Annotated in this window: 60 protein-coding genes, 2 tRNA genes and 1 riboswitch (1 of these 63 running past the window's edge); of the genes, 20 read left to right on the top strand and 42 right to left on the bottom strand. The window is 32.1% G+C overall.

Going from position 1 to position 57671, the window contains the following annotated elements; translation table 11 throughout:
• The 3 genes in view from ABNK64_RS05080 to paeA are tightly spaced (at most 24 nt apart) and all read right to left on the bottom strand, a layout consistent with a single transcriptional unit that may run on beyond the window.
• Positions 1 to 342 carry the start of a PD-(D/E)XK nuclease family protein gene (locus ABNK64_RS05080; protein ID WP_349763698.1) on the bottom strand. 2277 nt of this gene lie to the left of the window's left edge, so the window shows 342 of its 2619 coding nt (coding positions 1–342); the start codon lies at positions 340 to 342; its stop codon lies beyond the left edge, outside the window.
• An 11-nt stretch (positions 343 to 353) separates the two neighbouring features.
• Entirely contained in the window at positions 354 to 1712 is a 1359-nt protein-coding gene (locus tag ABNK64_RS05075; RefSeq protein ID WP_349763697.1) for an MATE family efflux transporter, read from the bottom strand.
• Between the two features lie 24 nt (positions 1713 to 1736).
• On the bottom strand, positions 1737 to 3050 hold the full coding sequence (gene paeA, locus ABNK64_RS05070; protein ID WP_349763696.1) for a polyamine export protein PaeA: 1314 nt from the start codon (positions 3048 to 3050) through the stop codon (positions 1737 to 1739).
• Positions 3051 to 3211: 161 nt separating this feature from the next.
• On the opposite strand from paeA, the gene ABNK64_RS05065 reads away from it, so the two are divergent.
• The 3 genes from ABNK64_RS05065 to ABNK64_RS05055 all read left to right on the top strand — a co-directional run bounded on the left by ABNK64_RS05065 (position 3212) and on the right by ABNK64_RS05055 (position 5247).
• Entirely contained in the window at positions 3212 to 3925 is a 714-nt protein-coding gene (locus ABNK64_RS05065) for a TSUP family transporter (protein ID WP_349763695.1), read from the top strand.
• 15 nt (positions 3926 to 3940) lie between these two features.
• Positions 3941 to 4849, top strand: a complete 909-nt coding sequence (locus ABNK64_RS05060; protein ID WP_300389752.1) for a DMT family transporter — start codon at positions 3941 to 3943, stop codon at positions 4847 to 4849.
• A 62-nt stretch (positions 4850 to 4911) separates the two neighbouring features.
• Positions 4912 to 5247, top strand: coding sequence for a zinc ribbon domain-containing protein YjdM (locus ABNK64_RS05055; RefSeq protein ID WP_291255216.1), 336 nt, complete (start codon positions 4912 to 4914; stop codon positions 5245 to 5247).
• A gap of 59 nt (positions 5248 to 5306) precedes the next feature.
• On the opposite strand, the gene ABNK64_RS05050 is transcribed toward ABNK64_RS05055, so the two are convergent.
• The 5 genes from ABNK64_RS05050 to cls all read right to left on the bottom strand — a co-directional run bounded on the left by ABNK64_RS05050 (position 5307) and on the right by cls (position 9688).
• Positions 5307 to 6650 carry an alanine/glycine:cation symporter family protein gene (locus tag ABNK64_RS05050; protein ID WP_300342172.1) on the bottom strand — a complete coding sequence of 448 codons (1344 nt, stop codon included), beginning with the start codon at positions 6648 to 6650 and terminating at the stop codon, positions 5307 to 5309.
• Positions 6651 to 6760: 110 nt separating this feature from the next.
• Positions 6761 to 6851: riboswitch (glycine riboswitch) on the bottom strand.
• A gap of 177 nt (positions 6852 to 7028) precedes the next feature.
• Positions 7029 to 7322 (bottom strand): hypothetical protein, encoded by a 294-nt coding sequence (locus ABNK64_RS05045; protein ID WP_349763694.1) that lies wholly within the window; start codon positions 7320 to 7322, stop codon positions 7029 to 7031.
• Between the two features lie 21 nt (positions 7323 to 7343).
• A tRNA-Arg gene (locus tag ABNK64_RS05040) sits at positions 7344 to 7420 on the bottom strand.
• A gap of 51 nt (positions 7421 to 7471) precedes the next feature.
• On the bottom strand, positions 7472 to 8224 hold the full coding sequence (locus ABNK64_RS05035) for a PHP domain-containing protein (RefSeq protein WP_291255219.1): 753 nt from the start codon (positions 8222 to 8224) through the stop codon (positions 7472 to 7474).
• Between the two features lie 18 nt (positions 8225 to 8242).
• The gene (gene cls / locus ABNK64_RS05030; protein ID WP_349763692.1) at positions 8243 to 9688 is read right to left on the bottom strand and encodes a cardiolipin synthase; all 1446 of its coding nucleotides are present in this window, start codon (positions 9686 to 9688) and stop codon (positions 8243 to 8245) included.
• Positions 9689 to 9822: 134 nt separating this feature from the next.
• Here cls and ABNK64_RS05025 point away from each other — a divergent pair, with 134 nt between their 5' ends.
• The 3 genes from ABNK64_RS05025 to ABNK64_RS05015 are packed head-to-tail and all read left to right on the top strand — an operon-like array spanning position 9823 to position 12431.
• Positions 9823 to 10629, top strand: a complete 807-nt coding sequence (locus tag ABNK64_RS05025) for an SIR2 family protein (protein ID WP_300342165.1) — start codon at positions 9823 to 9825, stop codon at positions 10627 to 10629.
• On the top strand, positions 10623 to 11627 hold the full coding sequence (locus tag ABNK64_RS05020) for a hypothetical protein (RefSeq protein ID WP_349763689.1): 1005 nt from the start codon (positions 10623 to 10625) through the stop codon (positions 11625 to 11627). Before ABNK64_RS05025 ends, ABNK64_RS05020 begins: the two co-directional genes overlap by 7 nt.
• A 30-nt stretch (positions 11628 to 11657) precedes the next feature.
• Positions 11658 to 12431 carry a RelA/SpoT-related domain-containing protein gene (locus ABNK64_RS05015; RefSeq protein WP_291255225.1) on the top strand — a complete coding sequence of 258 codons (774 nt, stop codon included), beginning with the start codon at positions 11658 to 11660 and terminating at the stop codon, positions 12429 to 12431.
• Positions 12432 to 12475: 44 nt separating this feature from the next.
• Here ABNK64_RS05015 and ABNK64_RS05010 read toward each other — a convergent pair whose 3' ends face one another.
• The 3 genes from ABNK64_RS05010 to ABNK64_RS05000 form a co-directional block, all read right to left on the bottom strand.
• Positions 12476 to 13786 (bottom strand): MATE family efflux transporter, encoded by a 1311-nt coding sequence (locus tag ABNK64_RS05010; protein WP_349763687.1) that lies wholly within the window; start codon positions 13784 to 13786, stop codon positions 12476 to 12478.
• Positions 13787 to 13853: 67 nt separating this feature from the next.
• Positions 13854 to 14282, bottom strand: a complete 429-nt coding sequence (locus ABNK64_RS05005; RefSeq protein ID WP_291255099.1) for an META domain-containing protein — start codon at positions 14280 to 14282, stop codon at positions 13854 to 13856.
• A 68-nt stretch (positions 14283 to 14350) separates the two neighbouring features.
• Positions 14351 to 15157, bottom strand: coding sequence for a histidinol-phosphatase HisJ family protein (locus tag ABNK64_RS05000; RefSeq protein WP_349763686.1), 807 nt, complete (start codon positions 15155 to 15157; stop codon positions 14351 to 14353).
• 212 nt (positions 15158 to 15369) lie between these two features.
• On the opposite strand from ABNK64_RS05000, the gene ABNK64_RS04995 reads away from it, so the two are divergent.
• The gene (locus ABNK64_RS04995; protein WP_349763685.1) at positions 15370 to 16086 is read left to right on the top strand and encodes a glycerophosphodiester phosphodiesterase; all 717 of its coding nucleotides are present in this window, start codon (positions 15370 to 15372) and stop codon (positions 16084 to 16086) included.
• Positions 16087 to 16179: 93 nt separating this feature from the next.
• On the top strand, positions 16180 to 17565 hold the full coding sequence (locus ABNK64_RS04990; protein WP_349763684.1) for an aminopeptidase P family protein: 1386 nt from the start codon (positions 16180 to 16182) through the stop codon (positions 17563 to 17565).
• A gap of 69 nt (positions 17566 to 17634) precedes the next feature.
• On the opposite strand, the gene ABNK64_RS04985 is transcribed toward ABNK64_RS04990, so the two are convergent.
• The 14 genes from ABNK64_RS04985 to ABNK64_RS04920 form a co-directional block, all read right to left on the bottom strand.
• Positions 17635 to 18825, bottom strand: coding sequence for a M20 metallopeptidase family protein (locus ABNK64_RS04985; RefSeq protein ID WP_349763683.1), 1191 nt, complete (start codon positions 18823 to 18825; stop codon positions 17635 to 17637).
• Between the two features lie 87 nt (positions 18826 to 18912).
• On the bottom strand, positions 18913 to 19257 hold the full coding sequence (locus ABNK64_RS04980; RefSeq protein WP_291255103.1) for a DUF5684 domain-containing protein: 345 nt from the start codon (positions 19255 to 19257) through the stop codon (positions 18913 to 18915).
• Between the two features lie 30 nt (positions 19258 to 19287).
• Complete coding sequence (locus ABNK64_RS04975; protein WP_291255104.1) at positions 19288 to 20142, bottom strand: CvfB family protein; 855 nt, start codon at positions 20140 to 20142, stop codon at positions 19288 to 19290.
• 57 nt (positions 20143 to 20199) lie between these two features.
• Positions 20200 to 20877, bottom strand: a complete 678-nt coding sequence (locus ABNK64_RS04970; RefSeq protein ID WP_349763682.1) for an ABC transporter ATP-binding protein — start codon at positions 20875 to 20877, stop codon at positions 20200 to 20202.
• Positions 20868 to 21623, bottom strand: coding sequence for an ABC transporter permease (locus ABNK64_RS04965; RefSeq protein WP_349763681.1), 756 nt, complete (start codon positions 21621 to 21623; stop codon positions 20868 to 20870). The genes ABNK64_RS04970 and ABNK64_RS04965 overlap by 10 nt, the downstream gene beginning before the upstream one ends.
• Positions 21601 to 22542 (bottom strand): ABC transporter substrate-binding protein, encoded by a 942-nt coding sequence (locus ABNK64_RS04960; protein WP_349763680.1) that lies wholly within the window; start codon positions 22540 to 22542, stop codon positions 21601 to 21603. The genes ABNK64_RS04965 and ABNK64_RS04960 overlap by 23 nt, the downstream gene beginning before the upstream one ends.
• A gap of 3 nt (positions 22543 to 22545) precedes the next feature.
• Complete coding sequence (locus ABNK64_RS04955; protein ID WP_291255108.1) at positions 22546 to 23229, bottom strand: metal ABC transporter ATP-binding protein; 684 nt, start codon at positions 23227 to 23229, stop codon at positions 22546 to 22548.
• A 148-nt stretch (positions 23230 to 23377) separates the two neighbouring features.
• Positions 23378 to 23935 (bottom strand): Fe-S-containing hydro-lyase, encoded by a 558-nt coding sequence (locus tag ABNK64_RS04950; RefSeq protein ID WP_291255109.1) that lies wholly within the window; start codon positions 23933 to 23935, stop codon positions 23378 to 23380.
• Positions 23936 to 23960: 25 nt separating this feature from the next.
• Positions 23961 to 24803 (bottom strand): fumarate hydratase, encoded by an 843-nt coding sequence (locus ABNK64_RS04945; RefSeq protein WP_349763679.1) that lies wholly within the window; start codon positions 24801 to 24803, stop codon positions 23961 to 23963.
• Positions 24804 to 24991: 188 nt separating this feature from the next.
• Complete coding sequence (locus tag ABNK64_RS04940; protein WP_291255111.1) at positions 24992 to 25564, bottom strand: TetR-like C-terminal domain-containing protein; 573 nt, start codon at positions 25562 to 25564, stop codon at positions 24992 to 24994.
• A 30-nt stretch (positions 25565 to 25594) separates the two neighbouring features.
• A complete protein-coding gene (locus ABNK64_RS04935) occupies positions 25595 to 26965 on the bottom strand; it encodes an OmpP1/FadL family transporter (protein WP_349763678.1) in 1371 nt (456 codons plus the stop codon).
• A gap of 81 nt (positions 26966 to 27046) precedes the next feature.
• Positions 27047 to 29011, bottom strand: a complete 1965-nt coding sequence (locus tag ABNK64_RS04930; RefSeq protein WP_349763677.1) for a fructose-1,6-bisphosphatase — start codon at positions 29009 to 29011, stop codon at positions 27047 to 27049.
• Between the two features lie 16 nt (positions 29012 to 29027).
• A complete protein-coding gene (gene ppdK, locus ABNK64_RS04925) occupies positions 29028 to 31598 on the bottom strand; it encodes a pyruvate, phosphate dikinase (protein WP_349763675.1) in 2571 nt (856 codons plus the stop codon).
• A gap of 9 nt (positions 31599 to 31607) precedes the next feature.
• Positions 31608 to 32210 carry a helix-turn-helix transcriptional regulator gene (locus tag ABNK64_RS04920; RefSeq protein ID WP_291255115.1) on the bottom strand — a complete coding sequence of 201 codons (603 nt, stop codon included), beginning with the start codon at positions 32208 to 32210 and terminating at the stop codon, positions 31608 to 31610.
• A gap of 193 nt (positions 32211 to 32403) precedes the next feature.
• On the opposite strand from ABNK64_RS04920, the gene ABNK64_RS04915 reads away from it, so the two are divergent.
• Both ABNK64_RS04915 and ABNK64_RS04910 read left to right on the top strand, forming a co-directional pair.
• Positions 32404 to 32964: a thymidine kinase gene (locus ABNK64_RS04915; protein WP_291255116.1), complete on the top strand. Its 561-nt coding sequence runs from the start codon at positions 32404 to 32406 to the stop codon at positions 32962 to 32964.
• Positions 32965 to 32986: 22 nt separating this feature from the next.
• Positions 32987 to 33607, top strand: coding sequence for a flavodoxin family protein (locus ABNK64_RS04910; protein ID WP_349763674.1), 621 nt, complete (start codon positions 32987 to 32989; stop codon positions 33605 to 33607).
• 43 nt (positions 33608 to 33650) lie between these two features.
• On the opposite strand, the gene ABNK64_RS04905 is transcribed toward ABNK64_RS04910, so the two are convergent.
• From ABNK64_RS04905 to ABNK64_RS04890, 4 genes are all read right to left on the bottom strand, one after another.
• Positions 33651 to 34511, bottom strand: coding sequence for a YitT family protein (locus tag ABNK64_RS04905; RefSeq protein ID WP_349763673.1), 861 nt, complete (start codon positions 34509 to 34511; stop codon positions 33651 to 33653).
• A gap of 9 nt (positions 34512 to 34520) precedes the next feature.
• Positions 34521 to 35387, bottom strand: a complete 867-nt coding sequence (locus ABNK64_RS04900; RefSeq protein WP_349763672.1) for a mechanosensitive ion channel family protein — start codon at positions 35385 to 35387, stop codon at positions 34521 to 34523.
• A 9-nt stretch (positions 35388 to 35396) separates the two neighbouring features.
• On the bottom strand, positions 35397 to 36140 hold the full coding sequence (locus ABNK64_RS04895) for a WG repeat-containing protein (RefSeq protein ID WP_300343202.1): 744 nt from the start codon (positions 36138 to 36140) through the stop codon (positions 35397 to 35399).
• A gap of 113 nt (positions 36141 to 36253) precedes the next feature.
• A complete protein-coding gene (locus ABNK64_RS04890; RefSeq protein ID WP_291255121.1) occupies positions 36254 to 38602 on the bottom strand; it encodes an aminotransferase class I/II-fold pyridoxal phosphate-dependent enzyme in 2349 nt (782 codons plus the stop codon).
• A gap of 120 nt (positions 38603 to 38722) precedes the next feature.
• Here ABNK64_RS04890 and ABNK64_RS04885 point away from each other — a divergent pair, with 120 nt between their 5' ends.
• From ABNK64_RS04885 to ABNK64_RS04865, 5 genes are all read left to right on the top strand, one after another.
• The gene (locus ABNK64_RS04885) at positions 38723 to 39310 is read left to right on the top strand and encodes a DJ-1/PfpI family protein (protein ID WP_300343200.1); all 588 of its coding nucleotides are present in this window, start codon (positions 38723 to 38725) and stop codon (positions 39308 to 39310) included.
• 74 nt (positions 39311 to 39384) lie between these two features.
• Positions 39385 to 39879, top strand: a complete 495-nt coding sequence (locus ABNK64_RS04880) for an FKBP-type peptidyl-prolyl cis-trans isomerase (protein ID WP_300343198.1) — start codon at positions 39385 to 39387, stop codon at positions 39877 to 39879.
• A gap of 75 nt (positions 39880 to 39954) precedes the next feature.
• The gene (gene rpiB, locus ABNK64_RS04875; protein WP_291255124.1) at positions 39955 to 40386 is read left to right on the top strand and encodes a ribose 5-phosphate isomerase B; all 432 of its coding nucleotides are present in this window, start codon (positions 39955 to 39957) and stop codon (positions 40384 to 40386) included.
• A 13-nt stretch (positions 40387 to 40399) separates the two neighbouring features.
• A complete protein-coding gene (locus tag ABNK64_RS04870) occupies positions 40400 to 40744 on the top strand; it encodes a histidine triad nucleotide-binding protein (protein ID WP_291255163.1) in 345 nt (114 codons plus the stop codon).
• Positions 40745 to 40845: 101 nt separating this feature from the next.
• Entirely contained in the window at positions 40846 to 41118 is a 273-nt protein-coding gene (locus ABNK64_RS04865; RefSeq protein WP_291255125.1) for a hypothetical protein, read from the top strand.
• A 55-nt stretch (positions 41119 to 41173) separates the two neighbouring features.
• On the opposite strand, the gene ABNK64_RS04860 is transcribed toward ABNK64_RS04865, so the two are convergent.
• The 13 genes from ABNK64_RS04860 to moaA form a co-directional block, all read right to left on the bottom strand.
• A complete protein-coding gene (locus ABNK64_RS04860) occupies positions 41174 to 42424 on the bottom strand; it encodes a pyridoxal phosphate-dependent aminotransferase (RefSeq protein ID WP_349763671.1) in 1251 nt (416 codons plus the stop codon).
• Positions 42425 to 42433: 9 nt separating this feature from the next.
• Positions 42434 to 43597, bottom strand: coding sequence for a hypothetical protein (locus ABNK64_RS04855; protein ID WP_349763669.1), 1164 nt, complete (start codon positions 43595 to 43597; stop codon positions 42434 to 42436).
• 43 nt (positions 43598 to 43640) lie between these two features.
• Entirely contained in the window at positions 43641 to 44414 is a 774-nt protein-coding gene (locus ABNK64_RS04850) for an SDR family NAD(P)-dependent oxidoreductase (RefSeq protein ID WP_349763668.1), read from the bottom strand.
• 129 nt (positions 44415 to 44543) lie between these two features.
• The gene (locus tag ABNK64_RS04845) at positions 44544 to 46247 is read right to left on the bottom strand and encodes a flavocytochrome c (protein ID WP_349763667.1); all 1704 of its coding nucleotides are present in this window, start codon (positions 46245 to 46247) and stop codon (positions 44544 to 44546) included.
• Positions 46248 to 46387: 140 nt separating this feature from the next.
• Complete coding sequence (hcp, locus tag ABNK64_RS04840) at positions 46388 to 48055, bottom strand: hydroxylamine reductase (protein WP_349763666.1); 1668 nt, start codon at positions 48053 to 48055, stop codon at positions 46388 to 46390.
• 93 nt (positions 48056 to 48148) lie between these two features.
• Positions 48149 to 48224, bottom strand: a tRNA-Thr gene (locus tag ABNK64_RS04835).
• 40 nt (positions 48225 to 48264) lie between these two features.
• On the bottom strand, positions 48265 to 48969 hold the full coding sequence (locus tag ABNK64_RS04830) for a radical SAM protein (protein ID WP_291255131.1): 705 nt from the start codon (positions 48967 to 48969) through the stop codon (positions 48265 to 48267).
• Between the two features lie 127 nt (positions 48970 to 49096).
• Positions 49097 to 49912 (bottom strand): peptidylprolyl isomerase, encoded by an 816-nt coding sequence (locus ABNK64_RS04825; protein WP_291255132.1) that lies wholly within the window; start codon positions 49910 to 49912, stop codon positions 49097 to 49099.
• A 65-nt stretch (positions 49913 to 49977) separates the two neighbouring features.
• A complete protein-coding gene (locus ABNK64_RS04820) occupies positions 49978 to 50751 on the bottom strand; it encodes an ABC transporter permease (RefSeq protein ID WP_291255133.1) in 774 nt (257 codons plus the stop codon).
• Positions 50744 to 51526 carry an ABC transporter permease gene (locus ABNK64_RS04815; RefSeq protein WP_502878727.1) on the bottom strand — a complete coding sequence of 261 codons (783 nt, stop codon included), beginning with the start codon at positions 51524 to 51526 and terminating at the stop codon, positions 50744 to 50746. The genes ABNK64_RS04820 and ABNK64_RS04815 overlap by 8 nt, the downstream gene beginning before the upstream one ends.
• Positions 51527 to 51587: 61 nt before the next feature.
• The gene (locus ABNK64_RS04810; RefSeq protein ID WP_291255135.1) at positions 51588 to 52730 is read right to left on the bottom strand and encodes an ABC transporter ATP-binding protein; all 1143 of its coding nucleotides are present in this window, start codon (positions 52728 to 52730) and stop codon (positions 51588 to 51590) included.
• A gap of 129 nt (positions 52731 to 52859) precedes the next feature.
• Positions 52860 to 53291 carry an MOSC domain-containing protein gene (locus ABNK64_RS04805; protein ID WP_291255136.1) on the bottom strand — a complete coding sequence of 144 codons (432 nt, stop codon included), beginning with the start codon at positions 53289 to 53291 and terminating at the stop codon, positions 52860 to 52862.
• Between the two features lie 4 nt (positions 53292 to 53295).
• Positions 53296 to 54270: a GTP 3',8-cyclase MoaA gene (gene moaA, locus ABNK64_RS04800; protein WP_349763663.1), complete on the bottom strand. Its 975-nt coding sequence runs from the start codon at positions 54268 to 54270 to the stop codon at positions 53296 to 53298.
• 126 nt (positions 54271 to 54396) lie between these two features.
• On the opposite strand from moaA, the gene yqeB reads away from it, so the two are divergent.
• From yqeB to ABNK64_RS04775, 5 genes are all read left to right on the top strand, one after another.
• Positions 54397 to 55209, top strand: coding sequence for a selenium-dependent molybdenum cofactor biosynthesis protein YqeB (yqeB, locus tag ABNK64_RS04795; RefSeq protein ID WP_349763662.1), 813 nt, complete (start codon positions 54397 to 54399; stop codon positions 55207 to 55209).
• A gap of 9 nt (positions 55210 to 55218) precedes the next feature.
• Positions 55219 to 56019 (top strand): XdhC family protein, encoded by an 801-nt coding sequence (locus ABNK64_RS04790; RefSeq protein ID WP_349763661.1) that lies wholly within the window; start codon positions 55219 to 55221, stop codon positions 56017 to 56019.
• Positions 56012 to 56389, top strand: a complete 378-nt coding sequence (locus ABNK64_RS04785) for a RidA family protein (RefSeq protein WP_291255140.1) — start codon at positions 56012 to 56014, stop codon at positions 56387 to 56389. The genes ABNK64_RS04790 and ABNK64_RS04785 overlap by 8 nt, the downstream gene beginning before the upstream one ends.
• A 125-nt stretch (positions 56390 to 56514) precedes the next feature.
• Entirely contained in the window at positions 56515 to 57270 is a 756-nt protein-coding gene (locus ABNK64_RS04780; protein WP_291255141.1) for an exodeoxyribonuclease III, read from the top strand.
• Positions 57271 to 57292: 22 nt separating this feature from the next.
• Positions 57293 to 57598 carry a GntR family transcriptional regulator gene (locus ABNK64_RS04775; protein ID WP_349763660.1) on the top strand — a complete coding sequence of 102 codons (306 nt, stop codon included), beginning with the start codon at positions 57293 to 57295 and terminating at the stop codon, positions 57596 to 57598.
• Positions 57599 to 57671: the final 73 nt, after the last annotated feature.

Below are 57671 nucleotides of genomic sequence, written 5' to 3'. Positions count from 1 at the left end.
ATAGTAAGCAAAAAAATTGTTTGCTAAATCTATTATGTCATAATAGTTACCTATTCCCAACTCATCTTTTATACTCTGTGGTATACATTTGAAAAAGGCTAAGATTCTCTTAGCCTCTTTTAAAATAATTCTATCTGTATAAAAAATTCTATCTTTAAACTCTTCCATAGTAAGAAGTGTAGGAGTTGGTTCTAAAAATCTATTAGAAACTCTTTTAAAAAATATCTCCTTCATTCTATTATCTAAAAAAACATAGAGATTTTTTTCAGCTTGAGCCTCTCTATCTGAGTAAAGTCCTGAAAATTTTACTCCATAATCTATATATCTAAAATTTACTCCCATTTCTTCCTCCTCTATACACTTACATAGCTCCATCTTCCTTTTTTAAACACTCTATAACATGCTATACTTCTAAATGCCAAGTCTATTGTCATAACTATCCAAGCCCCTGATAATCCTGTATCCATCTTGTATAGGAAAAAATATGTAAGTGGTATTCTTATTATATACATTCCTATTGCTGTTATCCACAATACAGCCTTTGTATCTCCAGCTCCTCTCAAACACCCACTTAAAACCATTGATACAGCTTGGAATGGTTGACATATAGAAACCAGTCTCAAAGCCACTGTTGCCATCTCTTTTATCTCTGGTTCATCTGTAAACATATGTATTATTGTTCCTGGAATAATGAAGAATGTCAAACCAAAAAGAGACATCATAAAGATAGCTAGAGCTGTTGTTGCCATTGCATCTCTATGGGCATTTTTAGCTGATCCCTTTCCCAACTGTTGTCCCACTAAGGCTGTTCCAGCCACTGAAAATCCAAATCCCATATTAAATGAAAATGATTCAGCTGTAAGTGCTATCTTATGAGAAGTATAGGCCATAGTTCCCAATGAGATTACCATCATCTCAAATATTAACATCCCTATTCTGAATACCCCCTGTTCTACTGCAGCTGGTATTCCAACTTTTAAAATTCTTCCTGACATATTCTTATCAAATAGTTTTAATTTTCTTAATGGTATTGATACCCAGAATCTCTTTGTAAAGAATGTGGTATATATAAATATACAAGTTATCATTCCACGTGATAGGGTAGTAGCTATTCCTGCTCCCATTACTCCCCAACCAAAGACAAATATAAATAGATAGTTAAATAGAATATTTGAGAATATACTCAAGATATTGGCTATCATAGGCATATTTGCTTTTGATATAGATCTATAGGCTGCAAAGAAAACTACGTTAAAACATAGAAACGGCATACCTAAAAGTACAGTTGCATAGTATTCCCCTGTCATCTGTAGGTTCATATCATTAGCTCTTCCCACCAACTGTAAAGTCTTATCCTTAAATATAAATAAAAGCAGAGTTATCCCCAAAGAGATAGGAAGAGAAAGTATTAAACTTTGAGCCATAGCATTCTTTCCCTCTTTTTTATTATTAGAACCATAAGCCCTACTCACTAGAGCTGTTGTTCCAATACTTACAGCAAAGAATATGGGGAGGACAGCATTGATAGGGGCATTTCCTACTCCTACTGAACTTATTGCTTCAGCTCCAAGCTTTCCAACCATAAGCATATCAAAAAATCCTAATAAAGTCTGTGCAAAAAGATCCGTAATAGCTGGTAAAGCTATTGTCATAATCGCTAGAAAAACTTTTTTGTTTCTCCTCCACTCTCTTCTTAAATCCATTTTAATCATCTCTCCATTTTTTAATGTTTTATTTTAATTTTGTTTCTCATTTTTTCTTGTTACTAAAAGCTGGTCAATCTTAAATCTGTCTACATCTACCACTTCAAAGGTATAGTTCTCAAAATCTACAACAGCAGATTTTTTAGGGATACTCTTCAACATATACATCATAAACCCTGCTATTGTTTCATATGTATCCTCCTCTGGAAACTTCTCAATATCTACCAACACTTTTTTTACATCTTCCACAGGTGTCTCCCCATCTATAAGCCAAGAGCCCTCTTCTCTCTCAATTATCTGCTCATCTAATATCTGGTGTACAATATCTCCCATTAGAGTGTTAACTACATCATTTAGAGTTATTAGTCCAACTACCAATCCATATTCATTTAAAATTATTGCAAAATCATCTCTAGCTTCATTAAATCTATCCAAAGCTTCAGAAAGTGTCAAAGTATTTGGAATAACCAACAAAGCCCTATTATATATACCTTTGATATTTTTTAATCCATTGATCTCACCTGTCAACATTCTAGGTAGTATATCCTTAGAACTTACATAACCCAATATTGAATCAATATCATTCTCACAGACTAAAAACTTAGCATGTGGATTGTTTGCAATCTTATTTTTTATACTCTCCTCTGATTCATTCACAGTCAAATATACTATATTATCCCTTGTTGTCATTATAGAGGAAACCCACCTTGACTCTAGCTCAAATATATTTTCTATCAGTGAGTGTTCCTTCTTCTGTACCACTCCAGCCTCTGCTCCTGCATCTACCATAGCAAAAATATCATCATAGGTTATAATCTCCTCTCTCACCAATGGTATTCCAAATATCTTAAAAATTATATTAGCTGTACCATTGAATATGAATATTAGAGGTTTTACTATTTGAATAAGAAATAGCATTGGTCTCACTATCACTGTAGATATCTTTTCTGGAGCTACCATTGCCATTCTTCTAGGTACTAAGTCAGCAAACTCTATAAAAAGTGCTGTTATTAGTACGAAAGATAGTGTATCACCTATGAAAGAGCTCTGTGATGACAACATTGGAATATAGTCTACTATAAAACTCTTAACATATGGAGCAATAATTCCATCTCCCACAATACCAGCCAATATAGATACTGCATTAGTTCCAATCTGAACAGCTGTAAAAAAATCTCCAGATGTATGTTGAATATCCATCACTCTTTCAGCATTCTTATTTCCCTCATCAATCATAAGTTGTAATTTCAATTTTCTAGCTGAAGCTAGTGATATTTCACTAATAGATAAAAACATACAGATACTCATTAAAATTATTATCAGTACGATCCTTATTCCAATACTCATACCTATCTCCTCAATCATCTAAATTTTTCTTATTTTTTAAGCCAATAAAAATTTCTCCTCTTAAATCTATTAAATTTTTATTTTTTATGCTAAAATAACTTTGGCTATAGTATAATTATAGCATATTTTAGCAAAAGTTGCATTGAATTTGAGGAGGTTTGATGTCATATTTAGAAATTTTGGGAATGATTGGTTTAGGAATTGGTTGTGGAGTTAGTAAGCTTGGTATTCCAGCTGCTCTTATCTTCTCACCTATCCTAGCTAGTATCTATGGTGGTAAGGCTTCGGCTGGTATTATCATTATCCCTATCCTCGTTTCTGACCTCATTGTTATGTATATCTACAGAAAAAATGCCGACAAAAAAGTTGTTTTAAAAATGCTTCCTCTTACATTTTTAGGAATGATTGTTGCTGTGATCTTTGGAAAATACATATCTGATGAGATCTTTAAGCAGAGTATGGGAATAATAATACTTATTATTGGAATTCTTACCCTAATGAAAAGCTTTAAGATTGACTTTTCTAAATTGAGTGTCCTGTTTGGATTTTTAGGTGGATTTGCTGCATTTATCGGAAATGTATCTGGTCCTCTAATGAGTATATATCTTCTAAATATCAAAATGGATAGAGATAAATTCTATGGTACTAGAACTTGGTTCTATTTTGTAGTAAATCTTGTTAAGGCAACTCTCTATGTAGTAGTTTTAAAAAACATACATCTAGAGACTTTCAAGTTAACAAGTGTAGCTATTCCATTTGTTTTTGTAGGAGTTTTTGCAGGAAAATACTTTGTTGAAAAGATGAATCAGGAGCTTTTTGAAAAGTTCATTGTTATACTTAGTATAATGAGTGGATTAAAACTGTTGTTTTTTTAAAATTAAGGAGGGGTTATGAATATAAAAGAGAAACAAAATCAACTTTCTGCTATAATCTATATTTTATTTATGGGATTTGGTTATCCACTGATTCGTTATATAAGTACAATATTTCACACTGTTAATACCAATGCTCTAATGTTTTTATCTGGTGGAACTCTCTTTGTTCTAGTTTCATTTTTCAAATTTAGAGATGAGTTGATAAAATTAAAAAATAATCTTTGGTTACTTCCAAGACTATTTCTTCTTGCTTCATTAACAGCTGGAAATATGTATTGTTTCGTTGGTGGACTCAGTAAAACATCTGCTCTGGCAGGTAGTATATTTGGAATATTAAGTATGCCATTTTCCATTATAATGGCTGCTATCTTCTTTTTAGATGAAAGGGAGAAAGTTAAAGAGTTACACTTTATTTTAGGTGGATTATTAGCTCTAGCAGGATCATTTATCTTTGTTCTAACTGGTGCTCACAAAAGTTCATCTAGTTCAGACTTTTTACTTGGAATCACTCTTTTAGCAGGAACAATTGTTATACAGACACTACAAAGTTTTGTTGTTAAGGGGACAGCTAAACACATACACTCTATGGTTATCAGTAGTTGCTCATCTATTTTGACAAGTATTATTTTCTTCACTATATCTATAATGACTGGAAATATACATGAGCTTCTAACTGCTTCAGGTGATAATATAACAAAAGTACTATTGACTGGTATGTACTCTATATTTGTAGGTATGGTTATGACATTTTTCATCATTCAAAAACAGGGTGTTGTTGTTTTAAATGTTTTAAAACTTACTTTACCACCTGTTACAGCTATTATAGGTTATCTACTATTAAATGAAAATATCACTCTATATCAAGGTATAGGTGCTTCTTTTGTCCTACTTGGTTGTATTGTAGCACTTCGTAGAAAAAAATAATCTTTTCTAGAATTGAATTTTATGGTATAATATTTAAGAAATTTTTTTATGGAGGAGATTGAATGTCAAAATTACCAAACTGTCCAAAGTGCAATTCAGAATATGTGTATGAGGATGAGAATCTATTAATATGCCCTGAGTGTGCTTATGAGTGGAGTTTAGATAATGAAACTGAGGAGGAAACTCTAGTTGTAAAGGATTCTAATGGAAACATTTTACAAGACGGAGATAGTATAACAGTTATAAAGGATTTAAAAGTAAAAGGAAGTTCTTTAGTAGTTAAAATTGGAACTAAAGTTAAAAATATTCGTTTAGTTGAAGGAGATCATAACATTGATTGTAGAATTGATGGTATTGGAGCTATGAAACTAAAATCTGAATTTGTAAAGAAAATCTAATTGATTTAAGAAAAGAGCAAGTTAGCCAAGCCTACTTGCTCTTTATTATTAAGTAATAATTATTTATTTATTAACTCATACTCTTTCATTGCTGTTCTAGCATATTTTCCTAGTGCTAATAGAGCTATTAAGTTAGGAAGTACCATCATTCCATTAAACATATCTGCCATCTCCCACACTAATTCAGCTTTTAATACAGATCCTTTAATAATAACCAACATAACAATAATTCTATATACATTTATTGAGATATTGTTTTTAAATAGGTATCTTATATTTGCCTCTCCAAAGAAATACCAACCTATGATAGTTGAAAAAGCAAAGAAGAATAGACATATAGCTATAAACATATCCCCATAAGAACCTAAAGATTTTACAAAAGCATTCTGTGTTAAGACTATTCCTGTTCCCTCTTGAACACCAGAAGTTAGAATAACTAAGGCTGTTCCTGTCAAAACTACAAAAGTATCTATAAAAACTGTAACAACAGCTACTATTCCCTGTTCTCCTGGGTGATTAACCTTAGCTATAGCATGAGCATGTGGTGTTGATCCCATTCCCGCTTCATTTGAGAAAAGACCCCTTGCCACTCCATATCTAACTGCTTGTTTAACACTTATTCCCACTGCTCCACCTACAGCTGCATGAGTAGTAAAAGCTGAAGAAAAAATTGAAGTTAGAGCTGGTACTATCTCTCTATAATTAATAAAAATAATTACTATACAAGCTGCTATATATAATCCCGCCATAACTGGTACTATCTTCTCTGTCACTGCAGCAACTCTTTTTATCCCACCAAAGAATACAAATCCAGCAAGTAAAGATATTACAACTCCCATAGCTATTGCTGGTACTCCAAAAGCCTTGTCAAAAGCTACAGATATTGAGTTGGCCTGTACTGCATTTCCCATCAATCCAAGAGCTAAGATACAAGCAATTGAGAAAAATACAGCTAAAGCTTTTGAAAGAAATTTATTCTTAAGAGCTGTCTCTATATAGTATGAAGGTCCTCCTGTTATCTGATTATTAACTCTTTTCTTAAACATCTGCCCCAATATAGCCTCAACGTATACAGTTGACATTCCAAAGAAAGCACTTACCCACATCCAGAATATAGCTCCAGGTCCTCCAGATACAATAGCTGTTGCTGCTCCAGCAAGGTTTCCTGTTCCTACCTGTGCTGCTACTGCTGTTGCCAAAGCCTGAAAAGATGACATTCCATTGTGATCTGCTGCTTTTCCATTAAGAGCCATTGAACCTGTAACTCTTCTTATTCCCTCACTAAATTTTCTAATTTGGATAAAATTTAGTTTTAATGTGAAGTAAACTCCTGTTCCCATCAAAAGAAGTATTAGAAAGTTCCCCCATAAAAATTCATTGATTGTTGTTACTACTTGTTGCATTTTTAATTCCTCCTATTTATTTCCTTTTAAATTGAATAAAAAAAGAAGGTAGAATCTACCTTCTGGAAATCAAAAAAAGAATTATACATAATATAACTAAATGTAAGTTGCATAATTCCTCTGTCCTTTTACCTGAGAGTTTAGTCCAATTGCTTGGGTTTGCTCCTTCGGTGCTCATAGAGTCTCTCCAGAGGCTCGTCCAATATAGGTCCATAGTTCATTCGAACTTGCCTGAAAGATTTACTTCGTCGGCGGCTTAACGCTCTCTCCCTATATCTTCATCCGATTTCTATTCAATTTTATCTTATAGGTCATATCATATGACATTTTTTTCTATTTGTCAAATATATTTTTTCTTTGCATAAAAAAATGAGAGAATTAATCTCTCAAATCTCTTAAATATTGTATTTTTATATTTGTCTTTTTTATATAATTATCTAGGTAGTCAACATCTTCATCAGCATTTTTCTTTTTGTACTCTACCATTCCTTTGTTAAACTTTGTAAAATCTTTCTCTAGCTCTGCTCTTTTCTTCTCCACTATGACATCATCCATCAACTTATCCATCTTATTAGAAAGCTTATTATATCTAGCTTCAGCACTCTTAGGAGTATAAGAACTACAAGAACTAATTAACATTACAAGGAACACTAAAGATATCACTCTCTTCATATATCTTCCTCCTGTAAAGAATGGCGATCCCGATGTGGTTTGAACACACAACCTATTCCTTAGGAGGGAATTGCTCTATCCAATTGAGCTACGGGATCACTACCTATTCATTATACTATAATTTTTATTTTTTGAAAAGGTTTTTTTTACTATGTTAAACTTTTAATTAAATATAACAGATGTTTTTGCCCAATTCCACTTAAACTTCCTATCTTATAGATATAGTCAACTATCTTCTCTCCACTACTCAAATCCATATTAGAATATTTGTAATATGATACAATCTCCCTTAAAATATGAGCATCACTTCCAAATGTTGCAGTTAGATTGTATCTCTCTCTCAACTCTCCAGCCATAAGATTTCTAACCATTGGAAGTGCATGGTTATGTGTTTCTAATGAATCCACTTTTTTTATTACATCATAGATATACTCTTTATTATTTATAAAATTTTTTTGTACTACTCCACAGATATGAGGAATTGATTTATGACACTCCCACTGATTTAAAACATCTAAATACTCATATATACCTCTATGAGTTTTAGCCATTCTCTTAATATTTCTATAAGGTTCTACCTCTTTTCTGTAAAACTCCTCTAGATCCTCCATTTTTTTAAAATAAACTAACATTTCAAATCCATCTTCACAACCTAGTTCCAATCCTGGAACATTGTTAATCCCTAACTCACGTAATTTAACAGCACCTCTTATCTCATTGTGATCAGTCACTGAGATTAGATATCTTTTATGATCTACAAAGTTTTTTAAAAATTCTGGCTTTATAAATCCATCTGAAGCTGTAGTGTGAATATGTAGATCATAATAAAAATCTCCAGCATACCTAAAATCACTCTCTATAAAAGGAAAAAAGAAATTTGAAAGTTTTTGAAACTCTACCATATCAGGTCAACTCTCTTTCTACATTATTGGAGCCAACAATCTACAGATTGACTCTTTTAATTTTATATAATAACCTCTTTTAGAATACTCACTTCTAAAGAGTCTGTGACTAAATTTAATATCGTTATTAAATATCTCTCTAAATGTTCTAGCTACATCTTTTTCATAAATATTTACATTTATCTCAAAGTTTTGATAAAAACTTCTGTAGTCAAAATTAGCTGTTCCTACAGTTACAACCTCATCATCAACAACTATAAATTTGCTATGTAGGAATCCTCTTCCATACTTGTATACCTCTACTCCCAAATCTAATAGTTCACCGCTAAAATACTGATTTACCCAGTAGATAAAAAAATGATCAGGCTTGTCTGGAATCATTATCTTTATCTCTACTCCTGATAGAGCAGCTATTTTTAAAGCATCTAAAACAGTGTCATCTGGAACAAAGTACGGAGTCTGAATGTAAATGTATTTTTGAGCTTTCATTATCATCTTAAGAGCATTATCCCTTATTGCTCTAAATTGATAGTTTGGTCCACTACTTACCACTTGCATATGTCCACTATGCTTTCCTTTTACCTCAATTAACTCTTTTAAAACCTCAGCATTATACTCATACTCTTTTTTATATGTGTATTTCTCTTTTTTTACAATGCCCCAAGAGAAGAAAAACTCTTTCTCTAACTCTATACACGCTTCTCCAAATATTCTCAATCCTGTATCTCTCCAATATCCAAGCTTTCCCTTTCCTAGATACTCATCTCCAATATTAAATCCACTTATATATCCATATTTGCTATCTATCAAACACAATTTTCTATGATCTCTATAATTTGCTCTTAAGCTTGTGATTTTGAACCAAGGGAAAATTGAAGGAAAAAATACTCCTACTTCAATTCCATTAGCTTTAAATCTCTTTAACATCTTTCTATCATAGCCACCAGCACCATCTACTATGATCTTTATCTTCACTCCCTCTTGGGCTTTTTTCAATAGTATCTCACCAATCTCGCTTCCAAGTCCATCTCCTCTAAAGATATAGTATTCCATATTGATACTTACTTTGGCATTTTTTAAATCCTCTTTTACACTTGAAAAGAAATCATTTCCATCTATAAAAATCTTACTTGTATTTAAAGATGTAAGTTGATTTTTAGATGAAATCTCAACATAGGATATTAGTTGCTCCCATTTCACCAACTCTTTATAGTGGGAAAATCCCATCACTTTTTTACTATATAAAAATTTCCATTTATAAAATTGATTAACCACTCTTTTCTTTCTAAAACTCAATCCAAAAAACAGATAGGCTACAAATCCTAGATATGGAGCCAGTACTAAAAGTGTTATCCAAAAGAGAGTAAATAATGGATTTTTCCTCTCCAATAGTACTATAATAAATAGAAATAATGCATTGATTACAATAATATAATCTCTAAAAAACGGTATTAAAATTTCCATACTTTTACCTCCTTAATAAATTGTAGCACTTTTTTCTTAAAAAATCCTTTTTTTTTTAATTTTTTGTTGTTTATTTCCCAATTATAAGTTATACTAATAGTGAACTATTTTAATTTTTAAGGCAGGTGAGAACTATGAAGAACTTTTTTGAAAAATTTGAAAAAGATCAAAAATTTAATCTTTTTACTGGTGATTTTTTAAATAAGTTAACTGGATATCCTTCAAAAGCTGACATCTCAGAAGCCATTTTATCAGAGCTACAGCAATCTACAAAAAGATATATAAAAGATATGAACTCTTTTTCAGATATAGTGCAGGCATATTTAGATGCAGTTATAGATACAAAAAAGAATTTGGTTAAACAGATTAAAGAAAATTTCGAACATAGATATAGTGTAAATATTGATATATATAGCAATATTATCAATTCAGGTTTATTTGAAAATATTTTTACAAATAACTTTGATAATATTATTGAGACTAATTTTTGTGATTCAATTACAAAAATTACTCCTACTAATATTCAAAAGAGAAAAGAGAATACTATAGGTTACTATAAATTTTTAGGGGATATGTCCTCTGTTTCTACTTTCTTTATCTCTAGTCAAGATATTAGAAAATTAAAGACTTTGGAATTTTATTCAGAGTTTTTTAAGAGAGTTAGAGAGGAGATCAAGAGTAGACCAACTATCTTCTTAGGAATTGATTTAGAAGATTCTGATATGATGAATATGCTTAGTTTCATCTTAGAACCTCTAAAGGAGTTCCAACCTATATATATGATTACCAATACTTCTATTATTAGTAGTAAATCAGCAGATTTAATTGGAAAATACAATATTAAATTAATTACCTCTAGTACAAAAGATTTCCTAGATTATTTTAGTGAAATTTCACAAAAAGAAGAGAGAATACTTCCTGAAAAAAAGTTTGTGTGGTAGTATCAGAGGAAGTTAATCCCGATAGTACTACCACTGAAAATACAGAAAAGGAAACTTCTCCTCTACTAAAATTAGACTATGATTCAGCTATAGAAGAGGATGTAAATCCTCTAGACATAATTGCTGACACTCCTATTAAGGATGACGTTCCATATGAGTCTTCTGAACCTAAAACTGTAACATTGATTAAAGAAGCTGGAATTGAAACTGGTATAGAGATTCAATATACATCTATGAAACTAAAAAATTTCCCAATTAAAGATAGTAATATATCTCATTATGAAAAAGAGATCGAACAGATCAGTTTAGGAAATACTACTTTACATATTGGAGAGACTCCGTTATTAAATGTTAATTTGAGAATAGTTAGTTTCAATAAGTTTAAGATATTTGAATTTAAGACGAGAGAGTTTAAGTTAGGCTTGAGTATAAAATTGGAAAATAATACTCTTATCAAAGAGGGAGACTTCTTTAGGTATGAAATCTTTAGCAAGTTAAAGAACTCTCGACTGAATGCTGTTGCTGACCTTATTAGAAGAGTTTTTTCAGGTGAAAGATTATCTTTCCACGTAAAAGACCTACATGGAGATATTATTTTTGAAAATCCTATACAATCTCATAAATTTGGTATGATATTAAAATCTGTCACTCAATATGAGAGCGTTGAGTCAATTATCTCACCATCTAAGAGTAAAGCTTTCTCTGATACATCTATGGATTTCTATACTCTACACCTTTTACAATGTTATTTAGAGGATAAGAAAATCTTAAACAGTTGGTTAAATTTTAAAGTTGAAAATAAAGATGGAATAAGAGAGGGAGATAGTTTAGTTTTTATCAAGAAGCACCCTCTTGATTTCAGAGGAATTAACTACTCTCTTCAAGAGAAAATAGTTATAAAAGATCAAATTTCTCAAAAAGATATTAATGAAAAGTCTAACTCAATTGTTGGATATAGAAAATTAGTTGAAATACAGCTTGAAAAAGTTGAAAAATAGTTTTAAATTAAGGAGTAAATTGTGTTTAATATGCTTGATAAAGATCAATTTTTTAAAGAATTTTCAATAGATGAGGAGTATTTTGCATCTACTGGTCTTGTTTGGGAAGAGCTGAATAAGATTTATGATAACTATGTAAAATTAGTACCTCAGTTGGAGAAAGAAGCTGAGTATATCGTTTCTAAATTAATTGATATTCCTAGTGTACACTCAGTTAGAAGAAGAGTAAAAAAACCTAAACACCTAATTGAAAAGATTATTAGAAAAGGAAAAAAATATGTTGATAGAGGTATCTCTGTTGATACTTATAAGGGAATCGTTACTGACCTTATTGGTATTAGAGTGCTACACCTTTTTAAAGATGATTGGAAAAATATACATCACGAGATATTAGGACTTTGGGACATTAGAGAAACTCCTCAAATTAATATCAGAAGAGGAGATTATAATGTGATACAATTACAAGAGAGTATCTCTGAGATGAACTGTGAAATAATAGTTAGAGATCACGGATATCGTTCTGTACACTACCTTATTGGAATTCCTGTGACTAAAAAAGATGAGATTCTTGTGGAAATACAGGTTAGAACTGTTTTTGAAGAAGCTTGGAGTGAGATAGATCACTTGATGAGATATCCTTATGATGTTAACAATCCTATTATAACTGAGTATCTGGCTATTTTTAATAGAATAGTTGGAAGTGCTGATGAAATGGGAACATTTATTAAAAATATGAAATCTCAATTTACATTAAAACCTGAAGAGGAAATGGATAAAAGAGAATTAGATACTAAATTTAAATAGAACTATAACTAAAAAACTGAGGAGAATCAAGCTCCTCAGCTTTTTTATAACATTCCTCTTTTTTGTAAAACTACTGTGGTTAGATATGTTAATAGATCAGATACAGGTAAAGCTAACCATACCCCTCTCTCACCTATTATCTTCGGTAAGATAAATAAAGTAATAGCTACATACACTGTACTTCTTAATATAGATAGTAAATTGGCTGAATTAGCCTTTCCCTTTGATTGTAAATAAGCTATATTTATAAAATTAGCTCCCATAAATATGATAGCACTTGTATATAGTATCATTCCTTCTGATGCTTTCTCTCTTAAAACAATATCATTATTAAATAGAACAATCAAGCTCTTACTAAAAAACACTACCCAAATCAATATAAGTGTTGAAATTACTAATGAAACTCTATGTCCCAATTTATATATCCCTTTTACCCTATCATTTAGCTTAGCACCATAGTTATAACTTACAATTGGTTGTATTCCTTGTCCTAATCCAGAGAATAACATTCTAAAGATATAGAATATATAACCTACTATACAGAAAGCTGAAACTCCCAACTCTCCACTATATTTCATAAATGATAAGTTAAATAGTATTGTTATCAGAGCTACTGCAAATTCCATTATAAAAGATGGGAATCCTATCATCAACATTTTATATAAAATATTTAATTTTAACTTCATAAATTTATATTTAAAGTGACAACCAAATCTGAAAAAATATTTTATTAAAAACAGCATTGAAAATAGTTGTCCAATAGCTGTAGCTAAAGCTCCTCCAAACATTCCCCATCTAAATACTATTATAAATAGCCAGTCTAAAATTATATTTGTAACAGCTCCAATTACCATTGCTATAAATGCATATGTTGGTGACTTATCATTTCTAACAACAGCATTTAAGCTATTTGCCAACATCAAAAAACCTACTCCAACAGTACAAGGATAAAGATAGGCTTTTACCATTGGTAATAGTTGTTCACTAGATCCCATTAGATATAATAGCTTTTCGTTGAAGATTATAACCATCAACACTATAAAGATATAACTTATTATATTCAAAGTTATTATATATGAGAAACATCTATTTTGAATTTTTTTATTTTTGGGATAGAGGGATATCAGTGTTGATCCTCCTACTCCAAACATCAAACTCAAAGCTGCTCCAAAGTTTACTATTGGATAACCTATATTTATAGCAGCAAGTCCATCTGCTCCAACCCCTTGTCCTATAAAAACCCCATCAATTATGGCATAAAAGGCTGTAACTAACATTCCTGTTACAGCAGGAATAGAAAAGTTTAAAAATAATTTTCCTATTGAATCCTTCCCTAAGCTAATTGATTTTGACATAGCTCCTCCTGTTTCAAAGCAAAGACTGACTCCAAAAAGAAGCCAGTCTAATTATTTTAATTAACTATTATTTTTTTATAAATTTTAATGGTTTATCATTTCCTAATAATGAAATGCTGTTCTCTTCTATTACAATTTTATTTACATTTGCTAATTTTCTTAAATACTCAACTTCGCTCTCCATCTTAGCTGGTTCTCCAGCCATCATAGTAGATGCTACATTATCAATAGTTACCTTATCTCCTTCTATCTCTACAACACCAAAGTATCTATTAACTCCTGAAAAACCATAGATCTTTCCACTATCAAATACTACAGTAATATCTGATCCTTCCAATGTATATTCTACTCCTTTTATAGAGTTCATATCTAACATAGTTTGGGCAGTTTTACTCATTGTACTCACTTTATCAGCTGTCTCACTTGTTTTTTCTAATGCTGTACATCCACTTAACAAAGCTCCTATTAGTGTTATCATCAATAATGATTTTTTCATTTACACCCTCTCCTCTTCTAATTTTATACTGTTTAATAATTGTAACATATTCAGAAAAATATATCAATTTATTTTATTCTTTTAAAAACAGGTTTCATCTTATCAAATCCACAAATATAGCTTACTCCTATACTTTTTAAGAACTCGTATGCCACATCAAAGTCAAGAGTTAGATACTCTTTAATATGTGAATCAGACCCTATAGTTATGATCTCTCCACCCAATTCAAAATATCTTTTTACTATATCTGTACACGGATAAAATCTGTTCTCTTTATATCTATAACCTGAGGTATTGATCTCTATCCCCTTTCCCTTATGGATCAGTGTTCTCAATATCTCATCAATTATATCTTTGTGCATATGATAATCCATACCTCTGTACTCAGGTCCACCATATCTAGTTACAAAATCCATATGACCATATACAGAAAACTGTTCATATTTTTTCACATTATCTAAAACTGTTTCAAAATAAAATCTCTGTAACTCCTCTTTATTTCTTGTTTTTTGAAGCTCTCCCCAAGCTAGATCACATCTATTAATAGCGTGTGTTGAAGCTATTACAAAATCAAATGGGTATTTTTTTACCTGCTCTTCCAAATACTCCCTTGTATGAGGTTGTACTCCCACTTCTACACCCAATTTTATATCTAATTTTCCTCTATACTCATCTTGATACTCTAATACTGTTTTAGTATATTTATCTAAATTTAAAATCCATTTTTCTGTCATTCCTTCAATATCATACTCTAAATGATCAGTTATTGCAATCTCGTCTAAACCTAAAGAGATTGCTTTTTCAAAAATATCTCTCATATTCTGATTAGAATCCCCTGAAAACTCACTATGAATATGATAATCATTTATAAACATCTCTCTCACCTCTAAATATAATTCATATTTTACATATTCTAACATATTTTTTAAATTAAATATATTCCTTCTTTAAAAATTTACTCTTTAATTCCCTTCCTGTCCTTTAATTAATCATTTTTTATTATTCCCACGCAATTCTCTATCTACTTGACAAAAGAGATAAATAGGGGTATATTAGTTAAAAATTAAACTTTTATTTAGGAGGAAATATGAGTAAAATTTTTGCCCATAGAGGTTTTAGTGGTTATTATCCTGAAAATACTATGCTAGCTTTTAAAAAAGCTATTGAAATAGGAGTTGATGGTATTGAGTTAGATGTACAATTGACAAAAGATAATACTGTTGTTATTATACACGATGAAACTATTGACAGAACAACCAACGGAGATGGACTAGTTAAATCCTATACATATGATGAATTAAAAAAATTTGATGCTTCCTTTAATTTTAATAACTTTGGTTTTAATAGAATTCCAACTTTAGAAGAGTATTTTTTACTTGTTAAAGACTTAGATATAATTACTAATATTGAGCTTAAAACAAGTGTTTATCAGTATTTAGGAATTGAAGATTCAGTTCTTGAGTTAATAAAAAAATATAACCTAGAAGATAAGGTTATTATATCTAGTTTTAACCACTTTTCTATCTTAAGAATGAAAAAATTAGCACCTCAGATAAAATGTGGTTTTCTCTCTGAAGATTGGATAATTGATGCTGGAAAATATACTTTTTCTCATCAAATTGAGTGTTATCATCCACGTTTCAATAATCTTATTCCTGAAGTTATTGAGGAGTTAAAAAAATTTAATATTGAGATTAATACTTGGACGGTAAATGATGAAAGAGATATGTTATATCTTAAAGAAAAAGGGATAGATTCAATTATTACAAATTTTCCAAATATGGCTAAAAATCTATTTAAGTAAATAAAATTCTATTGAAAATTTTGGATAAATATTATAAAATTTAGAAAGTTAGATAATAATTTAGATTATATATTTTAATCTATGGAGGTAAAAATGTTTGATAAAAATGTATATATCGAAAGAAGAGAAGGATTGAAATCTCTTTTAAAATCTGGTGTTGTAATTTTACCTGGAAATCAAGAATCACCTAGAAACTACAGAGGAAATAACTATCACTTTGAGCAAGATGCTAGTTTTTTATATTATTTTGGTATGAATGTTCCAAATCTTATAGGAGTAATTGATGTTGACAATAATAAGGAGTATATTTTTGGTACTGATTTTACTCTTGATGATATTGTTTGGATGGGAGAACAAAAATTATTAAAATCTTTTGCTGAAGATGTTGGAATAAATAATTTTGTTGAAATGACAGAGTTTTCTCAATTTGCTAACTCACTTTTAGAGGAGAAAAGAGAACTACTATTTTTACCACAATATAGAAGTGAAACTACTATGCAATTGAGCAAATACTTTAAAATTGACCCATTTAATTTTAATAATTTTGCATCTGAAAAACTTATTCTAAGTGTTGTTGAACAGAGAAACACAAAATCAGCTCTAGAGATCTCTGAAATTGAGAAAGCTGTAAATATAACAAGAGAGATGCATCTCAAAGCTATGGAAGTAGTTAAGCCTGGAATGAAAGAGTATGAAGTAGTAGCCGCCCTTGAAGAGGTTGCAGCTAGATACAATGCCTCTACATCTTTCCACACTATATTCACAAGAAACGGTCAGATACTACATAATCACTATCATGGTAACACTTTACAAGAGGGAGATCTAGTAGTATTAGATGCTGGTGCTAGAATCGAGAATGGATATTGTGGTGATATGACAACTTCTTTCCCTGTTTCTGGTAAGTTTACTGATGTACAAAAAGATATTTATTCACTTTTGATAGAGATGTTTGAAAAGGCTGAAGAGCTTATCAAACCTGGTATAACTTACAAGAAGGTACACCTTGAAGTATGTAAAGTCTTAACTGAAGGAATGAAAAAGAGAGGGCTTATGAAGGGAGATACAGAGGAAGCTGTAAAAGCTGGAGCTCATGCTCTATTTTTCCCACATGGACTAGGTCATATGTTAGGACTTGATGTACATGATATGGAAGCTCTTGGAGAAAACTATGTAGGTTATGAAGATTTTCCTAGAGAGATGCAATTTGGTCTTAAATCATTGAGATTAGCTAGAAAGTTAAGACCTGGTTATGTATTTACTGTTGAACCTGGTATATACTTTATCCCTGAATTAGTAAGAAGATGGAAGGAAGCTAACAAGTTTACTGAGTATCTAAATTATGAAGAGATTGAGAAGTACCTTTCTTTTGGTGGAATGAGATATGAGGGAGATTTCTTGATAACTGAAACAGGAGCAAGAAGATTAGGTGATAAGATGCCTAAATATCCTCACGAAGTTGAAGCATGTATCAATAGATAAAATATAAAGTAAAGAGTGTAGATGATCAGATTTTATCTACACTCTCTTTTTTAACCTATATATCTAAATTTACTGACAATTTAAAGTTAGTTTTTTATATGTTGAAAAAATATTTAAAACTTGTAACTTTACTCCTAACTCTAAACTATCTTCATCTATATCAAACTTATCATTGTGAAGTGGTGCTACTATACCTTTAGAAATATTTCCAACACCTAAATTAAAGAAAGCTCCTGGCACTTTTTCAACATAGTAAGCAAAATCTTCAACTCCCATATTAGCCAATTTCTTTTCATAAACTCCCTTTTCTCCCAATAGCTCTTTAGCATTTGCTTTGACTATATCCACATATTCGTCATGATTTACAAGAGCGGAGTATCCATCAGCATATGACACTTTTCCCACTGCACCATAAGCTTTAGCTGAATTCTCTACCATCTCTTTTATTCTCTCTTTAGCTCTTACTTTTACATCGTTGGATAGTGTTCTCAATGTTCCTGAAGCTACAACTCTTTGAGCTACTATATTTTCTTTATCTCCACCATTTATCTTCCCTAAACTAAGTACAGCTGAATCTCTTGAATCTATATTTCTACTGATAATGCTTTGAAGTGATGTAATTATACTACAAGCTGTAACAATGGCATCTACACCTTGACTAGGGTAAGCTCCATGACAACTTTTTCCCTCTATCTCTATCTTTACATCAGTTGACGAGGCACAATAAGCTCCATATTTTATTCCAACTACTCCACACTCTATTGTAGGATCTACATGTAAACCATAGATTGCATCTACACCTTCTAGGCAACCATCTTCTATCATAGGTAGAGCTCCTCCACTTGTCTCTTCAGCTGGTTGAAAAATTAATCTTACATTACAAGGTAATACCTCTCTATTTTCTGACAATGCTTTTCCAACACCTAAAAGTATTGCTGTATGTACATCATGTCCACAGGCATGCATCTGACCATCTATAGTAGACTTATACCCCTTACTACTACACTCTAATATTGGCAATGCGTCCATATCAGCTCTTAAAGCTATAGTTTTATCCTTATCTTGCCCCTCTATATCTGCTACTATACCTGATTTTCCTACTCCAACTCTATATTTAATTCCCAATTCATCTAAAATATGAGTTACATATGCTATTGTCCTTGGAAGTTGAAAATCTAATTCTGGTATCTTATGTAGATCTCTTCTTGTCTCAATTAACCAATCTTTATTAATGCTATCAAATACTGTTTTTACGCTCATTTTTCCTCCTAGTTATACTTATAAAAAAAGGAGAAAATTTTTGTCCAATAAGATAAAAATTTTCACCTTTAATCTCTATAATCTTAATTAATCTATTATTTCTGCTTCATCTCCAGTAGCAAAATCATAGTTTCCAAATCCCAATATTGGATAGAAAATAAATCCTAAAAATGTAAGTCCTAAACCAAATAATACAGGTGAGCTTATTTTGAAGTTTTTAGCAATATTTATATTTATCTTTATAACTACAAAGAAGTTCACTATTGGTATTATTAGAAGTAGAATATACCACCAACTCAATTTAGCTAAAACTGTTATCATTAAATACACATTATAAATTGGAATTAATGATGTCCACCCCTGTAATCCTGCCTTTGTAAAAGCTTTCCACATTCCTGCTAGAACAATGATTAAAATAATTAAACCAATCATCTTAAATCCTCCTTCTGATGTTTTTATATTTTATTTTTTTGAAACCAATTTAAAATATCCGTCCTCTGTTTTCTCTATTTTCCCCTGTTTTAATAGATTTCCAACAGCTCTTTTAAATGCTTTTTTACTCATATTAAAATAGTCCACTATCTGTTCTGGAGTAGTTTTGTCATTGAATCTGAAACTATCTTTTAAAATTCTCATTTTTTCAAGTATTAGCTCAGCATCTTTATCTAATTGGATATAAGCAAGTTCTCTAGGAGAAAGATCCAATTTTCCATCTTCTCTTACTCTTATTACTCTCGCTTCTATTTCATCACCTATCTTATAGTTTTTGAAGTACTCATTTTTTGGTATTAATCCAAAATATCTATCCTCTACAGCAACAAAAACACCAATCTCATCATTTATTCTATATACTGTTCCTGAAACTATATCATTTTTCTTCATTGATGTACTTGGTAATAAGAATTTATATATCTTCATTGTAGCTGAAAGTCTACCCTTACTATCCTCATAAATTCCTACTAAATATCTTTTTCCAACTTCAACATCAGTCTCCTGCTGTCTTTTAGGTAGAAGTAACTCCTTCTTCAATCCCCAATCCATAAAAGCTCCTAAAGTTGGGTGAACATCTGTTACCTCTAACTTAGCTAAAGTTCCTACTAAAGCTTCTGTCTTTCTAAAAGTTGCCACTGGTCTATCTTCAGAGTCCATATAAACTAGAACTTCAACCTCGTCTCCCTCTTTTAAATCTCTATCCTCTAATTCATTGTTAGGTAAAAGTATATTATCCTTACTATCACCTGTTCCAGCATCAAGGTACGCCCCAACACTAGCAAAATTATTTATAACCAATCTCTGTCTTTTTCCTATTTTTATCATCAATTTCTCCTTATCTTTCTAACAATACACCTGTATTATACATTTTATTTTTATTTTTTACAAGAATAATTTTTTAATTTCATCTTTTAATTCTAAATGCTTCTCTTCTTTTTTAAATATCTTTTTTATTGTAGTAGGTTTTTTTGAAAAAACTATAATAGTATCTCCTAACTCCACAGCTAAATCTATATCGTGTGTGATGAGAAACACTGTTTTTCTCTCCTTCGTTTGAAATAATTTTAGATAATCAACTATCTCTTTTTTAGTTTTAATATCTAAAAATTCAAAAGGCTCGTCCATAAAAAGATAATCACTTGGAAAGGCAAAAGCCCTTGCTATTCCAACTCTCCTCTTCATACCACCACTTAAATTCTTCGGGTATTCATCTCTATAATCCAAGAGATTTACCACTTTCAAATACCTCTCTATATACTCTTTCATAGTATCTTGAGGAATCTTATCCTTTAAGACATACTCTATATTTTCATATACAGTTTTCCAAGGAATTAAAGTGTCCTCTTGAAAAATATAGGATATCCCTTTCTCTATATCTCTTTCATAAACTACCTCTCCTGAATATTCGGTAATATCTTTGGATAAGATATTTAGAAGTGTTGTCTTTCCACAACCAGACTCCCCTAAGATCACAGTAACTTTTCCCTCTTCTCCAACAAAAGATATCCCTGACAAAACAGCCCTATCTCCAAAGCTTTTCTCTATATTTTTTACTTCCATCTATAACTCCTACTCACCATATAGTTCAATCTTTTTAAGCCATTTTCTAAAATATAGTTAATCACTATTACAATTGCAATCCAAGCAAATATATTTGAGCTTTCTAAGTATATCTTATTCAAAAATATCTCCCCACCTATTGAAAAGCTCTCCTGTGAAAGTACCTCTCCAGCTATTATCACTTTGAATGTCAAGCCAATATATGAGGGTAAATTTGGTGCTATAGAGTAGTAGACACTTGGGATATAGATATCAGTTATCACTCTCTTTTGAGGTACTCTATATATTTTTGACATTTTTAAAAGATTGACATCACTGTTATTTAATGCCCCTAAAATACTCTCATAGAGTATTGGAAAGAGTATCAAGGATCCAACTACTATTGGAACACTCTCTGTTGTACTCCAAATCAATACCAATATAATTATTGCTATTGTTGGTACAGCTCTTAAGAATACTATGAATGGTGATAACAGTTGTTTAACTACTTTATATTTATATGATATTGTTGCAACTATAGTAGCTCCCAAAAGAGATAACAATATCACTAAAAAAAGTCTGCTTAAAGTATTGTATAGAGTGTGTAAAAACTCTATACTTCCCATTATTTTTAAAAGTGATTCTCCCACTTGATCAACTCTAGGAAAAAGAAGAGAGTTGTCTATAAACAAGGCAACTCCCTCCCAAATAACAATAAAGAGTATAAAGGAAAGTATTCTATAACTACTTTGCAAATATCTCTTCATCTGGTACTTTTCCTCCGATTACTTTACTATTTACTTCATTCAAATTTTTAAAATACTTATTGTACTCCTCTTGACAATCAAATATTGGTGTATAATAGATATTTGCTCTTTTCAATATCTCATCTAAATTGCTTGTATCTACAGTTATGTTATTCTCTTTGATATTTTTTGTAGTTCTCTCTCTATCCTTATATAATAGTACACTGCTCTCTCTAATTTTTTCTACTAATTTTTCTACTAATTTTGGATTTGAACTATATAACTCCTCTTTTACCACCAAAGTTGCTTGAGGGTAACCTAGATCTGACTCCATTATATTTTTCCATTCATCATTTAAATTGGCTACAATATTTGTAGTCACACTCTTAGTTAGAATTTTACTTAGCATTGGCTCTGGAATAACTGCTGTATCTATTTTTTTACTTAGAAATAGCATAGCCAACTCATTTCCATTGGCTAGATAATTTATCTCTAAATCCTTATTGCTTAGTCCCTTAGCTTCTAAAATAGATTGAAATATTATATCTGGAGTTAATCCCTTTCCAAAAGTATATACTTTTTTTCCTTTTAATTCATCTAATGAGGAAATATTATCTCTACTTATTACATAGAAAGATCCCCAACCTACTGTTCCCAAAATCTTATAATTTAAATTCTTATTATATAGTTGAGCTGAAAAGTTTGAAGGAACTATTCCTATATCTCCCTCTCTCTTTAGCATATCTACTACAAGGGCATCTGAGGCTTTCTCTATCTTATAAGTCACTGTGTCCTCATCTATAGTTTTTACATCAGACATCATATTAGCTATAGACATAGCTGGTAATCCATCAGGAACTAAAAAGTTTATATTTTGTGCATAGGCACTTAAACTCAACAAACCTAACAAAAACATCTTTACTATCTTACTTTTTATCATCTATTATCTCCCCTTGAAAAACTCTTGTGAATCACCAAAATAGTAACTTCTATCTTTTTTATTTAGAAATAGTAATCTGTTTGCATACTGACATATCTCTTTTATATTGTGAGTTATAAATATAACTGTCAATTGATCCTCACTACATAGAGTCTTTATCGTCTGATAAAAGGCTAACTTATTCTTCATATCAAGTGTTGAGTTAGGACTATCTATTATTAATAGCTTCGGCTCTGTTATCAGGTGCTTTGCCAAATTTGCTCTCAACAGCTGACCTTTATTTAATTTGTTAATCTTTTGATCTCTGATATCATATAGATCCAATCTTTTTAAAAGGGAGTCTACCTTATCCCAATCTTCATCTTTAAAGAGTCTTACTCTTTTTTTAGATAGTAGTGCCACTGCCACTACCTCTCTTACTGTTCCTATAAAATTCTCTTTCTGTTGTGCTGAGTTTTGAGCAATATAACTGACCTCATCTTTTCCTATATTGTGGTACTGTATATCTCCACTCACTCCTGAATTAATCAAACCTAAAATACTCTTTATCAAAGTACTTTTTCCAGAACCAGGCACTCCTCCTATAGCTAGATAATCGCCTTTTTCCACAACAAAAGAAAGATTTTCTAAAACACTTCTGTTCTTGTACAATAAGCAAAAATTTTCCACTGTTAAAATATTTTCCATCTAGCTACCTCCAATAAAATATATATTCCATACTATATTATATCACGATCTAAAATTTAAGTAAATCAAATTAAATAATATTTAACAAGAATAAAAAAACTACACTCTCTATCTCATCTTGAAATTTTGAGTGTAGTCTATTATTTGATTATTTATCTAATCTATTCCATTTAGCTTGTCCCTCTTGGTATAGATCCCCACCATAGATATCATTTATAACTATTGCTGGAAACTCCTCTACTTCCAATCTTCTAAGAGCCTCTGCTCCTAAATCCTCATAAGTTATTAATTCAGCTTTTTTTATAGATTTTGATATAAGTGCAGCAGCTCCACCAACTGCAGCAAAATAAACTGCCTTTTCAGAAACAATAGCTTCCTTAACCTCTTTTGATCTAGCTCCTTTTCCTATCATTCCCTTTAATCCTACTTTAATTAGATCTGGAGCATATGCGTCCATTCTATAACTTGTAGTTGGTCCAGCACTTCCTATTGGCTTTCCTGGTTTTGCTGGTGTAGGTCCAACATAGTAGATCACTTGCCCTTTTATATCTATAGGTAACTCTTTTCCCTCTTCTAATAATTTAACAAGTCTTGCGTGTGCAGCATCTCTTGCTGTATATATAACTCCTGTTATCTTAACTGTATCCCCAGCTTTTAATTTAGCTATATCTTCCTCTTTTAAAGGTGTTGTAATATGATATTCCATTAGCTTTTCCTCCTCAAACCTCTATCTATAATTCTATCTCTTTATGTCTAGCTGCATGACAGTTTATATTGATTGCCACTGGTAAAGCAGCTATATGGCAAGGATAAGTATTTACTTTTACAGCAAGGGCAGTAGTTAAACCTCCCAATCCTAATGGTCCAACTCCTGTTTTATTTATTAACTCTAACAACTCCTCCTCTAATCCTCTTGCAATAGGATCTGGATTCATATCATTTATATCTCTTAAAATAGCTTCTTTGGCTAGAATAGCTGCTTTTTCAAAGTTTCCACCTATTCCTACTCCAACTATTATTGGTGGGCAAGGATTTCCACCAGCATTTTTCACTGTATCAACTACTAATTTTTTTACACCCTCTATTCCATCTGAAGGCTTTAACATCTTCAAAGCACTCATATTCTCAGATCCTCCACCTTTTGGAGCCACAACTATTTTAACTTTATCTGAGTTTGGAACAAGTTTTGTATGGATTATAGCTGGAGAGTTATCCTTAGTATTAACTCTATCTAATGGATGTCTTACAACAGATTTTCTAAGGTATCCCTTTTCATAACCTCTTCTAACTCCCTCATTTATAGCTTCATATATATCTCCCGATATTTTTACCTCTGTACCTATCTCTAGGAATACAACTACTATCCCTGTATCTTGGCACATAGGAACTTCCTCTCTCATAGCTATCTCATCATTCTCTATGATCTGCCCTAAGATATTTTTTCCTACTTCTGATTCCTCTTTCTCATAAGCATCTTTGATCTTATCTAGAACCTCTTTCCCAATAAAATAATTCCCTTCAATGCACATTCTTTCTACTTCATCAGTAACTCTTTTTAAATCTAATTCTTTCATTAGAAACCCGCCCTTCTTTTAAAGTTAAACTTTAATTTTTTTGTAACGCTCTAAGTTTATCATACCATAAATTCCATATTTTTTGAATAGTTCCTAGGATAGATTTTTAGTATCTACTTCTAGAATAGAATATATTTAATTAATAATAGAAAAAAGAGAGCACTCTTCAAAGCACCCTCTCTTCACATCTATTTCTTATAGTTTTCCAATCTTTGATATAGCATAGTTGCTGCTGATTCCATCAATCTAGTCTTTATAAACTCATCACTGATCTCAGCAAAATAATTAGTTGCTATCAGAGTTGCAAATCCATGGGCATACATCCAACAATCTAGATAAAGTTCTATTTTAAACTCTTCATCTAAATGATCAAATCTCCCATCTTTTAACATCTCTTCCTTTATCAGATCTCTAAACTCTCTTATTACTTCATTTCTCTTTCCCAAGCTCTCTTTTAAAAATATAGCTCTAAATAACTCTTTTTCCTCTCTTGCAAATATACATATACCCATTCCAATATTCAAGAAAATCAAGTTTGTTCTCTCTTTTTTTACATACTCAAGAAAAAGCTGTTTTGCATTCTCTAAAAGCTCATGTTTCAATATATCCATTGAATTGTAAAAGCTATATATTGGTGCTGGAGATGACTCCAGTGATTTTGCAAGATTTCTAGCACTAATACCCTCTATCCCCTCAGCTTTAAATATCTCAAAGGCTTTATTATATACCTGTTCCTTTGTAAATATTGGTTTTTTTGGCATTGTGTCCTCCTTTAATTATATCTAAAACTATTAGAATCTCTTAGTATAAGATACTCCCATAGCAGTTATACTCTTACTATATTCAGGATTTTTAACATCTTTAAATATTGGACTTGAATACTTTTGATTATAGTGTCCATCTTGAGAATCATAGATAAAATGTGTTACTGTGAATACCCACTCTGTTGTCTCATCTGGATTATATTTTAATCCTGTTCCTAACATTACAGAGTTTAATCCATATTCTATATCATCATAAGATGTTACCTTTGCTCCTGTATCAGCATAGTTTATACTTCCTAATACTGCCCATTTAGGTGATAATCTATATTCAGTTCCTAAAGCTAACTCCCAACCATTATCATATTCTGGGTGTATCTCTTTAACTCCTAATGCTGCTAAACCTGATTTTCCTTTTTTCACTCCACTATCCATCTTAGCATCTTTGTTGAAATAGTAGTTTCCTGATAGAGCCACTGTCCAATCATCAGTTACTTTATATGACATACCTGCTGCTAATATAGCTGGCAGATCTCTTCTTGATTTAGTTCCAATAGAGTACTCAGGATAGAAAGCTCCAAATCCTAATCCGTCTATTCCATCTATTCCTAATTTTATACCTTTTTCACTACCATGGGCCTTAAAGTTTAACTTAACTCTAGTATCATATCTCATAGCTAGGTTTAATCTATCTGAAGCCTTATAGTTTAAACCAAGTTGCCCTCCAAATCCCCAAGCAGTTCTTTTAGAATCCATATGAGCCGATCCCAACTCTTTTTTTAATAATTTTGAATCTACATAAATATCCCCTTTTAAAGTTCTACTTCCATAGATAGCTCTACCTGCTACTGATAGTGATAGTTTCTCATCAACTTTAAATACCTTACCAAGAGTATTCTGAATATATAGATTTGATCCCTCCACCTTTGATCTATCCGTATTTAATCCCATTTGAGTCAATATTGCTGTATTTTGATTTTGAGCAAAAATACCATTCAATATATCTGGAATTACAGCTGTACCAGCCACTCCATCTTTATACTTTAGGTCTCCACCTCCACCTAAAGCACCAAATGTCCAATATAGTGCTGAATCATCTTCAACTTTATATAGTGCAAAGTTTGGTATAGGTTGAACTAATTGAGCCTTATACTCTTTTCCTCCATATGTCATCTTCTCATGTCCTAAAGCTAACTGTCCTCCTAATTGAACATAAGTTCCATTCTCTAAGTGAACTAATCCTGCTGGGTTATAGTAAGCAGATGCTTTATTTATCATACCGTTTTGTGCTTGGTTTCCTAAATATTCTGGTGTATATGTTTGAATATGGTCAATAGAAGCTGCATAAGTTACTGAACTTAATACTGTTGCTAAAGCCAATAGTCCTAATCTTTTTTTCATGATTCCTCCTAGAAATTATTTATAACATATGTAATATATCATCTGTAAGTTAATAATTAGTTAATTAAAAATTAATTTTTTTTAATCTTTTTTAATTTCTTGAGGAATTACTCCTAATTCATAAGCTTTTAATAGTTTTCTCAGATCATTTATTTGTGTTTGAAGTTCTCTTCCTATATCTGTATCTTTTACTCTTATTCTATTTACACTACTATCCTCTACAATCCTAGTGGAAGATATTATATCTCTTCCCTCACATATAGCCTTTTCAAGAGATTCAAATGGTTCATGCTCCACTATCTTCAACCCATATGAGTTGGAAATCAGTGTATATCCTGCTATTCCAGTCTCTTTTTGATAAGCTTTTGAAAATCCACCATCTATTAAAAAAAGCTTTCCTTTTGCTTTTACTGGCTTCTCTCCCTTCAATGTCTTAACTGGAACATGTCCATTAATTATATGAGAAATATTAGGATTCAAGCCAAATTCACTCAAAATCTTCCTGCATACACTCTCCTCATTATATAGCTTATAGTATGGATTTTTATTTTCAATATGTGTTATCTTGTCATCAATAAAATATCTTTCGAAGGTTTTCATAGCATCTTTACCAAAAAGTGGGGAATCTTTTCCACACCAAAGATACCATAAAAAATCATTATATCTCTCTTGTTTATCTTTTCTACCTCTATACAAGTAAGCTTTTCTAACTATCTCTTCTATCTTATCTAGGTACTCCTTCCCTTTTAGCTCCTCACCAAATACACATACCCTTTTCAACTCACCAGACTCTGTCAAAGGTATGCAACCATGATACAATAGATTGGAGTTATATTTTAAATACACACTTCCATTAGTAAAGAAGAAATCTATATGTCTTTGTAATTTTTCACTATTAATAAAGTATTTCTCCAATTTTTCCATAACCTCTCTCTCCTCGTTAGTGAGGATATATGGGTTATTTTTATCTATTGTTGGGAAATTCCTATCATTTAGAAGATAGTTCCTTCCTTCCAGCTCCACTGTTCCCAAATCATAATCTATCTTATCCAGTAGTTGTCTTTTTTCTAATTCAAATTGAGGATTTCTTTTTGACATCTCTCCTTCAATTTTAAACTGAATAATTGTAATAGCTTTATGTATCTGTGCCATAAGTTGTGATTTTTTTTCACCTTTTGGTATGAAACTTTTACAACTGTCACTACCATAAGTATCAATAGCAAATGTAGCCAAGGGGAGAAGATTGATTCCATAAGCTTCTTCCAATATGTCAGTATTGGAGTATCTAGCACAAATTCTAATCACATTGGCTATACAAGCAAGATTTCCCAAACTTGCTCCTATCCATAACATATCATGATTTCCCCACTGTATATCTGTATTGTGATGTCTTATCAAAGTCTCCATTATCAAGTGAGGACTACTTCCTCTATCATAAATATCTCCAATAATATGTAATTTATCTATCATCAATCTCTGAATTAGATCAGCTATAGCTTTTATAAACTCCTTACCTCTACCTAGTGATATTATTGTATCTATGATATTTTCAACATACTCTTTTCTGTTTGGAAGCTCCTTTCTCTCATAGATAAGCTCCTGCAATATATACTCAAAATCCTTTGACATAGCCTTTCTTACCTTTGAGCTTGTATATTTTGAAGCAGTTACACTACAGACTTCTAACATTCTATATATACTATCTTTTAACCATTTATCTGGATTTTTTTTATTTTTTAAAATATACTCAACCTTTTCCTGCGGATAGTATATTGTACTAGCCAACTCCTTTTTCTCAAAATTATTTAGAGTATCTTGAAAAATATCGTTAATTTTCTCCTTTATAGTCCCTGATCCATTTTTTAATACGTGGTTAAAAGCTGGATACTCCCCATGAATATCTGTTAAAAAATGCTCTGTTCCCTTGGGTAAGTTAAGTATCGCTTGTAAATTTATTATCTCAATTGTAGTTTCTGAAATATTTCTAAATTTAGAAGAAAGGAGCTTAAGGTATTTAAGCTCCTGAATATCATCATATTTTTTCATAAATTATCCTCTCAATCTAATTCTTATGTAAAATATGGCTCTGTGCTGCTGCAACTATAGCTACTAGCACTCTAAATGGAGAACAACTTACATAGTCTAAACCTACTCTATCGAAAAACTCTATACTCTTAGGATCTCCACCATGCTCTCCACATACTCCCATTTCAATATCTTTATTTCCTTTTCTTCCCAATTCAACTGCTAATTTAACTAACTTTCCTACACCTCTCTCATCTATTGTTGCAAATGGTTCAACTTTTAATATTCCATTCTCATAGTACTCAGGCATAAATTTTACTGAGTCATCTCTTGATAATCCCATTGTTGTTTGAGTTAAATCATTTGTTCCAAAAGAGAAAAAGTCTACATCTGTTGCTATCTCATCAGCTAATAAACAAGCTCTTGGTGTTTCCATCATAGTTCCGAGCTTATAATCCACTCTCATTCTCTCACCTTCAAAAACTCTCTCTATCTCTTTTATTAGATTTTTCTTAATAAACTGTAGTTCCTTAGCTCCAATTATCAATGGAATCATTATCTCAGGTTTTACATCTATTCCCTCTCTCTTACATTGAATACTTGCTTCAATTATTGCTCTAGCCTGAATATTATATAGCTCTGGACGAGTTACTGCCAATCTACAACCTCTATGCCCTAACATTGGGTTCTCATCTTTTAAATTTCTTATTCTTCTTTCTATCTCCTCATAAGAAACATTTAATATCTCACACATCTTCTCTTTATCTTTCTGCTCTTTTGGTAGAAATTCATGTAGAGGTGGATCTAGTAATCTAACAATTACCACATCATTTCCCACTACCTTAAAGATATTGTAAAAATCCTCTTTTTGCATATCATGAAGCTTTTCAAGAGCTAATCTTACCTCTTCGGGGTTGTGGCTCAATATCATTCCTCTAATTGTCCATATCTTATCCTTTTGGAAGAACATATGCTCTGTTCTACAAAGACCTATTCCCTCTGCTCCAAATCCCTTTCCTAAACTAGCATCTCCAACTGTATCAGCATTCATTCTAATTCCTAATCTTTTAATCTCTTTACACCAAGCTACAAACTCTTTCAAGTTCTCATCAAACTGTGGCTTTGTAAGAGGTACTTTTCCAAGATATATCTCTCCAGTATATCCACTTATTGAGATAAACTCTCCCTCTTTTACTGTATAGCCATTAATATGCATCTCTCTTCTTATATCATCTATCTTTATAGCTCCACAACCTGTCACACAACATTTTCCCATTCCTCTTGCTACCACCGCACCGTGAGATGTAGCTCCACCTTTTACTGTTACAATTCCTTGAGCCAAACTGATACCCTTTATATCCTCTGGAGAAGTTTCCTCTCTAACCAATATAGTCATCTCTTTTGTGTGCACTCTTTCAGAGGCAAATACTACTCTTCCAATAGCTACTCCTGCTGATCCTGCCAATCCTTTTCCTAAAAGTGTAGCTTTCTTTATGGCACTCTCTTCAAAATTTCCATGTAGTAGCTGTGGTAATACTGCTGGATCTACCTTCATTATAGCCTCTTCTTTACTAAGTAGTCCCTCTCTTACCATCTCTACAGCTATTTTTACAGCTGCATATGGACTTCTTTTACCATTTCTAGTCTGTAATAGGAATAGTTTTCCATCTTCAATGGTAAACTCTATGTCTTGCATATCCTTATTATGTTCCTCTAAAATCTTAGCAATCTTACTAAATTCACTATATACTTCTGGTAATTGCTCCTTTAATCTCTCTATTGGTTCAGGTGTTCTAATCCCTGCTACTATATCCTCACCTTGTGCCTTCAATAGATACTCTCCAAATATCTCTTTATCTCCATTTGAAGGATTTCTTGTAAAGGCAACACCTGTTCCTGATTTCTCATTTAGATTTCCAAAAACCATCTCTTGAACCACAACAGCAGTTCCCATCTCATCATCTATTCTATTTATTCTTCTATAAACTTTTGCTCTCTCATTTTCCCAAGAGTTAAATATTGCATCTACAGCCATAAATAACTGTTCTTTAGCACATTCTGGAAACTCTTTTCCTGTCTCCTCTCCATATAGCTCCTTTGCTCTCGCTATTAACTCTTTTCTATCTACTTCTTTTCCTAGCTCCTCTTTTAATTTGAAGAATTTCTCCTTCTCCACACCCATTACAATCTCTGCAAACATCTGAATAAATCTGAAATAAAGGTCATAAACAAACTCTTCATTATGAAAAATTCCCATCATCTTTTCAACAGTTTTATCATTCATTCCAAGGTTCAAAATTGTATCCATCATTCCAGGCATAGAAACAGGTGCTCCTGATCTCACAGACACAAGAAGTGGTCTATCTCCTTCAAACTCTTTCCCTGTTATTTTTTCTAGTTTATCTATTTGCTCTAATACCTCATTTTTTAACTTTTCACTTATAGTTTGTCCATCTTTGTAATACTCTCTACAAGCATCAGTAGAGATGATAATCCCCTCTGGAATAGGAAGTCCTATCTTTTTCATCTCTGCTAGGTTTCCTCCCTTTCCACCCAATATATTTATCATCTCTTTATTCCCCTCTTCAAATAAATAAACTCTTTTCATTTCTTCCTCCTATTTACTATAATATTCTAAGAAAAGTTTAGCTATATTAGTTTTAGTCAATCTTCCAACAAGCTCATATATTTTTTTCCCCTTCACCTCTTTTATCTTTACTACTGGAATACAATCTATTTGATGCTCTATTATCTTTTTCACACCTTCAATTATAGGTTCATTCTCTTCACAATAGATTATATTCGGCATTCTTGTCATAACAATATTTATCGGTACTCTCTCTATATCATTTTTTCCTATTGCTATCTTCAATAGATCTTTTCTTGATACTATTCCTACAAGGCTATTCCTCTCTGTTATAAACATAGTTCCTACATCTTTAGTAAATATTTTTATTATCGTCTCATATACAGAAAGCTCTGAATCTACTGATACCACATCTCCCATTATATCCTTAATATATCTTTTCTCTTCCCTCGCTACATAGGTATATCCCAATTTAGGTTTAGATTTTAAAAAACCTGCCTTAGTTAACACTGAAAAATCTGTTCTCAATGCTGATCTTGTTAAAGATAGTTTTTTTGCTATCTCATCTCCTATAATTGGTTCATTCTCTCTAACTATCTTTAATATCTGTCTCTGTCTTTCAGTAAGACTCATTATTCCTCCTATTAGTGTACACTTATTTAATGTTAAGTAAAATTTAATCTCTATATATATGGTTATATCACTATTTAAACAATAAGTCAACACTATTATAAGTGTACACTTTTTATTTTTGAAGTTTAGTCTCTATTTTTCTAGAGTTTTGTGCTATAATTTAAATTGAAAATTTTTTATAAAGGAGAGTTCAATGGGAAAATTCGTATTTTATTATTCAGTTGTTGGTGCTAGAAAAAGTGCTGAGCTTATTTTGACTGGACATAGAAATATTATGGCTGGTAAAAAGGTGGCTGTCTTTCAACCTTCAACAAATACTAGAGATGGTGGAAAGATAAAGAGTAGAGCCTTAAAAGAGGGTATGGACGCCATTATAATGACTAAAGATTTCAACCTTTATGATTGGTGGCTTGAAAATAAACCTAATCTTATTTTAATAGATGAAGTACAGTTTATTACAAAATCTCAGATAGATGATCTAGTTAAAATCATTAGAAACTCTAAAACACTTGTTTTTAGCTATGGGCTTATGTCTAATTTTATGGGTGAGCTTTTTGAAACAGTAGCTTACATGTTACCATTCGTTACTAAAATTGTTGAAATTCCTACTGTTTGTGAAGTGTGTGGAGATGCTAAGGCTACAATGAATATTTTAGTTGATGAAAGTCAAAATAAAGATGGAGGAGAGATCATTATTGGAAACCACTTTAAAGGTGTTTGTTTAAAGTGTTTCTTAGATCATAAAGAGAAATAAAAATAGAAAAGGAAGGATTTTTATGAAAGTTTTATTGATCAATGGTAGTCCTAACGAAAAAGGATGTACCTATACAGGTTTAAAAGAGATGGCTCAAGTATTTTCAAAGTCAGGTATTGAAAGTGAAATACTCTACCTTGGAAAAAAACCTATAGCTGGTTGTATAGCTTGTGGTAAGTGTAGAAGTGTTGGAAAATGTGTCTTTGATGATGAGGTTAATAGAATTGGCGAGAGAATAGAGGAATTTGATGGAATAGTTGTAGGCTCTCCTGTTTACTATGCTGGTCCCTCTGGACAGATCACTGCCTTCTTAGATAGATTGTTTTACTCGTACAGAAGTAAGATGACTGGAAAGCTTGGAACAGCAATTGTATCTTGTAGACGTGGAGGTGCAAGTTCAGCTTTTGATAGATTAAACAAGTATTTCAGTATCTCTAATATGCCTATTGTTACCTCTCAATATTGGAATCAGATACATGGAAATACTCCTGAAGAGGTTATGAAAGATGAGGAAGGATTACAGACACTGAGAACCTTAGCTCAAAATTTTATCTGGTTGCTTCAATGTATTGAAGCTGGTAAAAAGCTGGGAGTTAAACCTGTAGATTACGAAACTCCTATTAAAACTAACTTTATTAGATAATATAAAAGAGAGCGACACACTCTACTCGCTCTCTTTTTTTAGTTTAATGTTTTTTATTTGACCGCAGAGATTTAAATCCCTCTCCCCATACTTCAGAAACATCTGATACAGTTATGAAAGCATAAGAATCAATCTCCTTAACAATCATCTTTATTCTATTTAGCTCAAATTTACTAGCTACACAATAGATAATTTTTATATTATTTTGAGTATAACCACCTATACCATTTATAACAGTAGTTCCTCTCTCTGTTTCCTTCATAATTTTACTTCTTATCTCATCAGATTTTTCAGATATTATTGTAATTCCCTTTGATTTAGTATACCCATCTTGAAAATAATCAATAGCCTTTGATACAATTAACATAGCTATTAAAGTGTACATAACTATCTCTTTTCCAAAAAATATAGCTGCTATCCCTAAAATTACCACATCAAGAAAGAGCATTGTCTTTCCCAATGGAATATCAAAATATCTATTTAGTATACGAGCAACTACATCTGTTCCACCAGTAGATCCATTTACCATAAATATCAATCCTAATCCAATACCCACAAATAGACCTCCATAAATTGATCCTAGCATAATATCATTAGTCGGTCCTTTGATATTCTCTGTAAGTGACAATAAAACTGATAAACAAGTAGTTCCATAGAGAGTTTTAAACAGAAAATCCTTTCCAACCATCTTCCAAGCCATTATAAGTAGTGGTATATTTATTACAAAATACATAATCCCTACAGGTATCTTAAATAAATAGTATAAAATAAGACAGATCCCTGCTACTCCACCCTCTGCTAAATGGTTAGATATGAAAAAATAATTTATTGAAACAGCATAGAATATACATCCAACTGTTATAATCGAATACTCTTTTAAATATTTTAATATTTTATTTTGCACTTTTTCCTCCTAATTTTTCTCCTCTTTCTCCGGCTCCTCCTTTATATTTACATCTAATTTATCATATGGTATCTCAATATTAGCCTCATTGAATACTTTTATTATATGTGCTATCAAAAGACTTCTCGTCCTATAGTAATTGTCCCTTTTTGACCAAGCTATAAATAGTATGTTCACTGAAGATGCCCCATACTCCATAAAATTGATAAAGGTCTTTCTATCATGTTCCAATCCAGGAAATGTTTTACTAATATTCTCCAATAACTCAATAGCTTTTAAATGGTCACACTCATATGAAACTGATATATCTAACTTTATCTTTCTATACTCATTTGTATCATAATTAACTACCAAGCTATTCACCATTAAGTTATTTGGAATAATAACTCTCTTACTATCTAAAGTATCTATATGTGTAGAGAATACCTCAATCTTACACACCTTTCCAAAGGCACCACTCACCTCAATATACTCTCCAACATTGAATGGTTTTGTGAACAGTATTATCACTCCACCAGCCAAGTTAGATAGAAAATCTTTTAGAGATATTCCTATTCCCAATCCTATAGCACTGATCATTGTAAATATAGAGTGCTCATTAAATCCAAAAATTAACAATCCCAATAAAAATAAAACGACATATAGACTGAGTTTTACAAATGATTTTGTAAAATCTCTTGCTCCTGTATTTAATTTAGTTTGGGGGACTGCATCTAACTTATTTAATAAAAATTCTATTATTTTTTTTCCTATATATATCACAATTAGAAACAGTATAAGTCTTAAAATAAACATAACTGAATCATTTAAAATAATCTTTAAAATGTGTTTTCCGTTCTCGCCTTCGACAGAAGTAATTATCTCTAGTAAATCCATTATTTTCTCCTAACGTGTCTTCTCTTTTATTCTTAATTTCTTCTCAAAAGCTTCCCCAATATGAAATCCTATATTTTCAATCTTTCCTTTCACATTTTTATATAAAGATTTAAATATCTTTCTATTTCCCTGTTTATCAATATAATATGATTCATCACCTAATTTCACCAGTGCCATTCCATCTTTGAAATCACTTACACTGTCAAAATTAAAACCTATTCTCACATTTCCATTTTCATCTATAAATCCCCATTTTCCATTGGACTTAACTCCAGCCAAACCTTCATTGAAGTTCTGTGCCTCATCATACTCCATAGGGATTACTAGCTCTCCATTGTAATCTATATATCCATACTTATAACTACCGTTATCCTTTGAATATACTATAAAAAACTCTCTTGTACTCTTTCCTACACTCTTCATATACATACTTGAGTGTTTATCTTTGTACTTGTACTTACCTATTTCAGCTATCCATTTTCCATCTAGTGTCATCAAACCCTCTTTGTAGTCTATATCCACTAAATATATGTAATTTTCTTGAAGCGAGATTAAGATATTATTAGTTTTTGTCAAAAAGTTATTATCTAGATCTATAATTCCATACAGACCTGTATCCTCACCATTTAAGACTCTAACAACTCTTATACTATCCAATTTTTGAGTAACTGGAACTGTTTCATAGATATATCTCTCCTCTGCCAACAGCAGTGCAGAGAACACAAGCATCAACAGTATAATCATTTTTTTCATATATCTCACCCCACCTTTAGAAGTACTATATCTTTACTATATTATACTTCTATTTAGGCGAAAAAAAAAGGGGATAAGTAAAATATTTTTTTACTTTCCCCTTTAAAATACTATTAATCTGGATTAACTACATACTCAGTTAATTCATTTACGAAATCTAGTGTTTTATTATTTTTATCATTTACTGGGTTAAATTCTACAATATCAACAGATGTTACAAAGTAGTTTTTAAATAGGAATTTGAAAGTTTGGAATACTTCATCAGTAGTAAATCCATTTCTTACTGGAGTACTTACTCCTGGTGCAAACTCTGGATTTACAGAATCCACGTCAAAACTGATATGGATATTGTCTACTTTTAAGTAGTCCTGTATCTCTTCTAACACTCTATCCAATCCTTTTTGTAATACTTCATCATGGTATATTACTTTTACTCCAAGTTGATCAATAACCTCTCTCTCTTTGAAGTCTAAGTCTCTAGCACCTAGTATTACTACATTTTTACTATCTATCTTAGCACCCTCATAGAAACAGTTTACTAAATCTCTATCTCCAGCACCTTGTAATAGAGCTAGTGGCATTCCGTGGATATTTCCAGATATTGTAGACTCATCTGTATTCATATCTCCGTGAGCATCTATCCACACTACTCCAATCTCTTTTTCCAATGATACTCCTGATATACTTCCTAGAGCTATTGAGTGGTCTCCTCCAATTATAATTGGTCTATATCCATCTCTTACAGCTTCATTTACAGAAGAAGCTAATTTCTCACAAGTGTCTAATATTGTATTTTTATATTTTAAATTCCATTCGTTGAAATTCTCTTTTTGTTTTTCAATCTCGATAACTTCCATCTCATCAAATGTATCTGGATAGTTTTCACAAAGAACGTCTAGTCCAAACTCAATTCCAGCTTTATTAGCTCCTAAGTTCATTGGAACTCCAAACATTTTGCTCTTCATTTTTTCAGTGTATAGATATACAGCATCTTCCTCTTCAATTACATTGATATATACTAGTTCTGGATCCTCCATTCCTTGTACATGTAACTGAGCATCTTTTAGGTCGTTGATATAATCTATAATCTCAGCAGAGATTCTCTCTCCTGGAGTTATTACAGGGATTCCTGGTGGATAAGCCATTATCATCTCACCACAGATTTTTCCCTCACTTTCAGCAAATAAAACTTTATTCTTATCACTGTAGAAAGCTTCCCTTGGAATCAATACTTGCTCTGGAATAGGTGGCATTTTTAAGAATTCTCTCTTTAATTTATTTCCTTTTCCATAGTATTTTTCACTGATACTCTTTAGAGCATTGATCAACTTATCTATACTCTCATCTGTATCTCCAATTGTAACAAGTCCTAATACATTATAGAAATCTGAAAGTTCCATCTGTATGTTATACTCGTCAGTTAAGATACTCTCTAATTCAGAACCTGTAAGTCCTAACTCTTTTGCAGTTATTGTTATCTTTGTAGGATCAAAAGCAAATACTCCCTCTCTTCCTACTATCTCCTCTCCAAAACAAGACATTCCAGGAATTCTATTAACCTCTGCTCTAAAACGTCTAGCTAATTTTAAAGCCTTGTCTAAAAGCTCCTTACCTTCAGTCGCTATCTGTCTTCTAGCACAATCTAGTGAAGCCATTAATGGATATGAAGGTGATGTAGTATGAAGTAAACTTAAGATCTGTTTAACTCTATTTACATCTACTCTATCTGAGTTTACATGAAGAAGTGACATTTGAGTCATTGCTCCTATTATCTTATGTGTACTCTGTGTACAGATATCTGCTCCACAATCTACAGCTGATACTGGTAACTCATCATGGAAGTGTAGGTGTGGTCCGTGAGCCTCATCTACTATTAATGGAATATCATAACTGTGAACTATCTCAGCTATCTTTTTAATATCGGTAGCCACTCCATAATAAGTAGGGTTGATAATAAGAACAGCCTTAATATCTGGGTGTTGCTTTAACATATTCTCAACAGTTTGAGGTCTAACGCCGTGGGCTATTCCTAACTCCTCATCTACTTCTGGATTCATATAAATTGGTTCAGAACCACTTAATATTATTCCAGCAGATACTGATTTATGTACGTTTCTTGGAACTAATATCTTCTCTCCTGCTTTAATAACAGACATAATCATTGCTTGGATAGCTCCAGATGTTCCATTTACAGCAAAGAAACTTTTCTTTACTCCGTAAGCATCAGCTGCTAATTCTTGAGCTTCCTTTATACAACTTTTTGGTTGGTGTAATCCATCTACCATCTTAAAAATAGTTACATCTATGGAGAAAGGTCCATTCCCCATAAAATCATAAAATTCTTTGTCTACTCCTTTTCCTCTCTTATGTCCAGGTACATGGAATGGAAGCATATCTCTTCCAGCATATACATCTTTCAATACAGAAAATAATGGAGTTTTATTTTGGTCTAGCTTTGACATCTTACCTCCTTTGGTTATTGTTTTTTTTTATTCTTATATTGTATAATTCTATTGTACTGATGTATTGTAAAGCTTTTTAACAAATTAGTCAATGATTTTTATTTTTTTAGGAGAAAATTTATGCAGAAAATTTTACTACTTATTTCACAAGGGACTGAAATACTTGAGATATCTCCCTTTGTTGATATTTTTGGCTGGAACAACATTGTAGGAAAAAAGAACACTCTTTTAAAAACAGCTGGCTTCCACAATGTAATCTCAAATACTTGGAATTTAAAGATTATTCCTGAAATAAATTTAGAATTTGAAACTCTCTCTCTAAATGAGTATGATGCACTTGTGATCCCTGGTGGTTTTGGATTCAAGGGATATTTTGAAGATATGAAAAAAAGCTCCTTTAAGAATATTATACAACATTTTTTTGAAAATAATAAGTTGATTGTAGGAATATGTACTGGAGTTATTCCTTTGGGAGAGGCTGGAATCCTCAGAGATAAAAAGGCTACTACTTATCTATATGACAATGATAGATACTTTAACCAATTAAAAAACTATGGTGCTATCCCTGTTAGAGAGCCTTTAGTACGAGATCATAATATCATCACCTGTTCGGCACCTAAAAACGCTATTGAAACTGCTTTTTTACTCCTTGAGCTTCTAACTGATAAAAAAAATGTAGAAAAAGTTAAATATAATATGGGTTTTTGATAAATAGATAGACATACTCTAAAATTTATGTTATTCTTTTAGTAGAACTATTATATTATTAAGAGGTGAAAGGTATGAAAATTTCAAAAGATAAGGTTGTAACTCTTGAGTTTAAAGTTTATGACAACGCTAATAACGAGCTTTTAGAAGATACAAATGATGTAGGACCTTTTTTCTATATTCATGGTGAGGGACAATTCGTTCCAAAAGTAGAAGAGATTCTTGAAGGAAAAGAGAAAGGATTCTCTACAACTATAATGATATCTCCAGAAGAAGGATACGGAGAGTATGATGAGGAGCTTATCGAAGAGATGAGCAAAGAGGATTTCGTAGAGTTTGATGATATTTATGAAGGAATGGAATTCATAGCTGATATGGATGACGGAACTGAACAACAATATGTTATTACATCTATCGAAGATGATGTAGTTGTAGCTGACGGAAACCACCCATTTGCTGGAAAAGATCTTAGATTTGAAGTTCAAGTAGCTGATGTAAGAGAAGCTACTGCTGAAGAATTAGAGCATGGACATGTTCATTTCCACGGATTTGAAGATGATTGTGAGTAATTAATTATGGGACTGGCTTTTGTCAGTCCTTTTATTAAGTTTGAATAAAAATATTTAGAATTTTAAGGAGGAAAAATGAAAATAGCTTTAGGTGCTGATCACGGTGGATTTGAATTAAAGGAGAAGATTAAAACTCATCTTTTAGAAAAGGGGTATGAAGTATTAGATTTAGGAACTAACTCAACTGCTTCTGTTGATTATCCTAAGTTTGGACATGCTGTTGGACATGCTGTTGTAAATAAAGATGCTGACTATGGTATCGTTGTATGTGGAACAGGAATAGGAATCTCTATCTCTGCTAACAAAGTACCAGGTGTAAGAGCAGCTCTTTGCACAAACACAACTATGGCTAGATTGACAAGAGAGCACAATGATGCTAATGTTTTAGCTATGGGTGGAAGAATAGTAGGAGATGTTCTTGCTCTTGAAATGGTAGATATCTTCTTAAATACTCAATTTGACGGTGGAAGACATCTTAACAGAATAAACGCTATTGAAGAAATTTAATGGAGATGATTGTATGGCAACTATTTTTACAAAAATAATAAATAGAGAGATCCCAGCTTCTATTGTCTTTGAAAATGATAAAGTTATCGCTTTTAAAGATATTAACCCTGCTGCTCCTGTACATATTTTAGTAGTGCCTAAAAAAGAGATCCCTACTATCAATCACATTACTGAAGAGGATAGAGAGATAATTGGAGAGATGTATCTTGCCATTGCTAAAATAACTAAAGATCTTGGAATTGCAGAAGATGGTTATAGAGTGATTACAAATTGTAATGAATTTGGTGGACAAGAGGTATTCCACCTACATTTTCACATCTTAGGTGGAAAGAGATTAGGAGCATTACTTGCTGATTAATTAATAATTTACTTGTAAAATTTCTAAAAGGGTGTATAATAGAGGTATAGTATAATAATTTACTTTAAAGGAAAAGATTTTTTATTATAAGGAGGATTATTATGGGAATCGAAAAAAATCTAAAATACATCAAAGAGGAGTATGAAGCAGAAGTAGCTAGATTAGAAAGACTTAATAACTTCATCAATAGTGAAGAATTTAAAACTGGTACTGATGAGGATCAGAAGAAATTATTATTAGAAAAGCAGGAAGTTCTAGCTAAGTATGTATCTATCATAGCTGAGCAGATCAAATATGATATGAAAAAAGTACAAGGTACTGAGCACTCAGTTGATAACTATGAGGATATCGAAGGTAAATACTTTAGCAAATAAGAGTTATAAGTAAATAATTTAAGCTGTAGAGATAATCTACAGCTTTTTTATTACCCTATTTCTGTTTTGCACACTCTAAAAGCTCTTTTATTTTAAAAGCCAATCCCTCTATCTTTCTCTTAGGAACACTACAAAGAGCTATTCTTATCCCCTCATCCAATACCACTGTATAGATGTGATTTTTCTCTAATAACTCCTCCATTTTAGCTGTATACTCTCCTGTTGGAATAGTTAAAAAGAATCCACTTACATATGGTAAGATATCTAATCCGCACTCTCTAGCCTCTCTTGTAAAGATCTCTGCTCTTTGAGCTATAAGCTCCCTATAATGCTCTCTTTCAACTCTCAATTTTTCAGTTTTTTCTTTGTCAGAGATAAGCTTACTAAACATTGCCATTCCACCTCTTGATATATTTGACCAAGTGGCACGGCAAGTGTAGGAGTTAGCTGAAACAAACTCTTTAATTACTGTTTCTGATGTAGTTAAAGCAATTTGAGCCCCAACTCTCAAACCATAACAAGTTAATGATTTTGAAAGACTAAATGTAAAAATTGTCAAAACTCTCTCTGGTAGATTTTTGAATATCTCTAAAAACTCTCTTTTCTCCTCAAACTCTCTGTCATCAAAATCAATATAAGCAATATCCACAATAACAATCACATTGGCTCTTTTAGAGCAATCTACCAATATCTCTCTCACTCTTTGCCACTCTTCAATTGTCAAACGGTAACCAGTTGGATTTTGGCAGGGATCATTGATTATCAAAACCACATTCTCCTGTATTTTTGATAATCTTTCCACTCTCTCTTTAAGATCAGCTATATCAAACTCATTTTTATTATCGAACATCTCATAAAACTCACAGCTTCCTTTTCTATCTTTAGCCATAAGAATGTACGGACTCCACAACCATTTAGGCAATAAAATAGTATCCCCATATCCTAGATAATTTCTAATACTTGTACTGATAGCTCCACTTCCACCAGGTGTAGCAATCACTTCACAGTGATGCTCTGATAAAAAACTCTCATAATCTCTACCAAAAAGTGAGATTTTTACACTCTCCTTATACTCTGGAGTTCCAGTAAAATTTGAAGCATATCCTGTTATATCCTCAGGGGGTAACTCCCTATATACCTCCATTGCTGTATTCAAGACAACGAGTTTTCCCTCCTCATCATATAGAGATCCTATTGTTGCATCTATAACACTATCTCCATACTCCAACATAGCCTCTTTAGCTTTCTTTGCAACTGAAAAAACCTTATCTACAATCTCTCTATCACCTAGATCTTTAGCTATCATAATCTTCACCTACCAATCAATTATTCTATTTGAATCTAACTCTTTTAACACTCCATCTAGCTCATCATTTCCAAGTTGTAATACCTTCTCCTCCATAGCTTCCCTACTCAACACATATTTTTCATACTCACTAACTGGGAAATTAATTGGTCTAAACCCAAGTATTGGATTTAACGGATAGTACTCAACCCAATTTACTCTATCTTTAAATGCTATTTTTTTCTTATTCTCTTTTATCACTGTTCCATTCTTCTCTTTAAGTGCATATGAAAGGTCATAACTCATAGATGTCTCTTTAATATACTCAACATATCTATAAAATACCTCTACCTCTACTACTTTCTCCACAGGAACCCACTTTTCAATCTGCACTGTTTTTCCATCTACTACCTTTGTTTCAACTACTTTTTCCATCACTTTTTTTATAACTTTCTCAATATAACTATCTACTCCACTATAACTCATAGTTTTGGGTGGTAGATAATTTACATTAGAGATATTTACATCATATCTCAAATTATAATTTTTACTATTACCTAAAGAAAATAGTGGATAACTCTCCAAATTCTTTTGTACTCTCTCCTTTGAACTGTCCACAAAGTATCTTCTCTCCCCTGTAAAATTCAGATAGAATCTTCCTAAGGCACTCTCTCTACTAGAGTTATACTTACTCTTAATATCTTTTCTTCCATTCAAGTCATATTTTTTAGCCTGTGAAAAATATCCATATGTTCTCAATTTCTCCTCATATGTCACAGGTTTCATTCTCATACCTAAATCATAAAAATTTTGAGCTAACTCCTTTTTTATAGAGTTTCTCTCCTGTATTGGAGGTTTCACAACTGCCACAGATTTTTTACTAATTTCAGGTAAATTATAGTATGCCTCTTGCACTCTCAAAAGATTTAATAGAGCCTTGGTATATCTCACTATATCAATTCCTCTTGAGAGATCCAGCTCATCATAATACTTCTTTTCAGCACTTGGATAGATCAATTCAAAAGCATCTAAAGCACGTCTATCCTCGCTGTCCTCTCTCAAAACACTTAATAAACTATTTAGAGATGCCACATAATTTCCTCTATCTGCCTCTTTTATTGCATCTTTTACCTGAAAGTAAGAACAACTACACAATGTCACTATCAAGATCAACATGAGATAAATTTTTTTCATAATCCCCTCCACTTTTTAATAAAATTATTATATCACTTTTTTACTAAAACGAAAATATTTTTTCTATTTTTTTCATCTGTACCCTCTTCACTAATTTTAGTTTTAATTTCAATGGGATAAACTTATCTATAAAATATAAAATCCTATTTATTCTTCCAGGAATAACTATCAACTTCTCTCTTTTTAACCCACTCCACAACTCTTTTGCTACCTCTTCAGCTGTAGTTACATAGAGTTTTTCAAAGCTGGTCAACTTCTTATCCATTCCTTTAAAATTTGTTTTAGTAGGTCCTGGAGCTAAGAGAGTCACTTTTACCCCCTTTTCTCTTCCCTCCTCATAGATAGATAAAGTTAGTGAATTCACATAAGCTTTGGTTGCATAATAGGCACTCATAAGAGCACCACCTTGCTGAAATCCAGCAGTTGAAGATATATTTATAATATGTCCCTCTCCTTTTTTTACCATCTTATCATAAAAATACTTTGTAAACTTAGTCAGAGCCAACACATTTGTATCAAGCATACTCTTTAAATCTGAATATGAAATATCTTCAAAATATCCTATCTCTCCAACTCCTGACCCATTGATAAGTATATTGATATCCAAATTATCCACACTCTCAAAAAATCTATCTATCTCATCACTACTCTCTAGATCTACTGAATATCCCACTACCCTTTTGGGAAATCTTTTCTCCAACTCTTCTAACTTCTCTCTATTCCTTCCTACTGCTATAATCTCATAACCCTCTGAGGCAAATACCTGAATTAAAGCCTCTCCAATTCCACCTGTTGCCCCTGTTATCAATACTCTCATTCAAACTCCCTTTCACTCTCTAATATAAGGTAATTCTAGCATATTTTACCTCATAAAGCTATAAAAAGGAGAAAATCTTACTCAAAGTAAAATCTTCTCCTTTTCTAACAATTTTCTATTTAATTTATATTAGTTATTCTTAGAGTATTCAGCTGCATTATTTCCAGCTATATTTCCAAATACAGTTATATCTGTCATAGCGTTTCCACCTATTCTGTTAGCTCCATGTACTCCACCAGTTATCTCTCCAGCTGCATAAAGTCCTTTTATTACCTTTCCATCAGCTGTCAACACTTCAGCAGAACTATTGATAGAAACTCCTCCCATTGTATGGTGTACAGCAGGTGAAACCTCAATTGCATAGAAAGGAGCTTTTCCTAACTCTCTTGGTAGAATATTCTTATTGAACTCTGTATCTTTTCCAGCTTTTACGTACTCATTGTACTTATTCATAGTAGCATTAAGATTTTTCTTATCCACTCCTATTTTTTCAGCTAATTCATCTAATGAGTTACCAGATATAGCATAACCTTTTTTAATGTAGTTGTTTATAGCCCCTAGTTTCTCTCTTATAGATTCATCAAATACTAAGAAAGCACTCTTACCATCTTGAGCTAACTCCGCTTTAGAAACCACGTCTCTTGTCTCTAGCTCATTGATAAATCTCTCTCCTTTTCTATTTACAAGGATAGCTCCCTCTCCTCTAACAGCCTCTGTTATCATAGCTGTATTGTGATGAACAACTGTTGGGTGAGTTTGTATCTCTGTCATATCTACTAATGTTCCTCCCACAGATTCAACCATAGCTATTCCCTCTCCTGTTATAGCTGGGCTATTTGTTGATCCAAAATCCTTTAACTCTGGTTTATATTTAGCTACCATTTTTGAGTTAGCTCCAAATCCACCTGTTGCCATTACTACAGCTTTAGCATGTATAGTGTAAACCTCTCCCTTATGTTCTACTTTTACACCTACTACTTTATCTCCATCTTTTAATATCTCTTTTACTGAACTCTCAAGTCTAATATCTATTCCCTCTTTTTCAGCTACATTTCCTAATGTCTCTACAATCATAGGTCCTACAGCTTTTCCCCCTGTTGGTCTATGGATTCTTTTTACACTTTGACCACCTGTATAAGTTACCTCTGTTAGATCAGCTCCTCTATCTACTAACCAAGTGATAATATCTCCAGATCTATCTGTCATAGTTTTTAAAAGTTCAGGATTATTTTTATTCTTTCCACCTTTTAATGTATCTTGGTAAAATAGTTCTGAACTATCTTCAATTCCTAATTTTTGCTGTAATTTTGAGTTAGCTGCATTTATTCCAGCTGTTGCATAGTTAGTGTTTCCACCTAACATTGCCATTTTTTCAACCAGTATTACATTTACTCCCTTTTCTTTAGCTGAGATAGCTGCTGTAAGTCCAGCACCTCCTCCACCTACTACTACCACATCAGTTGTAGTATCAGTTAAAGCCACCTTCTCCTCTTTTACTGCTGATTTGCTATTTAATACTATTCCAGCTGTTGCCATTGCAGATTTAACAGCCTCTTTTATCCCCTCAGATGTATAAGTTGCTCCTGCTACGTTGTCTACATCTACATTTTGAGTAGCCACTATATTCTTAGTGATCTCTTTCATAGCTCTTTTAGTAAAGTTAGTCTCTTGATGTTCTAATACTTTTACCTCTTTTATCTCGTTACCCTCATATGTAACTCCTACTTTAATATCCCCTTTATAACCTTTTCCAACTCCCTCTACCTCTGCTCCATAGCTAGCTGTAAAAAGAAGTGATAAAGCTGAAATCATACTTATCAGTCTTTTTTTCATATAAAAAATACCTCCCAAATTATTTTAATATTAGTATCACATATACAACATATTATATATTATGATACACATATTGTCAACGATTTAAAGAGGTATTTTTATGATTATTTCAAAACACTTCAAACTATATAAGTATATAACTATCTCAAATTAAATTTTTCTAAATCTTCATCTACACTTCCTATCCCAGCAATTCCAAAATTATCAACTAAGACTTTAGCCACATTTGGAGATAGAAAAGCTGGTAGTGTTGGTCCTAAGTGTATATTTTTCACTCCTAAATATAGTAGAGCAAGTAATACTATTACAGCTTTTTGTTCATACCAAGCTATATTATAGACAATTGGTAACTCGTTTATGTCATTTAATCCAAAAACTTCCTTCAATTTTAGAGCAATCACAGCTAGTGAGTAGGAATCATTACACTGTCCAGCATCTAGTACTCTTGGAATACCATTTATCTCTCCTAGATTTAATTTATTATACTTATATTTTGCACAACCAGCAGTTAAAATAACTGTGTCTTTTGGCAACTTTTCAGCAAATTCTGTATAGTAATTTCTACTATTCATTCTTCCATCACAACCAGCCATTACCACAAATCTCTTAATTGCTCCTGATTTTACATTCTCTATAACTTTATCTGCTAGAGCTAGTACTTGATTGTGTGCAAATCCACCAACTATCTCTCCTTTTTCCAATTCTGTAGGAGATTTACACTTTTTTGCCAACTCTATTACTTCTGAAAAATCCTTACTTCCATCTTTGTTTATCTTAACTCTTTTCCATCCTGGATAACCAGCTGCATTAGTTGTAAATACTCTATCTTGGTAAGTTGACTCCTTTGAAGGTGGAACTATACAGTTTGTTGTAAACACTATTGGTCCATTAAATTTCTCAAACTCCTCCTTCTGTTTCCACCAAGCATTTCCATAGTTTCCAAAAAAGTGTGGATATTTTTTTAATTCTGGATAGTAATGTCCTGGTAACATCTCAGAATGAGTATAGATATCCACTCCACTATTCTCACTCTGCTCCAATAACTGTTTCAAGTCATTTAAATCGTGTCCACTTATAAGTATTCCCGGTCTTGACCCTACTCCTATATTTACCTTTGTAATTACAGGATTTCCAAAAGCTGAGGTATTTGCCTCATCTAAAAGAGCCATTACCTTCACTCCATAGTTTCCACACTCTAAGACTAAGGCTGTTAACTCTTCACCTGTCATTGTATCATCTAAAGTTGCTATCAACCCTTTTTCCACAAAGGCAATTATATCACTATCTACTTTTCCTAAATTCATAGCATGTTCAGCATAAGCTCCCATACCCTTTAATCCATATGTCAATAGCTCTCTCAACGATCTTATATCCTCGTTTTCACTTCTTAAGATTCCAACCTCTTTTCTCTTAGAATATTCCAATATCTCCTCATCACTATTTATAGTTACTGAAACTATCTCTCCATACTTTTCAAGCTCTACATTTTCACTCTCAAGCAATTTTGATTTCAATTCCTCTCTCAATTTCAATCCTTTTCTTATCTCAGCTATAATAGCCTCATCATCAAAGTTAGCATTAGTTATTGTGATAAATAGTGAATTGATTAGGTATCTCTCTACCTCTCTTGAAATACTCTCTCTTCTTCTTAAAATTGAGCTACAGATAGCTACACTTTTTGTAATATATATTAACAGATCTTGTAAATTAGCTGTTTCTGCCTTTTTCCCACATACACCTACAATTGAACAACCCTTGCCTTGAGCTGTCTCTTGACATTGATAACAAAACATCTTTCCATTACACATAAAAACTACCTCCTTAAATTTACTTCACTAATATAGTACATTAAAATTAAAAAAAAATCGGTAACATATGTTACCGATCTAGATATTTTTTTATGGTGCTCCAGAGTGGATTCGAACCACCTACCTCTTGCTTACCATGCAAGTGCTCTGCCTAGTGAGCTACTAGAGCAACTAACTTAATCATAGCACATTTAGTTGAAAAAATCAAACTACTGTTCAAATACTCCTAAATCTTTATTATCAATTAAAAGTTCCACTCTATCATCATCTGTCAAGTATGAGTATTTTTTTATAAACCATCTCACTAACTCTTCATCTCTTTTTACCACTGTACCATTATCTATGAATATGTTAATTGTTATCCCTCTAAAATATCTCAAACCAAGCTCGATATCTCTATCTATCATCTCTTTGGTCTGCCCCTTTGTACAGATGAGTAAGCATACAGAGTAGACCTCTTTTCCTATCTCTTCTAGTTGTTCCTCATTCAAAGAGAAATTCTTATTGTACCCTTCTATTCTATATCTATTATCAAATGTTTCAAGCCCCATTCTAAATCTAATCTCTATTCCTGAAAAGTACTCTCTAATCTCCTTCAATCTCTTAATATATCCATAGTAGATCTCAAAATAAAGAGTTTTTATATTTTTTTCCAACACTACTTTTTTTATCTCAGCTAAGGTTCTCTGTGTTAACTCAAAAACAGAACCAGAGTTTATTACCTCTAAAACTCCATACTCTCCTGTTACCTCCTGTAGCACCTCTAAATTTACTCTATCTATCTCTTTTTCATCTAAAGAGTTATCCTCTATATAGTTACAAAAACTACACTTTCCATATTTACAAGGAAAGCTTTTTAGCAATACTATCTCTCTCTGATGTTTATCCTCTATTTTATTATATCTTATTCCCATTTTTACTCCTTTTTTACTAAATATTTTTTAATTATACCATTTTTTAGAACTAAAAAAAAGTAACAATTTTATTTTCGTAATAAAAAAACTGAGTAAATCTGCTCTACTCAGTTCTCTCTATTCTCAATTAGAAATCATATGAATCAGTTGCTACTTCCTCTTCACCTTTAATTTTCTTCTCAACGGCTCTTATAAATCTAGGAATTGGCCACTCCTTCTCCTCTTCTGTCTTCTCATTTCTAGTATAGATTCTTGTAAGCTCCTCTTTATATGCAAGAGCCTCTCCTTGATAATCCTCTATTGGTTTAACAGTATACTCTTTAAGTCCTGGATAAGTTGTATCTAAGACCTTGTTCCATTGATCTATTTGATCTTTATGAAGTGATAGGAAAAAGTCTATATCTCCACTGAATTTGATCTCTTTTATTATATCTCCAACTTCTAATTTTTTTATTTTTTCAAAGTCACTATCACTTACATACTCACCAAATATAGTGTGTTTTCCATTTAGCCATTCAGCTGGATATAAAGTGATAAAAAATTGTGATCCCCCTGTTTCTGGTCCAGCATTAGCCATAGCTAACATACCTTGTTGAAAGAAATCTAGCCACTCAACATTCTCATCAGGTATAAAATATCCTGGTCCTCCTGTCCCTGTTCCTGTTGGATCTCCACCTTGTACCATAAAGTTCTCTACAGCACGGTGTATCTTTGTATTATTGTAGAATCCTCTTTGAGCCAAATTGATAAAGTTGGCTACTGTTATAGGTGCAGCTTCTGGATAAAGATAGAAACTAATTTCTCCTTGAGTTGTAACAAATGTTGCTCTGATATCATTGTACTTAGCAGCCTCCTCTCTTCTAGCTAGCTCTCTTAAACTAGTACAAGAAAAAGCTGAGAAAACAAGTACTAATGTCATTAAATATTTTAATAGTCTCTTCATTGTTCAATCCTCCAAAGTTATTCTTTAGTATGATTATACTATAATTTTTCCTATTTTCCAAGAAATTATTTTATTAAATATTTTTGTAAGCTCTTAGTAGATAGAGTTAAAATTATAGATATACCTATCAGTAGAACTGACAGTGCATTTATTACTGGAGAAACACCTAATCTAATCATAGAGTATATTCTCAGTGGAAGTGTTGACGACCCCGGTCCAGCAACAAAGAAAGTTGTTACAAAATCATCAAATGAAAGTGTTACAGCTATTAGAAAACCAGATATTATTCCTGGAAGTATTGCTGGCACTATTACTTTTGTAAGAGCTTGCCACTCTGTAGCTCCTAGATCATAAGCTGCTTCTACTATAGAGTAATCGAACTCTTCCAATCTTGATAATATTATAAATAATACAAACGGTATATTGAAAGTAGTATGAGCTATAAATATTGTAGTCAATCCTAGTTCAAACTTTATTGTTGCAAACAGTATTAGAAGTGAAACTCCCAATATTATCTCTGGTATAACTAAAGGTATGTATGTCAATGTTTGTAAATATTTTTTTCCCTTAAAATCATACCACTGTAATCCTATAGCTCCAAGTGTTCCTATTGTAGTTGAAATAATCCCTGAAACTATTGCTATTCCTACACTGTATCTAAAAGCTTTCCATATATTGTCTGAATACATGAAAAGTTCCTTGTACCATCTCATTGAAAATCCTTTCCATACCATAGATTTTCCATCATTAAATGAGTAAATTATCAATATTATTAACGGTATATAGAAAAATAACATTGATAGTATGAAAAAGAATAATGACGTTCTTCTCTTATTCATCTTCTGCCACCACCTCTGTCTTTGTCTCTTTATTGCTCAATTTCATAAATATCATAATTGCTATTGAAGTAACTATTATCAAAGCAGCTGATATTGTAGAGGCAAGTGGCCAGTTTCTCGTAACAGTAAGATGTTGTGCTATTATGTTTCCAAGCATTGTTGCCTGTGTTCCACCTACTAACTTTGGTACAGCATAAGATCCTAATGCAGGTATAAATGTAAATAGTACTGCTGTTACAATCCCCGGTTTGATATTTGGTATAAACACCTTGAAGAAAGCCTCTCTATTTGTCGCTCCTAAATCTCTTGCTGCCTCTATTAATGAAAAGTCAAACTTCTCTATTACAGCATAAAGAGGTAAGATTGCAAAAGGTAAACTTGTATAGACTGTTATTAGTATTACTGCCCCTGTATTGTATAAAAACTGTATAGGAGTATCTAATATACCTATTTTTAACAAGAAGTTATTTAAAAATCCATTATTTCCTAAAACAGCTATCCAAGCATAGATTCTTATTAAGAAGTTTGTCCAAAATGGAATTATTACTAAAAATAGTAACTCCTTCTTATACTTTGATCTAGCTATATAGTAAGCTGTTGGAAGAGATAACACAACTGTAAACATTGTTACCATAATAGAAATATATACAGTTTTTAAAAGTATTGTCAAAAAGATCTTATCTGTGAATATTTTAAAAGCTTCAAAGGATAACTCCATCTCCACTCCACCATAAGTTCCTCTCTTTAGGAAAGAGTATCCCAATACAATCCCCATAGGTATTGCAAAAAATACTATTAACCACAATGTTATTGGAAGTGTATAACAAGCACCTATCCTATTTTTCTTCACTAGATATCACCTCTACTAAGAAACCATCATCTGCGTCCCAAGCTATGTAAGCATCTTCGTCCCACCAGATAGCTCCCTCATCATTATCATCAAAGTAAACAGCATGTTGCTTAAATACTTTAAAAGTCATATCCTTATTATTATTTAAAAATACGAAGTACTTACTTTGGAATCCTGAGTAGATTAACTCATTTACATATACCTTTAAAACATTTATCTTCTCTTTTTCATTGATTCCTTTAGGCATAGTCTTAGAAAGTTTTATCTTCTCTGGTCTGATTGAAACTTTTACTCTATCTCCTACTTTTACAGGTTTGTCCATCTCAAATACAAGTTCACCCAATTGCTCATTGTATAGCTTTGCAAACTCATCATCTATTATCTCAGTTACCTTTCCATCAAAGAAGTTATTTTCACCTATAAAATCTGCTACAAAAGAGTCTGCTGGTGATTCATAAACTTCAGCAGGTGTTCCAACTTGTAAAACCTCTCCCTTGTTCATAACAGCTATTCTATCTGATATTGAAAGTGCCTCTTGCTGATCGTGAGTTATAAATATAAATGTTATTCCTACCTCTTCATGTATCAAGTCTAACTCTATCAATAGATTTTGTCTTAACTTGGCATCTAATGCTGACAATGGCTCATCAAGAAGTAAAAGTCCCGGCTTATTGATTAAAGCTCTAGCTATTGAAACTCTCTGTTGCTGTCCTCCAGATAGCTGATTTGGTTTTTTGTTTATATGTTCAGATAGTCCTACCATCTTTACAAACTTCTTTACCTCACTATCTATTGTCTTTTCATCAACCTTTTTTAATCTCAAAGGAAAAGCCACATTCTCATATACAGTCAAATGAGGGAATAAAGCGTATTTTTGGAATATTGTATTTACATTTCTCTTGTTGGGAGGAAGTTTTGTAATATCCTCATCACCTAGATATATAGCTCCACCATCTAATTCTGTAAATCCTGCAATCATTCTAAGTAAGGTGGTTTTACCACACCCCGAAGGTCCCAAAATAGAAAAAATTTCTCCATCTTTTATATCTAAATTGATGTTTTTCAACACTTGAACTCCATCATAACTTTTAGTGACATTCTTAATACTTATATCTTTTTTCAATCTCATACCTCCATTATTCAGAATAAATTACATACTCTTCGTTTAATATTTTGTTCTTTATTTTTTAAAATATTTCTATTTTTTAATCACTTTGAAAATTATAGCATAAATTATAAAAATTGAAAAGAGATAATATTAAATTATCTCAATACTATCTCCCACTCTAACTTTTCCACCTTTTAAAACCACTGTAAATATACCCTCTCTAGGCATAATACAATCTCCTACACTATGGTATATTGCACAGTGTGAATGACACTCCTTCCCTATTTGTGTCACCTCTAAAACTATCTCTTCTCCTATTTTCAACTTAGTCCCAACAGGCAATTTTGCACAATCTATTCCATCTACAATGATATTCTCTCCAAAATCTCCATCTACAACAGATCCACCTCTAGATTTAAACTCATCTATCTTCTGTTTTGAGATCAAACTAACCTGTCTATGCCAATTCCCAGCATGAGCATCTCCCTCTAGACCAAAATTCTCTATTAAAACTCCCTCGTTAACACTCTTTTTCTGAGTTCCCTTCTTCTCACTTGTACAAACTGCTACTATCTTTGCCACTCTCTTATCCTCCAATCTCATTCATATATCTCTTATCAGCTCTCTTATTTTCAACTTTCTCTCTCATACTATGTTTTTCTGGCTTGTTATTTATGGCCTCTACTATCTTAGTTTTTATAAACTCATTATCATATCCTGATCTCAAAAGTTCTTTTAAATTTATCCCACTATTAAGATGTAGACAGAGTTTTAAAAATCCCTCTGCTGTCACCCTCACTCTATTACACTGCTCACAAAATCCGTGAGATATCGGGGTAATAAAACCAATACAACCTTGCCCGAACTCTGTCTTGTAATAGATAGCTGGTCCTGAACCTATCCTCTCATCAAAGTAGATCAATTTTCTCTCTTTCTCTATAATTTTCTTTACTTCATCATTTGAAATAGGACGATACTCTTTTCCCATTCCAATTGGCATCAGTTCAATAAATCTTACATCTATGGGATATCTCTCTGTAAGCCTTACAAAATCCATAATCTCACTATCATTTTTTCCTCTTATTAAGACTACATTCAGTTTAATCCTTTTGAAGTTTAACTCCAATGCTTTTTTTATAGAATTTAGAACTTTTGATAACTCTCCCCCTGTTATCTCCCTATATAGCTCCCCTTTTAACGTATCAAGGCTTATGTTCAAACTATATATCTTTTTGGATCTTAAGAATTCTAACTCCTCTTCCAAGCTTATTCCATTAGTAGTCAAACTGATCTCATCTATTGTATCTATACTATTTATCCCTTGAATTATCTCTCTAAAATTCTTTCTTACAAGAGGTTCTCCCCCTGTGATACGAACTTTTTTTACACCCAATTCAGAAAAGATCTCTACAACTCTTTTTATCTCTTCTACACTCAAAATCTCATCTTTAGGTAAAAAAACTATATCTTTATCTCCCATACAGTATTTACATCTCAAATTACATCTATCTGTAATTGACACTCTTAAATATTCGATATCTCTACCCAATCTATCTCTCATCTTCCTCAACTCACTCTCTATGCCTTTAATATACCATATTTATCATAATATTTCTATTAAAAAGTTGACATATCTCGTAAACTAGATTATGCTAATATATATGAATATATGATAGAGGTGATCTAATTGGGATTTACTAATGATATTGTAGTGGTTAGAGGTGGAGGAGATATCGCCACTGGTACAATTCACAAGCTTTTTAGAGCTGGGTTTAAAGTTCTAATTTTAGAGATAGAAAAACCTTCAGCTATCAGAAGAGAGGTGGCTTTTTGTGAAGCTATATATAGAGAAAAGATGGTGATTGAAGAGGTCACTGCTAAACTCTGTTCATCTATAGAGGAGATAGAAAGATGTTGGCTCAATAATGAAATCCCCATTCTAGTAGATCCAAATGGAGATATAATCAAAAAAATTAAACCATTAGTTGTAGTTGATGCTATCTTGGCTAAAAAAAATTGTGGTACTAATAGGGAGATGGCTCCTATTACAATTGGATTAGGACCTGGATTCACTGCTGGTTTAGATGTAGATGTAGTTGTAGAGAGTATGAGAGGACACGATCTGGGAAGGTTGATATTTGAGGGAAAAGCTATGGAAAATACAGGAGTTCCTGGTATCATAGCTGGAATAGGAAGAGAGAGGGTAATATATAGTCCCTGCTCTGGTATTATAAAAAATATCTGTTCAATTGGTGACATAGTAAAAAAAGGGGATACTATAGCTACTATTGATGGAAATAATATAAAAGCTACTATTGATGGTGTACTACGTGGATTGATTAGAGATGGTTATAAAGTATCTGAAAAATTTAAAATTGCTGATATTGATCCAAGACTTGAGGAGCAGAAAAATTGTTTTACAATCTCTGATAAAGCTAGAGCTATTGGTGGTGCTGTATTGGAAGCTATACTTTATTTAAAGATAAAAAAGGGATTATAAGGAGAGAGTATGGAGTTAACTATATTGAAAAAAATAGAGGAAAACCTATCTCAAGGCAAGAGAACTGCCCTAGTTACTATTACAGAGGCAACAGGCTCTACCCCGAGAAAGAGTGGTACAATTATGGGTGTCTTTGAAGATGAAATAGTTGGAACTATTGGTGGTGGAAAGATAGAGAGTGTTGTAATAGATAGAGCTAGAGAGCTTTTAAAAACAGGTAATAGCGAGAGTTTTGAATATAATCTAACCACTACAAATGAGTTGAAGATGAACTGTGGTGGAATGATGAAGGGGTATATTAAGATCTTTTCTCCCTTTCCAAAACTATTGATCTGTGGTGCTGGACATGTAGGACAAAAACTCTTTAAAATAGCTCAACATTTGGAATTTGATCTAAAAATAATAGATGATAGAGAGGAATTGAAAAAAGATATTCCAGAACTTACTCTAGGAAGTTTTCAAGAGCTATTGACAAAGGAAAAAATAGATGGTAATACATATATTGTAATAGTTACAAGGGGTCATCTACTAGATGAAGAGGTGTTTAACCTTGTCAAAAACAGAGGAGCAAAGTATATAGGTATCATTGGAAGTAGAAGAAAAGTCACAACTTTAAAAGAAAAGCTTGAAAAAATCGGAGAAATAAGAGATAATATATTCGCTCCTATTGGTTTAAAACTATCAAATGGAACACCAGAGGAGATTGCTATTGAAATCTTGGCGGAGATTTTAAAAATAAAAAATGGTGGAGATCTAGTTCATAGAACTATGTTTCACAATAAATATATTTTAGGAGGAAAAAATGAATAAAGTAATTCACACAGAAAAAGCACCAGCAGCTTTAGGACCATACTCACAAGCTATCGAAGCTAACGGAATGTTATTTGTATCAGGACAAATCCCATTTGTTCCAGAAACAATGACTCTAGTTTCAGAAGATGTTAAAGAGCAAACTAGACAATCTTTAGAAAACGTAAAAGCTATCGTTGAAGCAGCAGGATACTCAATGAAAGATGTAGTTAAAGCTGGAGTATTCATTAAAGATATGAACGATTTCGCTGCTATAAACGAAGTATACAACGAGTACCTTGGAGATGTTAAACCTGCAAGAGCTTGTGTAGAAGTAGCAAGACTTCCAAAAGATGTAAAAGTTGAGATCGAAGTTATAGCTGTTAAGTAATTTTGATATTTTTTTAGAGGACAACTGTTTAGTTGTCCTTTTTTTTGTCTAAAATAATTGCATTAAATTATAAATATGATATAATTATAGTATATATAACTATAATTTATAAAAAAGGAGAGCTTATGAAATTAATATCTTGGAATGTAAATGGATTAAGAGCCTGTGTTGGAAAAGGTTTTTTAGATTATTTTAATGAGCAGAAAGCTGATATATTTTGTTTACAAGAGACTAAACTACAAGAGGGACAGATAGATTTAGAATTAGAGGGTTACCACCAATATTGGAACTATGCTGAAAAGAAGGGGTACTCTGGAACAGCTATATTCACAAAGGAGAAACCTCTTTCAGTTCAATATGGATTGGGGATTGAGGAGCATGACAAAGAGGGGAGAGTGATAACTTTAGAGTTTGACAAATTCTATATGATCACAGTTTATACTCCTAACTCTCAAGAGAAATTAGCAAGACTTGAATACAGAATGAAGTGGGAAGATGACTTCAAAAACTACCTTCTAGAATTAGACAAGAAAAAGCCTGTAATTGTCTGTGGAGATCTAAATGTTGCACACAACGAGATCGACCTTAAAAATCCAAAAACAAATAGAAAAAATGCTGGATTCTCAGATGAGGAGAGAGAAAAGATGACTACTCTACTAAATAGTGGATTTGTAGATAGTTTTAGATATTTCTATCCTGATAGAGCTGAGATATATTCGTGGTGGTCATATAGATTCAGTGCTAGAGCTAAAAATGCTGGTTGGAGAATAGATTACTTCTTAGTATCTGACAGAATAAAAGAAAATATGAATGGAGCTGATATACATACTACAATATTAGGATCTGACCATTGTCCAGTGGTTCTTGATATTAGCTTATAATTTTATTGGGAAGGTGTAATAATTGACGTTAGAAGAGATAAGAGAGGCTATTAAGGGGAGTAAAAAACTTCCTAAATGTGTAGCTGTATACAATAAACTATTTAAATTAATAAATGATGGAGAGTTTGATGAGGATAATAGACTACCCACTGAACCAGATCTTGCTAAGATAATGGGAGTTAGTAGAATGACATTGAGACAAGCTCTAGCTCTATTACAAGAAGATGGGGTAATCAGAAATATACATGGAAAGGGTAACTTTATCACTCAAAAACAAAATAGATATGACAGAGGTCTAGAACGTTTGGAGCACCCTGTCTATACGTAACTACTCAGGTCTGATGTAGAAATTTAAGACTTTCTTCAAAAAATTTTGAAGAAGGTCTTTTTTTGCGTTCAAA

The organism is Fusobacterium sp. SYSU M8D902, from assembly GCF_040199715.1.
Classification (GTDB): Bacteria; Fusobacteriota; Fusobacteriia; order Fusobacteriales; family Fusobacteriaceae; genus Fusobacterium_A.
The sequence above is the reverse complement of the archived record's forward strand: the minus strand, read 5'-3'. Positions and strand labels throughout refer to the sequence as shown.

Coding starts and splice junctions, on each gene's coding strand:
- ABNK64_RS04845 (WP_349763667.1), bottom strand. CDS start 46,247: ATGAAAAAAAGACTGATAAGTATGATTTCAGCTTTATCACTTCTTTTT.
- ABNK64_RS04940 (WP_291255111.1), bottom strand. CDS start 25,564: ATGCCAAAAAAACCAATATTTACAAAGGAACAGGTATATAATAAAGCC.
- ABNK64_RS04910 (WP_349763674.1), top strand. CDS start 32,987: ATGAAAGTTTTATTGATCAATGGTAGTCCTAACGAAAAAGGATGTACC.
- ppdK (WP_349763675.1), bottom strand. CDS start 31,598: ATGAAAAGAGTTTATTTATTTGAAGAGGGGAATAAAGAGATGATAAAT.
- ABNK64_RS05005 (WP_291255099.1), bottom strand. CDS start 14,282: ATGAAAAAATCATTATTGATGATAACACTAATAGGAGCTTTGTTAAGT.
- ABNK64_RS04950 (WP_291255109.1), bottom strand. CDS start 23,935: ATGGAATATCATATTACAACACCTTTAAAAGAGGAAGATATAGCTAAA.
- ABNK64_RS04975 (WP_291255104.1), bottom strand. CDS start 20,142: ATGATAAAAATAGGAAAAAGACAGAGATTGGTTATAAATAATTTTGCT.
- ABNK64_RS04820 (WP_291255133.1), bottom strand. CDS start 50,751: ATGAATAAGAGAAGAACGTCATTATTCTTTTTCATACTATCAATGTTA.
- ABNK64_RS04990 (WP_349763684.1), top strand. CDS start 16,180: ATGTTTGATAAAAATGTATATATCGAAAGAAGAGAAGGATTGAAATCT.
- ABNK64_RS04930 (WP_349763677.1), bottom strand. CDS start 29,011: ATGAAAAAATATGATGATATTCAGGAGCTTAAATACCTTAAGCTCCTT.
- rpiB (WP_291255124.1), top strand. CDS start 39,955: ATGAAAATAGCTTTAGGTGCTGATCACGGTGGATTTGAATTAAAGGAG.
- ABNK64_RS05055 (WP_291255216.1), top strand. CDS start 4,912: ATGTCAAAATTACCAAACTGTCCAAAGTGCAATTCAGAATATGTGTAT.
- ABNK64_RS04935 (WP_349763678.1), bottom strand. CDS start 26,965: ATGAAAAAAAGATTAGGACTATTGGCTTTAGCAACAGTATTAAGTTCA.
- ABNK64_RS04830 (WP_291255131.1), bottom strand. CDS start 48,969: ATGGGAATAAGATATAATAAAATAGAGGATAAACATCAGAGAGAGATA.
- ABNK64_RS04860 (WP_349763671.1), bottom strand. CDS start 42,424: ATGATAGCTAAAGATCTAGGTGATAGAGAGATTGTAGATAAGGTTTTT.
- ABNK64_RS04970 (WP_349763682.1), bottom strand. CDS start 20,877: ATGGAAGTAAAAAATATAGAGAAAAGCTTTGGAGATAGGGCTGTTTTG.
- ABNK64_RS04915 (WP_291255116.1), top strand. CDS start 32,404: ATGGGAAAATTCGTATTTTATTATTCAGTTGTTGGTGCTAGAAAAAGT.
- ABNK64_RS05075 (WP_349763697.1), bottom strand. CDS start 1,712: ATGATTAAAATGGATTTAAGAAGAGAGTGGAGGAGAAACAAAAAAGTT.
- ABNK64_RS04960 (WP_349763680.1), bottom strand. CDS start 22,542: ATGATAAAAAGTAAGATAGTAAAGATGTTTTTGTTAGGTTTGTTGAGT.
- ABNK64_RS04850 (WP_349763668.1), bottom strand. CDS start 44,414: ATGAGAGTATTGATAACAGGGGCAACAGGTGGAATTGGAGAGGCTTTA.
- ABNK64_RS05065 (WP_349763695.1), top strand. CDS start 3,212: ATGTCATATTTAGAAATTTTGGGAATGATTGGTTTAGGAATTGGTTGT.
- ABNK64_RS05010 (WP_349763687.1), bottom strand. CDS start 13,786: ATGTCAAAATCAATTAGCTTAGGGAAGGATTCAATAGGAAAATTATTT.
- ABNK64_RS05025 (WP_300342165.1), top strand. CDS start 9,823: ATGAAGAACTTTTTTGAAAAATTTGAAAAAGATCAAAAATTTAATCTT.
- ABNK64_RS04870 (WP_291255163.1), top strand. CDS start 40,400: ATGGCAACTATTTTTACAAAAATAATAAATAGAGAGATCCCAGCTTCT.
- ABNK64_RS04955 (WP_291255108.1), bottom strand. CDS start 23,229: ATGGAAAATATTTTAACAGTGGAAAATTTTTGCTTATTGTACAAGAAC.
- ABNK64_RS04790 (WP_349763661.1), top strand. CDS start 55,219: ATGGAGTTAACTATATTGAAAAAAATAGAGGAAAACCTATCTCAAGGC.
- hcp (WP_349763666.1), bottom strand. CDS start 48,055: ATGTGTAATGGAAAGATGTTTTGTTATCAATGTCAAGAGACAGCTCAA.
- cls (WP_349763692.1), bottom strand. CDS start 9,688: ATGGAAATTTTAATACCGTTTTTTAGAGATTATATTATTGTAATCAAT.
- ABNK64_RS04885 (WP_300343200.1), top strand. CDS start 38,723: ATGCAGAAAATTTTACTACTTATTTCACAAGGGACTGAAATACTTGAG.
- ABNK64_RS04945 (WP_349763679.1), bottom strand. CDS start 24,803: ATGAAAGAATTAGATTTAAAAAGAGTTACTGATGAAGTAGAAAGAATG.
- moaA (WP_349763663.1), bottom strand. CDS start 54,270: ATGAGAGATAGATTGGGTAGAGATATCGAATATTTAAGAGTGTCAATT.
- ABNK64_RS04785 (WP_291255140.1), top strand. CDS start 56,012: ATGAATAAAGTAATTCACACAGAAAAAGCACCAGCAGCTTTAGGACCA.
- ABNK64_RS05015 (WP_291255225.1), top strand. CDS start 11,658: ATGCTTGATAAAGATCAATTTTTTAAAGAATTTTCAATAGATGAGGAG.
- ABNK64_RS04890 (WP_291255121.1), bottom strand. CDS start 38,602: ATGTCAAAGCTAGACCAAAATAAAACTCCATTATTTTCTGTATTGAAA.
- ABNK64_RS04825 (WP_291255132.1), bottom strand. CDS start 49,912: ATGAAGAGACTATTAAAATATTTAATGACATTAGTACTTGTTTTCTCA.
- ABNK64_RS04995 (WP_349763685.1), top strand. CDS start 15,370: ATGAGTAAAATTTTTGCCCATAGAGGTTTTAGTGGTTATTATCCTGAA.
- ABNK64_RS04865 (WP_291255125.1), top strand. CDS start 40,846: ATGGGAATCGAAAAAAATCTAAAATACATCAAAGAGGAGTATGAAGCA.
- ABNK64_RS05000 (WP_349763686.1), bottom strand. CDS start 15,157: ATGTTTATAAATGATTATCATATTCATAGTGAGTTTTCAGGGGATTCT.
- ABNK64_RS04855 (WP_349763669.1), bottom strand. CDS start 43,597: ATGAAAAAAATTTATCTCATGTTGATCTTGATAGTGACATTGTGTAGT.
- ABNK64_RS05035 (WP_291255219.1), bottom strand. CDS start 8,224: ATGGTAGAGTTTCAAAAACTTTCAAATTTCTTTTTTCCTTTTATAGAG.
- ABNK64_RS04920 (WP_291255115.1), bottom strand. CDS start 32,210: ATGAGTCTTACTGAAAGACAGAGACAGATATTAAAGATAGTTAGAGAG.
- ABNK64_RS05045 (WP_349763694.1), bottom strand. CDS start 7,322: ATGAAGAGAGTGATATCTTTAGTGTTCCTTGTAATGTTAATTAGTTCT.
- paeA (WP_349763696.1), bottom strand. CDS start 3,050: ATGAGTATTGGAATAAGGATCGTACTGATAATAATTTTAATGAGTATC.
- ABNK64_RS04985 (WP_349763683.1), bottom strand. CDS start 18,825: ATGAGCGTAAAAACAGTATTTGATAGCATTAATAAAGATTGGTTAATT.
- ABNK64_RS04895 (WP_300343202.1), bottom strand. CDS start 36,140: ATGAAAAAAATGATTATACTGTTGATGCTTGTGTTCTCTGCACTGCTG.
- ABNK64_RS04815 (WP_502878727.1), bottom strand. CDS start 51,526: ATGGGGATTGTATTGGGATACTCTTTCCTAAAGAGAGGAACTTATGGT.
- ABNK64_RS04810 (WP_291255135.1), bottom strand. CDS start 52,730: ATGAGATTGAAAAAAGATATAAGTATTAAGAATGTCACTAAAAGTTAT.
- ABNK64_RS04780 (WP_291255141.1), top strand. CDS start 56,515: ATGAAATTAATATCTTGGAATGTAAATGGATTAAGAGCCTGTGTTGGA.
- ABNK64_RS05050 (WP_300342172.1), bottom strand. CDS start 6,650: ATGCAACAAGTAGTAACAACAATCAATGAATTTTTATGGGGGAACTTT.
- ABNK64_RS04880 (WP_300343198.1), top strand. CDS start 39,385: ATGAAAATTTCAAAAGATAAGGTTGTAACTCTTGAGTTTAAAGTTTAT.
- ABNK64_RS05060 (WP_300389752.1), top strand. CDS start 3,941: ATGAATATAAAAGAGAAACAAAATCAACTTTCTGCTATAATCTATATT.
- ABNK64_RS04980 (WP_291255103.1), bottom strand. CDS start 19,257: ATGATTGGTTTAATTATTTTAATCATTGTTCTAGCAGGAATGTGGAAA.
- ABNK64_RS04900 (WP_349763672.1), bottom strand. CDS start 35,387: ATGGATTTACTAGAGATAATTACTTCTGTCGAAGGCGAGAACGGAAAA.
- ABNK64_RS04965 (WP_349763681.1), bottom strand. CDS start 21,623: ATGAAGAGATATTTGCAAAGTAGTTATAGAATACTTTCCTTTATACTC.